We start from the raw sequence: 55,593 nt of genomic DNA, 5'->3' as shown, positions 1-55,593 counted from the left end.
GTCCGCGCTGGTGCACGACCCGGCGGTGCTGCTGCTCGACGAGCCGTTCAACGGCATGGACCCGCGCCAGCGGCTGCAGTTGATGGAGTTGCTGCGCGGCTTCGGCGCCGAGGGCCGCACGGTGCTCTTCTCCTCGCACATCCTGGAGGAGGTGGAGCAACTGGCCCGGCACATCGAGGTGGTGGTGGCCGGGCGGCACGCGGCCTCCGGGGACTTCCGGCGGATCCGCCGGCTGATGACCGACCGGCCGCACCGCTATCTGGTGCGGTCCAGCGACGACCGCCGGCTGGCCGCCGCGCTGATCGCCGACGGCTCCACGGCCGGCATCGAACTGGACGCCGGGGAGCGGGCGCTGCGCATCCAGGCGATCGACTTCCGGGGCTTCACCACCCTGCTGCCCAGGGTCGCGCGGGAGGCGGGGATCACCCTCTACACCGTCTCACCCGCGGACGAGTCGCTGGAGAGCGTCTTCTCCTACCTCGTCTCCGCCTGACCCACCTGATCTCCGCCTGACCCACCTGGTCCCCGCCTGACCCACCTGGTCCCCGCCTGACCCACCTGGTCCCCGCCTGACGGCGGACCAGCGCACCTCCGCCGAAGAAGGGCTGAACCCGTGAACCTGACCGTGGTCCGGCTGACCGTCCGTGGTCTGCTCGGCCGGCGCCGGGGCGTCGTGCTGCTGGTCGTCCCGGCGCTGCTGCTGGTGCTCGCGGCGCTCGCCTCCGCCCACACCGCCGACCGGCCCGATCTGACCCGCACCGTGCTCGGCACGCTGGCCCTGGGCACCCTGGTCCCGATCCTCAGCCTGGTGGTCGGCACCGGGGTGATCGCGACCGAGATCGACGACGGCTCGATCGTCTACCTGCTGGCCAAGCCGCTGCCCCGCTGGCAGATCGTCACCAGCAAGCTCGCGGTCGCCTGGGTGACCAGCTGGCTGTGCGGCGCGCTGCCGATCCTGCTGGCCGGGCTGGTCATGGTCGGGGGCCAGGACGGTGTGGCGCTCGGCTACTTCACCGGCGCCCTGGTGGCCTCGGCCGCCTACAGCGCGCTCTTCCTGCTGCTCGGCGTGGTCACCCGCAACGCCGTGGTGGTGGGCCTGGCCTATGCGCTGGTCTGGGAGAGCGTGATCGGCAACTTCGTGACGGGGGCCAGGACGCTGAGCATCCAGCAGTGGGGCCTGGCGCTGGGCAAGGCGGTCGCCCGGCCGGGGGCGATCAGCGCCGATGTCGCCCTGGCCGCCGCCGTCCCGTTGCTGCTGGTGGTCATCGTGGCGGGCACGGCGCTGGCGGCGGTCCGGCTGGCGGGACTGACCCTGGCGGGCGAGGACTGAGGTCCCGCTCCAGCGGCAGCCCCGCGAGGGGGATCAGAGGGTGCGGTCGTGTCCCGCACCCCAGCCGGCCACCCCGACCACGCCGGCCAGCACCAGTAGCACCACCAGCACGGCCGTCCAGCTGCCGGTCAGCTGGTGCAGCGCGCCGGCGCCGACCGGGCCGATCGCCGCGATCAGATAGCCGATCGCCTGCGACATCCCGCCCAGCTGGGCCGCCCCGGCGGCGGAGCCGGTGCGCAGCACGATGAAGGCCAGGCCGAGGCCGAAAGAGCCGCCCTGGGCGACGCCCAGCACCGCCGCGGCGACCCAGGCGCCGGAGACCGGCGCGACCAGCAGCAGCGCGATGCCCGCGGCGTTGAGTGCGGCCATCACCAGCGCCAGCGCCCGCTGCCGGGTCATCCGGCCGGCCAGCAGCGGCACCAGGAAGGCGCCGAGCACCTGCACCAGGTTGGAGAAGGCGAACACCAGGCCGGACTCGTTACGGCCCATCCCGTGGTCGGCCAGGATCGTCGGCATCCAGGCGACCAGGACGTAGACCATCAGCGAGGAGATGCCCATGAAGAGGCTGATCTGCCAGGCCAGCGGCAGCCGCCACAGGCCCGCGATCGGCTTGGCCGGCGCGGCCTGGGCCTGGGCCTGGGCCGGGGTGGCGGCCGGCGCGAGCTGACGCGCCCGCAGCACCTGGGGCAGCCAGGCGGCCGCCGCGATCAGCGCCAGCACCGACCAGACGCTGAGCGAGGCCCGCCAGCCGCCGCCGAGCGCGTGCTCCAGCGGCACCGAGCTGCCGGCCGCCAGGGTGGCGCCGACCAGCATGGCGGTCGAGTAGGCCCCGGTCATCGTCGCCGCCTTGTGCGAGAACTCCCGCTTGATCAGGCCGGGCATCGACACGTTCAGCACCGCGATGGCCACCCCGATCACCACGCAGCCCGCGTAGAGCGCGGCCACCGACGGCAGCACCCGCAGCAGCACCCCGGCGCCCAGCGTCAGCACGGCCCCGAGCACCACCCGCTCGGTGCCGAACCGCCGGGTCAGCCGCGGGGTGAGCGGCGCGCCGACGCCCTGGAAGAGCACCGGCACGGTGGTGATCAGACCGCTGACGGTGGTCGACAGGCCGAAGGTGCGCTGGATCTCGCCCACCATGGGGGAGACCGCCGCCAGGCAGGACCGCATGTTCAGCGAGACCAGCATGATGCCGATCAGCAGCAGAGCGGGGTGGGCAAGCTTGGTTCGGACCGGAACGACCGAGGTGCTCAGCGGTTGCTGAGTCCGGGTGACGGACATGGTGCGGCTCTCTTACGGAATGTGCTGTGGGAAAAAGGGGGCAGGCCAGGGCGGCAACGCGTGCTCTGCCGGCCTTACTTGCGCGCGGCGAACTCCGCGAGCAACTGCTCGACGGCCGCGGTGGGCTCGGCCAGCAGCGCGCGACAGGCGGCCTCGGCACGGTCGGGGTCGCCGCTGGCGATCGCGTCGACCAGCGCCTCATGGGTGGCGACGACCACCTCGGGCATCTCGTGGTCCCCGAAGGCGGTGCGCATGGACTCGCGCACCGAGGCGCCGAAGTAGCGGTAGACCTCGGCCAGCGCGGGGTTGTGGGCCGCGTCGACGATGGCGGTGTGGAACTCCAGGTCGTGCTCGACGGTGGCCTCGCGCCCGATCCGCTCGGGGTGGGCGGCGATCACCTCGGCCTCGCGGGCCAGCGCGGCCCGCATCCGCTCCAGGTCCTCGGCGGTGTGCCGCAGGGCCGCCAGCCGGGCGGCCTCGGTCTCCAGCGCGGCCCGCACCTCCAGCACGTCGCGCACACCGGAGCGCTGCACACCGCGCAGTACGGCGGCCGGGTCGCTGGTGCTGCGCACGAAGGTGCCCTCACCCTGCCGGGTGACCAGCATGCCCGCGTGCACCAGCACCCGGATCGCCTCGCGCACCGTGTTGCGGCCGACCTGCAGCTGCTCGGCGAGCTCGTGCTCGGTGGGGATGCGCTCACCGACGGCCCAGGCGCCGGCGGCCAGCCGCTCGCGCAGCTGGTCGATCGCGGCGTCCACCAGCGATCGGCGGCCGGCGGCCTGCAGGTTGCCCGCACCTGTGCCGGTCATCCTCGCCACCTCCGCTCCACGCTCGAACCGCCGCTTGCCCGGTCATCCTACAACTGCTTGCCCGGTCATCCTACAACCGGCCCGGCGAGTCGCCATCGGACGCCAGAAGAGGCGCCAGAAAGGGGGGCGGGTCCATCGGACCCGCCCCCCTTTGCCGCCTGCTCGGCGTCAGTCGACGCAGGGGATGCCCTGCGCCATGTCCACGGAGGGGCCGACCTGCTGCACGCTGTTCGGGTCGGCCGGCGCCGCCGGGCTGTTCCCGGACGAGGGGGCCTGCCCGCTGCCGCCGCCGGGCGCGGTGTACTCGCTGCCCAGCACCACCTGGATGTGCCCGGACCGCACCGAGCTGCTCGGCTCGGCGGTCACGTTGTAGCGGGCGGCGACCTGGTCGGCGGAGTCCTTCTCCCCGGCGCCGTAGAGCACCGTGGTCTTGCTCTGCTTCGGCATCGTCGGGATCCGGCCCTCGGTGAGGCCCATGCCGACCAGCGCCTTCATCTCGGCGGCGGCGGCGCCGTTCACCGTGGAGGTGTTGGACACGTCCACCGTGCCGGTGAGCTTGGCGCTGGGCGCGGCCGGAGCCTGCGACGGCGGGGCGGAGCTCGGCGCCGCCGAGGAGCCGCCGTCCACCGAGTTGCCGGCCGGGGCGTCATGGCCGGTCAGCTGCTGCACGATCCTCTTGATCTGTGCCGGGTCGACCTTGTTGACGGACTCCTTGGTGCCGTGGCTGTCCACGATGACGTCCTGGAAGCCGGCGATCGGCAGCGTGATGGCCGTGACGTGGCCGCCCGCCAGGTTGGGCGCCTGCTGGGCGAAGTCCAGGATGTTCCAGCTGTTGTCCAGCACCACGTCCTGCTTGACCACGTCGAACAGGCTCTGCATCTTGCCCAGGTCGCCGACCACGCCCTCGTCCTTCAGCTTCTTGATCACCGAGGAGATGAAGGCCTGCTGGCGGTGGGTGCGGGCGAAGTCACCGAAGTCGGCGGGGTCGTTGGGGTTGACCAGGTTGTGCCGCTGGCGGACGAAGGAGAGTGCCTGGGAGGCGTTCAGGGTGTTGATGCCCTGGTGGAAGTCGGCGCCGGAGCCCTGGCCCTCGATGGCCGGGTCCTTGGTGGCGCGCTTCAGGCAGACCTGGATCGGGCCGACCGCCTGGGCGATGTCGTAGAAGCCCTTGAGGTTGACCTCGGCGAAGTGGTCGATCGGAATGCCGAGGAACTGCTGCACGGTGGCCAGGGTGGCCTTGCGGCCGGCGTCCCGGCCCTGCCTCTCCAGGTCCGGCTTCGAAAGCCCCTTGGCGGCCGAGGAGTTGTTGAAGGCGTCCTTGGCCAGTCCGTAGGCTTCCTTGATCTTGTGCATGCCGCTGACGCCGACCGTCTGGACGTAGTCGTCGCGCGGGATCGAGATCGCGGTCGCCTGGCCGCCGTTGGCCGGGATGTGAAGCACCATCAGGGTGTTGGTGTTGTAGCCGCCGATGTCGCTGCTGGAACCCGCGTGCAGCTCGTCCTGCACGAACTGGCCCGGCAGGTCGTTGCCGTTCATGTCCTTGCGGCTGTCCAGGCCGACCAGCAGCACGTTGACCGAGTTGTCCAGGTGCTTGGGCGCGTTCTTCTTGACGTCGTCCAGCGCGTTGGAGGTGGTCAGGCCGTCGGTCAGCGAGGTGTAGGCGTACCAGCTGAAGCCGCAGGTGCCGAGCACGGCGAGCGAGGTCGCGCAGGCGATCGTGCGCCCGGCCAGCACCAGCGGGTTGGGGCGCTGCCTGGGCGCGGGCTTGCGCCGCGCGGTGCGCGGGCCGGGCTGCTCAACCACGTCGGCTCCTTCGGTCTCGGACGACGCGGACCATGATCACAAGCAGTGCCGCGCCCATTGCGTACAGCATGACGGGGAACCCGTGGACGGCCCATTTGGCGGCACCGGCGGCCGCCGCCTTCCCGTCCTGGTACTTGTCGGAGTGCGCGAGGTACTCGGCGCCGGCGGTGACCGCCAGGACTATCGGGGGCGGCGCGGGCAGCACCCACCACCAGCCGGCCCGGCTGCACACCCAGGCAGCCCCGGCGAAGCCGACCACGCTGCAGAACAGCAGGCCCCAGCCGCCGATGCCCAGGCCGAGCAGCTCGTCGACCAGCCCGCCGGCCACCGGCGTGCCGACCGCAAGCAGCACCGCGGTGCCGCTGAACGGCCGGGCCTGCGCCTTGACCGGTCGGCGCCCCTCGGCGCGCTGTCGCGGGCGTCCGCCCTCCGACCGGGCGCCCGCCCCCTCGGCGGTCGACCGCTGGGCAGGCGCGTAGCCGCGAGCGGTCGCGTCACCCGCGGGTGTCCGTTGTCCTGCCATGCTTCCTGCCTCTATGAATCGGCCGGCGTCGCCGGACGTCGCCACGGTCGACTGCCGACGGTGCGCGAGCCGCACCGTGTGCCCTGCGCCGTGAGCTCGGATTCGCCGAGCGGAGGCAGAGCACGTCGCCCTACCGCTATGACGTTCGGGCACGGCCGGGGGTTGCAACAGTTGCGCAGCTTAGCAAGTGTCACCTGATTGTCATACGGGCTGCCGAGGGCTTGGAAGGCGGGAGAGACACGGCCGCCTCCGCACCCGGTTCGGGCGCGGAGGCGGTAGCGGCGAGGGCTGCCGGCTCAGCGGGCGTACAGCCGCTCCAGGACCAGTGCCACGCCGTCGTCCGCGTTGCTCGCCGTGACCTCGTCGGCGACGGCCAGCAGCTCCGGGTGGGCGTTGGCCATGGCGACGCCGCGGCCGGCCCAGCGGAACATCGGCAGGTCGTTGGGCATGTCGCCGAAGGCGATGGTGTCGGCGGCGCGCAGGCCCAGCCGCCGGGCGGCGAGCGACAGGCCGGTGGCCTTGGACAGGCCCAGCGGCAGCAGCTCGACTATCCGCGGCCCGGCCACCGTGACGGTGACCAGTGAGCCGATCACCCGCTGGGCGGCCTCGGCGAGTTGATCGTCCGTCAGTTCGGCGTGCTGGATGTAGAGCTTGGAGATCGGGGCGGTCAGCAGCTCGTCGGTCCCGCCGACCCGCTGCACCGGCAGCTCGGGGTTGTGCAGGCTGTAGTCCTGCTGGGCGAGCACGGCGCCGTCCAGGCCGTCCTGGCTGGCGGCCACCGACAGCCGGCCCACCTCGGTGGCCAGCTTCTCCAGCGCCAGCGCGCCGAGCCGGCGGTCCAGCGTCATGGAGGTGAGCAGCCGGTGCGCGCCCGCGTCATAGACCTGCGCGCCCTGGCTGCAGACGGCCAGGCCGGTGTAGCCGATCTGGTCGAAGACGGGCCGGGCCCAGGCCGCGGACCGGCCGGTGACGATGATGTGCACCGCCCCGGCCGCCGTGGCGGTGGCCACGGCGGCCCGGGTGCGGGCGGAGACGGTCTCCTCGGGGGAGAGCAGGGTGCCGTCCAGATCGGTGGCGATCAGGCGGTACGGCAGCTCCGAGGTCACTTGACCGGGTCCAGCGTGGTCCGGCCGCCCAGGTAGGGACGCAGCGCCTCGGGCAGCACCACGCTGCCGTCGGCCTGCTGGTGGTTCTCCAGGATCGCCACGATGGTGCGCGGGATCGCGACCAGGGTGCCGTTGAGGGTGGCCAGCGGGCGGACCTTGCCCTCCTCGCGCATCCGGATGGCGAGCCGGCGGGCCTGGTACTCGGTGGTGTTGGAGGTCGAGGTGACCTCGCGGTACTTGCCCTGGGTCGGGATCCAGGCCTCGATGTCGAACTTGCGCACGGCCGAGGAGCCGAGGTCGCCGGAGGCGACGTCGATCACCCGGTAGGGCAGCTCCAGCGCGTTCAGGAAGTCCTTCTCCCACTGCAGCAGGCGGCGGTGCTCGGCCTCGGCCTCCTCGGGGGAGGTGAAGACGAACATCTCGACCTTCTCGAACTGGTGCACCCGGATGATGCCGCGGGTGTCCTTGCCGTAGGTGCCGGCCTCCCGGCGGAAGCAGGACGAGTAACCGGCGTACCGCAGCGGCAGCTTGTCGGCGTCGATGATCTCGTCCATGTGGTACGCGGCGAGCGGCACCTCGCTGGTGCCGACCAGGTACCGGTCGTCCTCGGCGAGGTGGTAGACGTTCTCGGCCGCCTGGCCGAGGAAGCCGGTGCCGTCCATGGCCGCCGGGCGGACCAGGGCCGGGGTGATCATCGGGATGAAGCCGGACGCGGTGGCCTGGGCGATCGCCATGTTGACCAGGGCGAGCTCCAGCAGCGCGCCGACACCGGTCAGGTAGTAGGACCGGGCGCCGGCCACCTTGGCACCGCGCTCGGTGTCGATCGCCCCGAGGACCTGGCCCAGCTCGACGTGGTCGCGGGGCTCGAAGCCCTCGGCCGCGAAGTTGCGCGGGGTGCCGATCTCCTCCAGCGTGACGAAGTCCTCCTCGCCGCCGACCGGGGCGGCCGGGTCGATGAGGTTGGCCAGCGAGCGGAGCAGCCGGTCGGCCTCCTCCTTGGCCTCGGACTGCTCGGCGTCGGCGGCCTTGACCTCGGCGGCCAGGTCCTTGGTGCGCTGCAGCAGGGCGGCCTTCTCCTCGCCCTTGGCCTGGGCGACCTGCTTGCCGAGGCCCTTCTGCTCATTGCGCAGTTCGTCGAACCGACTGCCCGAGGACCGGCGGCGCTCGTCGGCTGCGAGGAGTGCGTCGACCAGGTCGACGTCCTCGCCACGGGCGCGCTGCGAGGCGCGCACTCGGTCAGGGTCCTCACGAAGCAGGCGAAGGTCAATCACGGGCCCAGCCTACCGGTGCAACCGCCGCCTGTGGATAACCTGTGGATAACTGGCCCGCCAAGATCTCTGGAAGCAAGTTGTCCACAGGCAGTCCCGGAGCCCTGTGGATGACGGGGTTCTCGGGAAACGGTCAGCACCTTTTTGGCTTTTTCGGGTTTGAAACCTGAATCGCCCCGCACGGCCGAGGGAATTTCACTACCTGGACAGGTGAATTTATGGCAGAAGGGTGACTCTGGTGTTATTAGTCCGATCTGCAGCGCTTCCCGATGATCCGACCGCACCCAGGAGTGGCTATGCCGTTTTGTCGACTCATCCCCAGGCTGTGGATAACCAGTGGCCCGGACGGGCCTGTGGAAGCTGTGGACAGCTGTGGATGAACGGGCCGAGGACCGGGGTCGGGCCTCAGCCCTCGCCGCGCCCGTCGAGGCAGCGGGCCAGCCAGTCGGCGGCCCGGTCGAAGTCCTCGTCCGAGGTGCCGGGCTGCCGGGGCGTTGACCCCCGCTCGTCGGCCCGCGGATAGGAGCCCAGGAACCGGATCTGCGGGCAGATCCGCCGCAGCCCCATCAGGGTCTCGCCCACCCGGCGCTCGGTCAGGTGCCCCTCGCAGTCGATCGAGAAGCAGTAGTTGCCCAGCCCGTGCCCGGTCGGCCGGGATTCGATCCGCATCAGGTTGACCCCGCGCACCGCGAATTCCTGCAGCAGTTCCAGCAGCGCACCCGGGTGGTTGTCGCCGAGCCACACCACCATCGAGGTCTTGTCCGCCCCGGTCGGCGACGCGACCCGGCCGGGCCGCCCGACCAGCACGAACCGGGTGGTCGCGTTCTGCGCGTCGGCGATGTCCTTGACCAGCGGCTCCAGGCCGTAGAGCGGCGCGGCGAACTCCCCGGCGAAGGCGCCGTCCGACTGCCCCTCCTGGACCAGCCGGGCGCCGTCGGCATTGGAGGCGGCGGCCTCCCAGACCGCGTCCGGCAGGTTGGCGCCGAGCCAGCGGCGCACCTGCGGCTGGGCCACCGGATGGCTGGTGACCCGCTTGACGTCGGCCAGCCCGGTGCCCGGCCGGACCAGCAGGGCGAAGCTGATCGGCAGCAGCACCTCGCGGTAGATCATCAGCGGCGCGCCGGTGGCCAACTCGTCGGCGGTCGCGGTGACCGCCCCCTCCACCGAGTTCTCGATCGGCACGAAGGCGCCCGCCGCCTCGCCGGCGCGCACCGCGTCCAGTGCCGCCTGCACCGAGGCCAGCGGCACCAGCTCGCGGGTGGCGGCCTCGGGCAGGGTGTGCAGGGCGGCCTCGGTAAAGGTGCCGACGGGCCCGAGGTAGGTGTAGCGGGTGGCCGACATGTCCGCGCCTCCGTGCGTCTCCCGATGGGGGCACCCCCGGCCGAAGGCTGGGGGAGGTACCAGGCCTGCCACCTTAGCCACTTCCGTTCCACCGCATGGAACGTTCCGCACAGTGGTCACACTCCCGGGATCACGCCTCCAGCAGGGCCTGCCCCAGGTAGCCGCCGCCGTCCGCGACCCCGGGCAGCACCGCGTACAGCCCGCTCGCCTCGTGCCGCAGGAAGGTGGTCAGCACATCTCCCCGGGAGAGCGAGCGCTGCACGGGCAGGAAGCCGTGTGCCGGGTCGGCCTGGAACGCCAGGAACAGCAGCCCCGCGTCCGGGGAGCCGTCCGGCCGCGTCCCGTCGGCGTAGGAGAAGCCGCGGCGCAGCATCGCCGCCCCGCCGTTGGCCGAGGGCGCGGCGATCCGGATGTGGGCGTCGGCCGGGACCGCCAGGCCGCCGTCCGGGTTCTGCTTCGCCAGGTCCACCGGGGTGGTCTCGGTGCCGCCGGAGAGCGGCGCGCCGTCGGCCTTGCGGCGCCCGACGATCCGCTCCTGGCGGTCCGTCGGGAGGTTCTCCCAGTCGTCCAGCAGCATCCGGATCCGGCGGAACACCAGATAGCTGCCGCCGGCCAGCCAGTCCGGACCGGTCGCGAACACCTTGGCGGCGAAGTCGGCGTCGGTCGGCTTGGGGTTGTTGGTGCCGTCGACCTGGCCCATCAGGTTGCGGGCGGTGCGCGGCTGGGCGGTGGCGCCCGGGGTGCGGGAGAAGCCGGCCGCCTGCCAGCGCACCGCGGCGGTGCCGGCCGCCTGCTGCTGCAGCATCCGCAGCGCGTGGAAGGCGACCAGCGCGTCGTCCGCGCCGATCTGCAGGAACAGGTCGCCGTCGCTGCGGGAGCGGTCGATCGCGTCCTGCGGGAAGGCGGGCAGCGGGGCCAGCTGCGGTGGGCGGTGCGCGGTGAGCCCGACCTTGTCGAAGAGCGAGGCGCCCACCGCCACCGTGACGGTCAGCGAGCAGGGCCCGGCGTCCAGCGCGATCTGGTTCTCGTGCGGGCCGCCGGGTTCGCCGAGCACCAGGTCGCGCACCGTCCCGGTCCACTGCTTGAGCAGCGTCTGCAGGGCCTTCCGGTCGGCGCCGGGTGCCAGGTCGAAGGCGGCCAACTGCACCCTGGCCTGCTGCGGTTGCGTGATGCCCGCCTGGTGCGGGCCGTGGAAGTCCACCCGGGCGGCGCCCAGTGCGACGGGGTGCGGCTGCTGCGGCACCGCGACCGCGCGGCCCAGCGCGCCCGCGGTGGCGCCGACGGCCAGCCCGGCACCCGCGCCGCCGATCAGGGCCCGGCGGGAGAAACCGGCGTACTTCATCTGCGGTGCTCCTAACCGATCGTGAGCTGCTTGGTCTCGGTGTCCTGGTCGATGTCCGAGGAGCGCACCACCACGGCGGCCACCCAGTCGCCGGCCAGCGGGAGTTGGGCGGTGCCGCGCCAGGTGCCGGTGCCGCTCTTGGTGAGCTTGACCGGCAGCGGGCCGAGGTCGCGGTCCGGCAGGGTGAACGAGAGCTGGGTCTCGGGCACGTCCACCGGCTTGCCGTCGGCGCCCGCCACCACCAGGGTCAGCTGGTTGCCGCCGGTGGTCGCCGGGTTGACGGTGAGGGTCGCCGTGCCCTTGGCGCCGGGCTCCTTGCCGCCGGTGTCATAGGGCAGCTTGAGCTGCACGGTGCGGGCCTGGCCCGGTGCCGGGGCGGTGGCGGCGGCCGGTGCGGCGCCGGCGGCGACGCGGCCGGGCGGGGAGTTGGTCAGCATGGTGGTCACCACCAGCACGGCCACCGCGACCGCCGCCTCGATCAGCACCGAGCGCCGCAGCCCGGCCTGCACCGGGGAGCCGTCCTGCGCCCTGCGGACCTTGGCGGCGGTCAACACCGCCTGCTGGCGGGCCAGTTGGGCGCGGCGCTCGGGTTCGAGCGCCAGGTCGAGGTCGGCCTCGGGCTCGGCCCGGGAAGCGGCGTCCCCGGTCGCCGCCGCCGGGGCCTCGCGCAGCCGGCCGGTCCAGCGGCGGGAGAACCAGGCCGTGCCCAGCATCAGCAGCACCAGGCCGACCTTGATCAGCAGCAGCTGCCCGTACCTGGTCGAGGTCAGCGCGCTCCACGAGCCGACGCCCCGCCAGGCCTGGTAGACGCCGGTCGCCACCAGCACCCCGACCGAGCCCATCGCCAGCTTGGAGAACCGCTCGGCCGCCGCCGGCCCCGCGCCGTGCCGCAGCCCGACCAGCAGTGCCACCAACCCGCCCAGCCAGCAGGCCATCGCGATCAGGTGCAGCAGGTCGAACGGCAGCGCCAGCCACACCTGGATGCCGACCGCCGCATGGTCGGCCGCCGCCCAGGTGGCCGCCAGCGCCAGCGCCAGCAGCAGCCCGCCGATCCCGAGCGCCAACCGCGCCTCGCGCTGCGGGCGTTCGGCCGCCCGGCGCTCCAGTGCGCGCAGCTCGGCCTCCTCGTCGTCGACGGCCTCGTCCTGCGCCCCGTCGGTGGGCCCTTCCTCGCCCTCGATCGGCGTGCTCCCCAACTGCCCCACCAGCAGCGAGAGGAAGACCCCGCCGGCCGCGAGCAGCAGCAGCCGGGCCGCCAGCGCGGTGCCGAGCCGCTCGTTCAGCGTGCCGCGCACCAGCGACAGGTCCAGCACCTGGCTCAGGCCGGTGGCCCGCTCGTACGGGCCGCGCAGCAGCAGCACCGCCACGGTGGCGGCCAGCAGCGCGACCCAGCCGGACATCAGCAGCCGCTGCATCGGCCGGCTGGCCGCCCCGCGCGGCCAGCAGATCAGCACGAAGGCCGCGGCCCCGACCAGCAGCGCGAACGCCCCGTAGGCGACGCCCCGCCCGATCGCGTACAGCGCGGCCACCGTGCCGTCGGCGTTCTCGCCCCGTACCGCCGCCGGGTTGACGCTGGTGTCGGAGGGCGCGCCGATGGAGAAGGTGAACGCCCCGCCGACCGGGTGGGTGTCCTCCGAGATCGCTCGCCAGGCCACCGTGTAGGTGCCGTCGGCCAGCCCGGCGCGCAGCCCGACACTGGCGGTGTCGCCCTTGCCGTCCGCGTGCCCGGGGTTGCCGCTGTCGACCTGCTTGCCGGACGGGTCGAGCACCCGCAGCGAGTCGCCGGAGAGCGTCACCCCCTCGCTGAAGGTCAGGGTGACGGCGGCCGGCTCGGTGGCGACCACCGAGTTCTGCGCGGGGTCGGTCTTCAGCAGCGCGGCGTGCGCGGCCGCGGGCCCGGCGGTGCCGAGCAGCAGGACCAGCACGGTGCCCGCGGTGGTGAGCCAGGCGAGGACTTTGCGCATGGGTGGGTCAGCTCCCGGGACGGTAGGTGAGCGGTTTGACCGGTACCTGGACGGCGATGGTGCCGCCCTTCGCGAAGGTGAGGTCGACTTCCAGCTGGTCGCCGACGGCGGGCGGCTTCTGCCACCCCATGATCATCAGGTGGGTGCCGCCGCGGGCCAGCTCCAGGCTGCCGTGGGCCGGCACCGGCAGGCTGTCCACCTCCTGCATGGTGCTGTCCGTGGACCGGTGCATGGTTATCGAGCCGGCGCCGGGGCTGCTCACCCGGACCAGGGTGTCGGCGGCCGATCCGGTGTTGCGGACCGTCAGGTAGCCGGCTGCCATGCCGTCGCCGCCGGCCGGCAGCGGGATGTACGAGTCGGCGACGCTGATCTTCACACCGGCCGGGGTGGCGGCCGAGCTGCCGCCGTTGGCCACGGCGATCGCGCCGGCGGTGAGGACGGCGGCCAGCCCGGCGCCGGTCAGTGCCAGCCGGTTGAACCTGGCGGCCATCAGGCGGCCACCCCCTTGGCCAGCAGCGGCAGGTCGTGGGCGAAGGTCGCGGTGTCGGTGTTGCTCAGGTAGAGCACGTGCGCCTTGTCGTCGGACGGCAGGAAGGCCAGCACCTGGGCGCCGTGCGAGGAGGTGACGCTGCCGTCCTTGTTGACCACCGGGTCCTCGACCAGGATGCCCAGCGACTTGGCGGCCGCCTTCACCTTGTCCAGGTCGCCGGTCATGCCGATGAAGTCCTTGTCGAACGAGTCCAGCCAGGTGCGCAGCACCTTGGGGTTGTCGCGCTGCGGGTCGGTGGAGACGAAGACCACGTCGATCTTCTTCTGCTGGTCGGCGGGCAGCTTCTGCATCGCCACGCCGATGTCGCCCATGGTGGTCGGGCAGACGTCGGGGCAGCTGGTGTAGCCGAAGAAGAGCAGCGTGGTGCGGCCGGCGGTGCGCTGGCGCAGGTCGAACGGCTGGCCGCTGGTGTCGGTCAGGGCCAGGTCCGGCTTGTCGAAGTGCTTGCTCAGCACGGTGCCCTGGTACGGCGAGTTGTTCGCCTGCTGGGAGACGATGGCCGGCCCGGCGGCGGCGTGGGAGCCGGAGCCGCAGGCGGTCAGCGAGAGGGCGGCGGTGAGGGCCAGGGCGGCGGCGCAGGCGAGGCGGCCGCGGGTGGTCGGCAGATGCATGGCGGTGGGTCCGATTCTCGGCTCAGGGAGCTACGGGAGCTACGGGAGGGGGAGCCCGCCGGGGCCGCACGGTCGGCGGCCCCGGCGGGGCGGGGGTCAGGAGGCGGCGCTGCCGCTCTTGCGGCGCAGGCCGAAGACGCCGAGGGCGGCGCCGATGACGCCCACCACGATGCCGACCACGCCCAGGGTGCGGGCGGTGCCGTCCGATGCGGCGCCCTTCGCGTCCTGGGAGGCGGTCACCTTGGTGCTGTCGGCGGCCGGGGAGGCGGCCGCGCCCGCGGCGGCCTTGGCGGTGAGCTGGAGCACCGGCGCCGGGTGGGCCGGCTCCGGCTGGCCCTGCTTGGCCTCGTCGATCCAGCGGACCACGGTGCCGTCGTCCTTGGTCTGCAGCGCCTTGAAGACCAGCTGGTCGGTGTCGGCGGGCAGCGGGCCGAGCGAGACCTTGAACTCCTGGAACTGGCCGGGGCCGATCTTGCCGGTGCTGTCGGCCGTCCAGGTGATCTTGGAGACCGCACTGGTGATGCTGCCGTCGTCGGTCTTGATCGGGTTGGCCAGCTGGGCCTTGTCCACCTGCACGGTCCAGCCGGGCAGCGGCTGGGTGGAGACCGAGGCGATCGGGTGGTCGCTCGGCAGGGTGACCTCCAGCTTGACCGTGCTGGCGGTGTCGCTCTCGTCCGGCACCCGGAAGGCGACGGCGGTGTAGCCGCCCTGGGTGGCGGTGCCCGGCTGCACGGTGACGTGCGCGAAGGCGGGAACGGCGGTGGCCAGCACGGTGCCCGTCGCGAGCAGCAGCGCGGCGGCGGAACGGCGGGCGGGAAGCGAACGCATCTGGGGCGTCTCCATCTGGGGCGGGGCACAAGGGTGCCCCGGAACGTGGGAATGACCGTCGCTCGGCGCGCCGGCACTCCCACGGGAGGGGATGGCTCAGCGCGTCCAGGCCGCCGCCGGCGGACCGCGCCGGATCACGCTGTGCCGCAGCAGGGCCGCCGCGGGCAGCCGGCTGTGCTCTCGCCGGGCGCGCGCCGGGCGCGGCCGGCAGACCTCGTTCAGCAGCCCGCGCAGCAGCACGGCGAGCAGCGCCAGCGCCCGGTACAGCGGTGCCGTCCACTGCCGCAGTTCGCGAACCGCCCGGCCGGTCGACCCGACGACCCGCCACAGCCCGGCCTCGCCGCACCGCAGCCACCAGCCGACCAGCACGGCGGCCAGCAGGTGGCCGGCCAGCATCGCCGGGGTCAGGCCGAACAGCCACCACGGGCCGTCGGCCACCGGCGCCTGGTAGGCGTGCGGGTCCAGGCCGGCCGCGCCCACCAGGGCGGCGGCGCTGGTGCCGGGCGGCAGCATGTGGGCCATGCCCGGCATGTCGTTGCAGACCAGCCGGCCCGCCACCTGGGCCAGGGTCGACTGGTCCATGGCGGCCTGCGCGGCGGTGTGGAAGAGCAGGTGCAGGCCGAGCTGGCCGAGGCCCAGCGCGGCGGCGATCCCGGGCAGCGAACGCTCCCGGCCGCCGAGCGCGGCCGCCGGCAGCAGCACGGCCACGAAGCCGACCGCCAGGGCGCCGGTGGCCACCGGGCAGCCCTGGGCCAGCTGGTGCCCCAGCGCCGCGAGCAGCGTGCAGACCAGGGCGAACGGCACCGCGCGGAGCAGCCGCAGCCCCCAGCCGGCGCCACCGGCGGACGCGGGCAGGCCGAACGGCCGGCGGACCGGCTCTTCGGCGCCCGGACGCGGGGCGGGTCGGTGGCTGCTCATGGCCGGGCCATCATCTCATCGGCTCACACGGCGGCCCCGGCCCGGGTACGCCGGTGGCACCGGACGCCCGCGACCCGGGATACGCCCCAATGGCCCCGCGTGCGCCGTCCGCCCGCGCGCCGCCGTCCGCGTGGTGCCGCCGCGGCCCGTCGGCCGAACGGGCGGACACCGTGGCGACCCACGGTTCGCCACCCCGGCACCAGGCAATACCTACTTCCATGTGGAGCCCCAGCCAGAAGGGACCGGTCGTGGACATCTGGTGGACTCTGCACCTGCGGCGCGAGCCGGCCAGCATCCCGCTGGCCCGGCGGATCCTGCTCAGCACCCTGGACAACGCCGGGGTCGACCGGGGGATCGCCCAGGACCTCGGGCTCGCCCTCACCGAGGCCTGCGCCAACGCGGTCGAGCACGCGGGCGGCGAGGACGGCTTCCAGGTCACCGCGGCGCTGGACGGCGAGCTGCTGCGGATCGAGGTGGTCGACTCCGGCCCCGGCCTGCCGCGGCCCCCGCACCGTCCGCCGGTGCGGCGGGCACCCGCCCGGCACGGCACCGCGCGCCGCCGCCGGGGCCGCGCCTCGCTGCCGGCCCTCGCCGCGCCCCCGGCCCACCGCGCCCGCCCCACCGCCTACGACACCCACGTCCTCCCCGCGCACCGCCCGCTCCCCACCCCGCTGCGCCTGCCGGATCTCGACCAGCTCCCGGACCTCACCGCCGAGGGCGGCCGCGGCCTCTTCCTGATCCGCGCCCTCACCGACCACGTCCGCCTGCACACCCACCCCCAGCGCGGCGCCATCGTCAGCTTCGACAAGGTCCTCACCCGCACCGCCGACCCGCTGCTGCGGGTGGCGTCCTGACCTGGGGCGGCGGCTCTGCCTGGCGTTCCGGGCAAAGTGGGAGCAATGTGTACGTATGTTGTATCGGATGCGCGCCGAATACGGCGATCAGGGCCGATCCGGCCCGGTGAAGCAGTGGCACCTGGTCCAGAACGACAAGCTCGTGGGCCTGTGCGGGCGGGACCTGGCCGAGGACTCCGCCACGATGGAGTCCACCGAGTGGGGCAGGACCGGGGAGCGCTGCTGCCGGTCGTGCGGCGTGATCTGGTTCCAGTCCGTGCCCTTCCTGGCGGATGAGCACGACCGGTCGACCTATCTGAAGAGCAGGTAGCCGTCTGGACAGCAGGTAGTCGCGGCGCCGATCGAGGGTCCCCCGGCCGAAGGCCGGGGGAGGTCAGCGGTAGGCGGCGGTGCCGGTGATGGCCTCGCCGAGCACCAGGGTGTGGATCTCGCTGGTGCCCTCGTAGGTCAGCACCGACTCCAGGTTGTTGGCGTGCCGCAGCACCGGGTAGGCGGTGGTGATCCCGTTGGCGCCCAGCACGGTGCGGGCGCTACGGGCGATCTCCAGGGCGGTCCGCACGTTGTTCAGCTTGCCGAAGCTGACGTGCGCGGCCCTTGACCGCCCGGCCTCCTTGAGCCGGCCGACCCGCCAGGCCACCAGGTGGGCCTTCTCCAACTCCAGCGCCATCTCGACCAGCTTCTCCTGGGTGAGCTGGAAGCCCGCGATCGGGCGGCCGAACTGCACCCGGCTCTTCGCGTACTCCAGCGCCGCCTGGTAGCAGTCCCGGGCCGCGCCGACCGTGCCCCAGAGGATCCCGTAGCGCGCCTCGTTGAGGCAGGAGAGCGGACCGCGCAGCCCGCTGACCCCGGGCAGCACCGCATCGCCCGGCAGCTGCACCTCGTCGAAGTGCAGCTCGCTGGTGACCGAGGCGCGCAGCGAGAGCTTGCCGTGCACATCGGTGGCGGTGAAGCCCTTGGTGCCGCGCGGCACCAGGAAGCCGCGCACGCCCTGCTCGGTCTGCGCCCAGACCACCGCGACGTCCGAGACGCTGCCGTTGGTGATCCACATCTTGCTGCCGGACAGCACCCAGTCCTCGCCCTTGCGGCGGGCGGTGGTGCGCATCCCGGCCGGGTCGGAGCCGAAGTCCGGCTCGGTCAGGCCGAAGCAGCCGATCGCCCGGCCGGCCGCCATCTCGGGCAGCCATTGCAGCTTCTGCTCCTCGGAGCCGAACGCGTGGATCGCCCGCATCGCCAGCGAGCCCTGCACCGAGACGAAGCTGCGCAGCCCCGAGTCGGCGGCCTCCAGTTCCAGGCAGGCCGCGCCGTAGGCGACCGCGCCGGCGCCCGCGCAGCCGTACCCCTCAAGGTGCATGCCGAGCAGTCCGAGCCGGCCCAGTTCGGGCGCCAACTCGCGGGCGGGGAAGACTCCCTGCTCGAACCAGTCGGCGATGTGCGGGCGGATCCGGTCGTCGGCGAACCGGCGGACCGTGGCTTGGATCAGCCGCTCCTCCTCGGTGAGCAGTTCGCCCACGGCCAGCAGGTCGATCGGGTCGGGTCCGGGCATGCGGGGGCTCCCTGAGGGTGTGGGGTTACCGGTGGGTCGTCGTGGTGCCGGACCATCCGTATCAGCCTTTACGCTGGCGGGAAAGCAGTGCGCCCAGTAGCCGTGGGCGAAATTGCGTTGGCAGTGCAGTCGGTTGTGCAGGGCGGTCACAGGGAGACGGTGGTGGGCAGTGACGGGTGCCACGACGGACGGGCGGGTGCAGAAGGGCAACGAGACCAGGCGGTTGGTGCTGGGCCGCGCGGTCGCGATCGCCTCGGTGGAGGGGCTCGGCGGGCTGTCGCTGGGGCGGCTGGCCACTGAGCTGGAGCTCAGCAAGAGCGGGGTGTTCGCGCTGTTCGGCTCCAAGGAGGAGCTGCAGTTGGCGACCGTGCGGGCGGCCCAGCGGATCTACTGGGACGCGGTGTTGGAGCCGGTGCAGGCGCTGCCGGCCGGGGTCGGCAAGCTCTGGGTGCTGGCCGAGCGCTGGCTGGAGTACTCGCGGACCCGGGTCTTCCCGGGCGGCTGCTTCTTCTACGCGGTGGGTGCGGAGTTCGACGCCCAGCCCGGCCGGGTGCGGGACGCGCTGGCCGAGGCCAGCCGCAGCTGGTACGGGCTGGTGCTGGAGTACCTGGCGGCGGCCCAGGAGGTCGGCCAGCTGCAGCCGGACGCCGATCTGGAGCAGCTGGCCTTCGAGTTGATCAGCTATCTGGAGCTGGCCAACGGCCTCTCGCTGCTGCACGGCGACGACCGGCCGTACCAGCGGGCCCGGCGCTCGGTGCTGCTGCTGCTCCGCTCGGAGGCGGTGGACGAAAGCCTGCTGCCCGCGGCGTGACGAAAGCCTGCTGCCCGCGGCGTCACGACGGCTTGCTGCCCGCGGCGTCACGACGGCTTGCTGCCCGCGGCGTGACGACGGCCGCGGGCAGCAGGGTGGTCTGACGGTGCGGTCAGCCGCCGCTCTTGCGGCGGAAGGTGCGCTTGCCGCCGGCGGCGCCGTGGGCGGAATGGATCTTGGAGTTGCCGCCCGGGCCGCCGCCGGCGCCGTCACCCCGGCCGCCCTTCTTCTGCTGCAGCGCGGCCAGGAACTTGGCCTTCACGTCGGTGGTGTCGTCCGTGTCGTCCGCGTCGGCCACGCTGCCCGGGGCGGCCTCGGGCGCCGGGGAGCCCTCCTCGTGCTCCGCAGCGCTCGGCTCGGTGCTGGTCATGTGAACCTCCTGGACGGGTCTGGCCATGGTCGTGCTTGGGTCACTGTGCCATGAGGGACAGCCGACGTGCCGTCAGTTTCCCCGGGCCCCGGCCTTGGCCTTGTCCCTGCCGCGCTTGTCACGGTAGTTGGGCCCGCCGATGAAGAACAGCAGCACCAGCGTCGGGAATCCGGCTGCGGCCAACGCGACCAGGAGAGCCTGCCACCACATGATCCGCGCCCGTCTCTTGGCGAAATGTCTGGTATAGGACGCTAGGTGAAATCCCGATCGGACGCCAACCAACCCGCCGTCGGCGGGCTTCGACATCCGTCCGGGGGAATCCCGTCCACTCCCTGCCCAAGTGCGGCCCCACCGCCGCACACTGGGCGTCATGCAGGTACAGCTGGCCGCGCGGGCGGCCTTCCCCGACCTGGCCTTCGCCGCGGCCACGCCCGAGGCGCTGGTGCTGTTGGACGGCGTCACCCCCAAGGCCGGCGGCGAGGCGGGCAAGCCCGGTTGCCGGCACGGCACACCCTGGTTCGTCCGCCGGCTGGGCGTGCACCTGCTGGCCCGGCTGACCGACCGCTCCGACCGTTCGATCGCCGAGTGCCTGGCCGACGCGATCGCGGAGACCGCGGCACTGCACGGCGGCCGGTGCGACCTGGCCGACCCGGCGGCCCCGGCCGCCGCGGTGCTGGCCGCCCGGCTGCACGGCGCCTCGCTGGAGTACCTGCTGCTGGGCGGCCCGCTGCTGGTGCTCGACACCGCGGGCGGGCCGCTGTCGCTGCGGCACGGCGGCGTCGGGAGGGCCGGGGCGAGCCCCCGGGTGTCCGAGACCGCGCGCACCGGGTTCGTCCGCCTGGACGGGCTGCGGGCCCTGGCGGCACTGGCCGACGGGACGGATGTGGCGGACAGGAAGGACGGCGGTGGGCTGCTGCGGCGGCTCGCCGAGGGCGGGGCCGCCGCCGAACCCGGGGTGCTGCTCCACGCGGTGTGCTGACTACCAGGGGATCGCGCGCTTGTCGCGGAAGAACCCGCCGGTCGGCCCGCCGTCCGGCAGCGTGGCGGCCCACACCACGCCCGCCGCGCCGTCCGCCACCGGGCGGCCGCCGCCGCCGCCCATGTCGGTGGCCACCCAGCCGGGGCAGACCGCGTTGACCAGGATCCGGTCGTGGGCGAGGTCGCGGGCCAGCATCTTGGTGAGCCCGTTGAGCGCCAGCTTGGTGATCGAGTACGCCGGGGTGCCCGCGCCGAGGTCGGCGATCGCGCCCGCGCCGCTGGAGACGTTGACGATCCGGCCGTGCCGTGACTCGCGCAGCAGCGGCAGCAGCGCCTGCACCAGCTGCCAGGGCCCGAACACGTTGGTGTCGGCGGCCTCGCGCACCACCGCCAGGTCGGCGGTGCTGACCCGCTGCCAGGTGTCGTAGTGGATGGCCGCGTTGTTCACCAGGACGTCGACCCGGCCGTAGCGGTCGCGCAGTTCGGCGGCCAGCGCGGCGGCGTCGGCGGCGTCGGTGACATCCAGCCGGACGGGGTGGACCGCGGGGCCGATCCGGCGGGCCGCCGCCTGGGCCTTGGCCGGATCTCGGGCGGTCAGCACCACCCGGTGGCCGAGGGCGGCGAGCTGACGGCACGTCTCCAACCCGATGCCGCGGTTGGCCCCGGTGACGACTGATACGGGTGCGTCGGTCATGAGGGCCAGCGTACCTACCTATGGTTTTTATTGCTTTGCCTAGTACTCCTAGGCAATCTAGAGTCGCCAACCATGAAGCCAGTCACCGAACCGGACCTCCGCGCCTCCTTCGTCAACTGCTCCAAGGGCGAGGCCAAGCGGGTCAACCTGCCGCGCAATCTCGCCGAACTCCCCTGGGCCGAGCTGGACTTCCTCGGCTGGCGGGATCCAGGCGCGCCCGAGCGCAGCTACCTGGTGCTGGAGCGCGAGGACGGGCAGCTGATCGGCCTGGCGCTGCGCTACTCGGCCCAGCAGCGCGGTTTCCTCCGCAGCAACATCTGCAGCCTGTGCCTCACCGTGCACAGCGGTAGCGGCGTTTCGCTGCTCACCGCCCGAAAGGCCGGCGCGGCCGGGCGCGAGGGCAACTCGGTCGGCGCCTACATGTGCACCGACCTGGCCTGCTCGCTCTACATCCGAGGCCGCAAGGCCCCGGAAGGCACCGGAAGTCGGATCCAGGAGTCGCTGACCGTCGAGGAGCAGCTCGATCGGATGCGCGCCAACCTCGCGGACTTCGTCGCAAAGGTCTTCGCGTGACGTCAAGTTGAGGTAGCGGTTGGACCACGGCCTCGGGTGGAACGGCCGGGGCCGGCCGGCGGGGCTGAGGGGGTGCCGACGGGGGCCGGCTCGTCAGTCAGGTCGCCTCGGTGTGACGCCCACTCAATTTGGTCACCGCGCGGCAGAGTTCGGCGGCCGTGGTGGCGTCCACCCGGTCGTGCAGGTCGATCATGCGGTACCACATGGCACCGAAGACCATGTCGACCACCAGCTCCAGGGGCACGTTCCACTCCCCGTCGAGCCGCTCCAGCAAGCCGCGCAGCAGCGCACGCCGACGGGCGGTCAACTCGGCGATGGCGGCACCGAGCCCGGGGTCGTGCTGGGCGTCGGCGGTGAGGCCGAGCAGCACCGTGCGGCTGGGGCCGCGCTCGGCCATGGCGAAGGTCGCGGTGAGGAAGGTCAGCAGGTCGGCCTCGGGGTCGTCGGTCGGCGCGGGGGCGGCCAGTCGGGCACTGAGCTCGGTGAGCGCCTCCCCCAGCACCGCCGCCCGGGTGGGCCACCAGCGGTAGACGGTGGCCCGGCCCACGCCGGCCGCCTCGGCGATGCCCTTCATGGTGACCGCCGTGTATCCGTCCCGCTCCGCCAGCGCCAGGGCCGCTGCCAGGATCGCCTGCCGGGCTTCGTCGCTGCGCGGGCGACCGCGCGATCCGTCCGTCATGCCCCCACTTTACAAGACAGGGTGCCTCGAAATATAAACGAGGCACAGTGGCTCGAAAGAGCAGTGGAACGTCTGGGGGAGTGACACCCGTGTCGGAACGCATCGTGATCATCGGCGGCACTGCGGGCATCGGCCTGGCCACCGCCGAGCACTTCGTGAAGGACGGTCACCGCGTGGTGATCGCAGGCCGCGACGAACAGCGCCTGGCCACGGCGCTGGAGCGGCTGGGCGGCGCCGCCGAGGGCCGCCCGGTCGACGCCTCGTCGGCCGGTGACCTCGCCGAATTCTTCGCCGCCCTCGGCGAGTTCGACCACCTGGTGGTCACCGTCGCCCCGCACGGCGGCATCGGGCCGATCGCCGACCTGCGGCGCGACCAGCTGGCCGCCCTGACCGACGGCAAGCTGGCCGCCCACCTGCTCGCCGTGCAGGCCGCCCTGCCCACCCTGCGCAGCGACGGCTCCATCACCCTGGTCGGCGCCGTCACCGCCCACGTCGGCATGCCCGGTACGGCCGCCATCGCCGCCGTCAACGCGGGAGTCGAGGCAGCGGCCCGGGCGCTGGCCGCCGAACTCGCCCCGCGCCGGGTCAACGCCGTCTCCCCGGGCGGCATCGACACCGACTGGTGGGACTGGCTGCCGGGTGACGCCCGCGCCGCCGTCCTCGAGGCCTCCGCCGCCGCGCTGCCGCTGAAGCGGTTCGGCGCGCCGGCGGAGGTGGCGCACGCGATCGCTTTCCTGGTGGAGAACACCTACACGACGGGGATCAGCCTGATCGTGGACGGCGGCGCGCGGCTGCAGGGGGCGTAGGACCTGCGCTCCGGTGGCCGTGGTGGGAGTTGGCGTTTGGGCGGTGGTGGGTCAGTGGGTGCCGCCGCCGGGGGCCGCTCGTTTGACGAAGTCGAGCAGGGTGTCCAGGTCGAGGCCGGCCTCCAGCGCGCAGAGTGCTGCGGCCACCGCCAATGCCCCCAGCGCCAGCGCGGACCACGTATGGCGGCGCGGCGCCGGGGCGAGCAGGGCCGTGACGCGGCGGGGGACGGGGCCCGGGAGCGGGGTGGGGCGCAGGCGGCCCATGATGCCCAGGGCGGCGGCGGGGAGGCGGCGGCCAGCGGCATCGGCGGTGCGGCGGGTGGCGAGGGCGGCCTTGCCGATGGCGCGGGCGACTCGGGCGCGGTCGCCGACCGCCGCACCCGCGGTCTCGTCGGCCCAGCGCTCGACGGTGTAGCCGACGGCGTGGGCCAGCGGGCGCAGCAACGGGTTGGCGGCGGCCGCCAGTTGGGCGCAGGCGACGAAGAGGTGGTGGCGGTGGGTCAGGTGGGCGCGTTCGTGGGCCAGCAGGATCTGGTGTTCGGCCGGGTCGAGGGCCTCCAGCATGCCGGTGGAGATCACGATCCGGCCGGGGCGGCCGGGGATCGCATAGGCCTCGGCGGCGGGGTCCTCGAGGATGACCAGCTGGTCGCGGCCGGGCAGGCAGGCGGCCTCGGTCGCCGCCTGGGCCAGGGTGCGGGCGCGCCGCCAGAGCATCCGGCCGGCGAGCACGGCCACCGCGGCGGCCAGGGCGCCGGCGAGCAGGGCGGTGGAGAACGGGGCGGGGTCGTGGTGCTGGGCGGCGAACGCCGACCAGTGGTGGTGGGAGAGCCGGGCGAGCAGCGGGAACCGGATCAGCCCGGTGACGGCGAGCATGCCCAGGGCCGCGGTGCTGGCGCCGGCGAGCACCAGGGCACCGACGGTCAGCAGCCAGGTGGCCCGGTGGGGTGGCAGGCGCTCGCCGACGGGGCGGGCGACCAGGGCGGCCAGGAACGGGAAGAGCAGCGGTAGGTAGACGGCGACGCGCACGTGCTGGAGCTCCCTTAGCCGCCGAGGTCCAGCAGCCGGCGCAGCAGCTCCTCGTCGTCGTCGGACAGCTCGTCGACGAAGTGGGTGAGCACCGCCTCGCGGTCGCTGCGGCCGTCCAGCACCTTGCGCATCTGGCGGGCGGCGAGGCCGGATTCGTCGGCCACCGGTGTGTAGGCGTAGGCCCGGCCGCGCTTCTCGCGTCTCAGCAGGCCCTTGCCGTGCAGGCGGGACAGGGTGGTGACGACGGTGGTGTAGGCGAGCGGTCCGGTGAGGCGTTCCTGCACCTCACCGGGGGTCAGCGCGGCGGGGGCGGCCTGGTGCAGGACTGCGAGGATCGCGGCCTCCAGTTCGCCCTTGGCCCGGCCCTCGGGCGTGGCGGGTTCGGGTACGCCCATGGACTTTCTCGCCTTCTGCGCTATCTTCTACATCTACGTAGTATTTCTACGTAGATGTAGAAGATGATTCTCTGCCCAAAGTCTGCCATGCCAGTCAGACCCGTCGGACGGTTTCACCCGCCATTAGTGGACCGAACCGACGTCGCCTGTCGGCGGGTGCCCCGTCTCCCCGGTCACCTGCCGACAGGCGCTTTCGCGTGGTGCGGTGGGTGCGGGTCAGTGGTGCTGGTGGTTCCCGTGGTCCCCGTGCGCACCGTGGTCATGACCCGTGTGCGCGCTGTGGTCCTCGTGCCCCTCGTGTCCTTCGTGCCCGTGCCCCGCGTGGTCGTCCGGCCCGCCGCCCATCATGTGCATCATCGCCATCCCCCCGGTGCGGAAGAAGCGGATCACCAGCACGGCGGCCAGCAGCAGGAAGGCAATGTTGAGCCAGCTGGTGTAGTTCCAGGAGATGCCCTCCATCGGGATGGTGGCGTCGCGCTGGTCGGGGATCAGGCCGAGGCCGCCGAAGAGGAACTCCACCAGGTAGCCGGCGAGGACCATGGCGGCGTAGAAGGTGGCGAGCAGGAAGTAGGCCATTCGCCGGCCGTAGTACTTCCGGTAGATGTTCAGGATCGGCAGGATCAGCAGGTCGGCGAAGATGAACGCGACGACGCCGCCGAAGCTGATGCCGCCCTTCCAGAGGACCACGGCCAGCGGCACGTTCCCGATCGAGCAGACGAACGAGATCATCGCCACCACCGGGCCGATCAGCGGTCCCCAGAGCTTGGCCGCCAGCGGGTGGTGGGCGAAGAAGAACGCCTGCCAGAAGGAGTCCGGCACCCAGGCGGCGATCGCGCCGGCCACCAGCAGGCCGATCACCAGGTCCTTGAGGATGGCGGCCCACTCCATGACGAACACATGGGCGGTGGCGGTGAACCCTCCGCGGGAGAACAGCCGCCGGGTGAAGGAGCCCTCGCCCTGGACGGACATGTCCATCGCCGCGTGGCCCTCCATCGAACCGGCCAGCCCGCGGTCCGCCTGCTCGCGGGCCTCCCGTAGCAACTTGTCCCGCAGGAAGAGCCGGAACAGCACGGCCAGCGCGATGATCATGATCGGGCCGCCGACGAACTCCGCCGCGGTGAACTGCCACCCCATCAACAGGGCCAGGATGACGCCGAGTTCGACCACCAGGTTGGTGGAGGCGATCTCGAAGGCCATGGCGGCGGTGAAGTTGGCGCCCTTGCGGAACAGCGAGCGGGCGAGCGCGACGGCCGCGTAGGAGCAGGACGAGGAGGCCGCGCCGAGGGCGGAGGCGATCGCCAGGGTGCGGGGGCGGTCGTCACCGAGCAGCCGGATCACCGTGGACTTGCGCACCACCGCCTGGACCACGGCGGACAGCAGGAAGCCCAGGATCAGCGCCCAGGTGATCTCCCAGGTCATCGACCCGGTGATGGACAGTGCGTGCAGTAGCGCGTGCATGGTGCTCCGCCTTCCCCTCGAACTGCTTGCACCCGGTGAACCGCATACCCCCATGGGGTATTCCCCCGATGTCGCCGCGACCGGGGTCATGGCGATGGTGACCCATCGTCAGATCCTGCCAGGGAGGAACTGCTGACTACTAATGTATTTAGCGGATTAGTCCTACGGACTGGCGGACGTCCGCGCCGACGGAGCGGAACCAGCGGTTCGGAGAACGCCGAACGGGTCGGCCTCCAGTGGAGGCCGACCCGTTCGGATCGGCGGTGAGCACGGCAACCCAACCGCCCAGGCCGCCGGCACTCCCCGTCCCCACGGCGCCCGGAGGCGCCCTGCCTGTCTTTCAGAGGCTGACTGCGACGCTCACTTGAGCGACGCCTGTGGCAGCGTCGTCGGGCAGAGCCCGCGCGGCTGCGGATCGTCCTTGAGCTTGGCGTCCACGCAGCCGCCCGGCAGCAGATCGGCCCCCCGAACCGTAGGCGCTGGTGCCGAAGTTGGCGGTCACCTGGAGCACGCCATTGCCGAAGGCGGTCTGCTGGGCCTGGTGGTCGGCGCCCAGGTACCGGAAGCCGGTCATCGGCCCGGACGCCCGCGGTGGAGCGGGCGCAGCAGCCGGGCACCGAGTTCCGGCAGAACTCGCTGAACTTCTCGGTCCTCCAGCAGGCGATGACCGAGCTGACCGGCGAGTCCTACCCGGAGCTGACCCGCCGGCTGGTGTTCGAGCCGCTGGGCATGACCGGTTCGAGCTTCGACCCGTGCTGGCCCGACACCGAGGGGCGGCCGTTCGCGCACGGCCACGACGCCGACGGTCGGCAGGTCTCGGCCGGCTACTACGCCAACCCGGAGCCGGCCGCCGGCGGCCTCTGGACCACGGCCGCCGACCTGGCCGCCCTGGCCGCCGAGCTGCGGCGGTGCTACCTGGGCCGGGAGCGCGGGCTGGTGGCGACCGAGCTGGTGCGGGAGATGCTCACCCCGCAGTCGGGCCGCGCCTACGGCTGGAGCACCATCCTCGACACCACCGGTGGCGACCTGGAGTTCGGCCACGGCGGCCAGGCGTACGGCTACCGGGCGATGACCTGGATGCGGGTGCACTCCGGGCGCGGCCTGGTGATGCTGAGCAACGCGGTGACCGGCCGGGAGCTGATCAGGCACCTGATCGCCACCGAGCTGTCCGGGCGGACCCGGCTGACCGGTGAGTGGCAGCGGGCCATTGAGGAGGCCGTGGGCCGGGAGCGGGGTGGGACCGCGTAGCCGCCTCCGGTGCCGTCCGTCCGGGGCGGTCGTGGCCGAGCACTCGGTCGCGGCCGCCCCGCCGTGCGTCAGGGGTGCGCACGGAGGGGCGGCCGCAGCCCGGACGCCCGCGGCCCGTTACGAGCGGCGCGGGATCCGGGCGGTCTGTGACAGCGACACGCAGATGACGGAGGTGGCGACCCACACCAGGGGGACTGTCCACGGGCTCCACCACATGAGCGCCAGCGAGACGGCCGCGGCCGCCAGTTGCGTGACGGTGACCGGCAGCACAACGTCGCGCCGGTACCGCCTCAGCTGCTCGCCGAGGACCTCTTCGACGATCTCGGCGACCCGGTCGTCGATGGTGTCCTCGTAGTGCACGAGGAACTGCTCGATGTCGTCGGTCCTGCCGGCCGGGCAGGGGCGGCCGGCGGCGCTCGAGTGTCGATCGGTCATGTCCCCACGATGCCGCACCGGGCGGCGCCGGGTCGGCAGCGTGAACCCACCGGCCGGATGGGGGGTAAACCCTACCCTCCGCTGATGGGCTTTCCTCGCTGCCGACGGGTGGTCGGGTTGGGTACCGTCCCCTTGTCGAATCGAGGCGCGGACGGTGACCTGGTCGCCGCCCGCACTGCCCACGAGAGCGGGTCCGAAGCAGTTGACCGAGAACATCGCCGGCCGTGCCACCGGCAGAGCCCGGACGGACGCCCGGCCACCCCGCGAGGTGGTGCCGGGCAATCCGCTGCGCGCGCTGGCCTCCCCCGTGCTGTTGCGGGCGTCGATCCACCTGGCACTTGACGGTCTGGTGGCGCTGGCGGGACTGGCCGTGCTGGTCGTGCTGCTCGTCGCCGCATGCCTGGCGCCGGCCGGCCTGGTGGGCCTGCCGCTCACGGTGGCGGCGGGGTGGGCGCTGTTCCGGCTGGCCGCCGTCGAGCGCGCCCGGTTCGCCGTGACCTGCGGGCTGGAGCTCGACGAGCTGCCGGCGCCGGTCTCTTCGTGGCGGTTGGCCAAGTCGCTGCAGTCGCTCATCCACAACCCCAGCACCTGGCGGCTGATCGGCTACTTCGTACTGCTGACGCCGGTGGCGGTGGTGACCGTGGTCGGGGTGGCGCTGATCTGGGCCGTGCCGCTGACCCTGGTGCTGCTTCCGGCCTACTACCGGGGCCTGCCCGGCGGGCAGGCCCAGCTCGGGCCGTTCGTGGTGGATTCCCTGCCCCGGGCGCTGCTGGTCGCGGCGGTGGCGCTGCTGGTCGGCGCGGTCCTCTCCCCACTGATCGTCAAACTCCTGCTGGCGCTGGACACCGCGCTGGCCGTCGCACTGCTCTCCCGGCCCCGCGGCGTGGAACTGGAGCAGCGGGTCATCGATCTGACGGAGAGTCGAGCCCGGGTCATGGAAGCCGCCGAGGCGGAGCGCAAACGGATCGAGCGGGACCTGCACGACGGTGCCCAGCAACGGCTGGTGGCGATGTCGATCACCCTGGGCCGGGCCAGCTCGCGGTTGAAGAAGTCCGGTGACCACGAGACCAACAAGCTGGTCGAGGACGTCCGGCGGGAAACCCTCAGCACCATCGCCGAGTTGCGCAACCTGGCCCGTGGCCTGCACCCACCGGTGCTGACCGACCGCGGCCTGGAGGGGTCGCTCTCCGCCGTCGCCGCGCTGGCTCCGGTGCCGGTGCGCCTTGACGTCCTGGTGGAGCCGCGCCCCTCCTCCACCATTGAGGCGGTCGCCTACTTCACGGTGACCGAGGCGCTCACCAATGTGGCCAAGCATGCTCAGGCGACCCGCGCTTGGGTGGAGATCCGGCGGGAGGGCGCCCGACTGGACGTTAAGGTTGGCGATGACGGGCGTGGCGGAGCCGACCTCGCGGCCGGCACGGGTCTGACTGGTCTGGCGGACCGGGTGTCCGGGGTGGACGGGCGGTTCCGGCTCAGCAGTCCGGTGGGTGGACCGACCGTGATCGAGGTGGAATTGCCATGCGGGTAGTGCTGGCCGAGGACTCCGCGCTGCTGCGCCAGGGCATCGAACTGCTGCTCAGCGAACAGGGGATCGAGGTGGTCGCCGCGGTCGGCGACGGGGAGCAACTCCTGCGCGCGGTAGCCGAACACCGGCCGGACGCCTGTGTGACGGACGTCCGGATGCCGCCCACCTTCCTGGACGAGGGCCTGCGCGCCGCACTGGCGGTACGCGCCCGCTGGCCGGAGACCGGCGTCCTGGTGCTCTCCCACTACGTCGAGGAGCGCTACGCCATCGACCTGGTCAACACCAATGACAACGGGGTCGGTTACCTGCTCAAGGACCGGATATCGGACGCCGAGGAGTTCGTGGACGCGCTGCGCCGGGTCGCCGCGGGCGAGACGGTCCTCGACCCGGAGGTGGTCAAGCAGTTGCTGGCCGGCAGCCGGCAGCGGGATCCGCTGTCCACCCTGACGCCGCGCGAACGGGAGGTCCTCACGGCCATGGCGGAGGGCCGTTCCAACGCCGGGATCGCAGCCGATCTGGTGATTGGCACGGCGGCGGTGGAGAAGTACATCCGCAGCATCTTCGTGAAATTCGATCTGCAGCAGGAGGCGGGAGACCACCGCCGCGTGCTCGCCGTTTTGCGCTACCTCGGAGCTTGAGATCAGTACCACACCGATGAAGCGCCGCGGATGCCTCCTCATAGGGCTGGCCGTCCTCGTCGCGGTCGTCGCCGTGGCCAGTTGGGTCGTCGTCGCCTTGCTTCCGGCGCACCACCCGTACAGCGGCAACTGGCAGCAGGACGCGGCCGGCGCCAGCCAGGTGACGGTCCAGGCCGACGGACTCGGCGTGACGCTGAGTCAGGACGGCTCCTCGCAGGTCACGGTGGCCATGAGCGGCAGCTACACGGGCCATGTCCCGCAGGTCTCCGTCACCCGGTCCGGGTCGGACGTCACGGTCACCGCCGACTGCTCCAACGACTGCTCGGGGCACCTGCAGATCACGGTGCCGGCCGGCCTGGCCGCGCAGGTGAGCACCGGGGACGCAGGGATCCAGGCGAAGGGCCTGACCGGCCGGCTGGATCTGACCACCGGGCTGGGCAGGGTCGAGGTGGACCAGTCGTCCGGCCCGCTGACCGTGCGGAGCACGAACGGCGCGGTGACCCTCGCCGACAGCAGCGCCCCGAACGCCGAGGTGATCACCACCGACGGCGCGGTCAGAGCCTCCTTCACGGCGGCACCCGCCTCCCTGAAGGTCACCACGGGCTACGGCGGGGTCGACCTCAAGGTGCCTCACGACGCCACCTACCACGTCGACGCGCAGAGCTCCCACTCGTCGCCGAGCGTCTCGCTGCCGAACACCGCCACGGACGCGCCGCACAGCGTGGTGGTGAAGACCACGGGCGGCGACATCATGGTCCACTGAGCACGCCCGTGCCGCGAACGACGGTGGCGCCCCCGGGATCTCCCGGGGGCGCCACCGTCGTTCGGACGATCAGCCGGCGACCAGCGAGGGGTCGACGACGATCTTCGCGTGCCGCTCCGGCTCGCCGAGTTCGGCGATCGCCCAGGCCAGTCCGCCCAGGCCGGTGACGCCGGTGATGACGGCACCGGCGTCGATCCGGCCCTCGGCGATGTCCCGCAGCGTCTGGCGGTACTCACCCGGGCTGCCGCCGAACGACCCGCGGATGTCCAGCTCCTTGCCGGCCACCACCCCGGGGTCGACCGCGACGACCGGGCCCTGGCCGCGCGCCTTGAGCACCGCGACGACGCCCAGGCCGATCGGGCCGAGGCCGAGCACCACGGCGACCGAATCCGGACCGGGCTCGCCCCGCCGGACCACCCGGGCGGCGACCGAGAACCCTCGCCGGCCTCCGCGATGTGCGTCGGCCGGCCACCCGCAGGGTGCGGTGGGTGATCTCAGCCACGGCGGCGGCTCCGTCCGCTCGACAGCGGGGCGCCCTGGCCGAAGGCCGGCAACTGGGAGAACTCCTCGCCGCCGAACAGGCTGAGCCGGGAGATCGCCGAGTCGGGGTCGGCCAGCGCCGCGTCGATGGCGCGGGTGAAGTAGCCGGCGAACCGCTCGATGGTGCTCGGGTCGAACAGGTCCACGTCGTAGCGGAAGTCGACGGCCAGCGTCTCGGCGCTCTGCCGGACGTTGATCGCGAGGTCGAACTGCCCCTCGGCCTGTGGGAGTTCGTAGGGGGCGAGCTGCAGCCCGGCGAACTCGGCGGTGGCGCCGTCGGCCGGGAGCAACGCCGGCACCACCACCCCGCCCGACAACAACGGCTGGGACTGACAGGGGGGTTATCCCTACCCCGGTTCGGTGGGCTGGCCACGTGTCCGGCCCGGCCGAACTGCTGTTGGCTGGAGGGCAGATGGTCGGTGCGGGGCGGCGCAGGTGCGCCGCCCCGCAGCGCCACCGCGAACCACCGGTGAAGGCCACCGGCCTTCCCCAGAACGAGGAGTGGAACGATCAATACCTCAAGCAAGGCCGGCATCTGGGCCCTTGCGGGCGCCTCGGTCGCGGCCGCGGCCACCGCCTGGTGGGTGACCGACTCCGCGCCGTACCCCTACGCGCAGCACCGACTGCTCGACCTGCCACTGCCGTTCCTGTCCTGGGAGCGGCTGGCCGAGCAGCTCCAGCCGCTGCCGGGCGAGCGGATGCTGGAGATCGGTCCCGGCACCGGGCTGCAGTCGCTCCAGGTGGCGCCCCGGCTCGGCGCCGACGGCCGGCTGGACATCGTCGACATCCAGCAGGAGATGCTTGACCACGTGATGCGCCGGGCCGCCGGATCCGGCCTCGACAACATCGTCCCCACCCTGGCCGACGCGCGCGAACTCCCCTTCGACGACGCCACGTTCGACGCCGCCTACCTGGTCACCGCGCTGGGCGAGATCCCGGACTTCCCCGCCGCCCTGAGCGAGCTGCGCCGGGTCCTCAAGCCGACCGGTCGCCTGGTCGTCGGCGAGTTCTTCGACCGCCACCAGATCCGCCCGGCGGCCCTGGCCCGGCACGCCAACGCCGTCGGCCTGCACGTCATTCGGCAGTCCGGACCGGCCTTGGCCTACTTCGCGCTGCTGCGGCCGTGCACCTCGGGCTCCGACGGCCGGCCGCACGCCGGTGCCGCGGACCGGTGTGCGGCCACCATCGACTCCTGATCGGGGCTGGAGGACCGTCGTGAACAATCCCGGCATCCGGCGCGCGGCCGAGAGCGAGTGGGGCCTGTTCTACCGCCGGGCGCGCGCCCGGCTGCGGGCCAGGGGCGCCGCCGCACTGACCCTCACCGCGGTCTCCAGCTGCCTGGTGCTCCTGTTCGCGGCGGTCGACGAGTTCCCGAGCGGGGCGGCCTTCGTCTCCCGAATAGGCGTGGTCCGGGCCACCGAGCCGTGGGACGTCGCGCTGCTGCGCTTCCCGGTCTCGATATTCGTGCCGGCCATCAATCTGCCCTGCTGGACCGCCGTGTTCCTGGTGGTCCTCGCCTTCGGGACCGCCGAGCTGACCCTCGGCCCGTGGCGCACGCTCGCCGTCGGGTACACCTGCTCGCTGGTGGGCACCTTGTACGCGCGCTTCGGGGTGACCCAGCCGCCCGGCCACCTGCTCCACCTGCCCGCCGCATTCGCCCAGGTCCGGGACACCGGGCCGTCGGCGGCCGTGGTCGGGCTGGGCCTGCTGGTCGCCTGGCGGTTCGGGGCGCGCTGGACCGCGCTGGGCGTGGTGCTGCTGACGGCCGCGATCACGGCGGTGGACCCGGAGTTGGCGGGTTACGAACACATGGCCGCGCTGGTGACCGCCGCCTTGCTGCTGCTCGCGGACGGGGTCGCCCGCAGGCTGGCCGCCCGCGGTGCGCACGGCGCCGCCGCCGTGGCACCCCGGCCGCGGTGACCTGACCGGCGACCGGGGCGGCGACGCTCACGCCCGGCCGGCCGGCTCGCCCCGACCGCGCATGCACCACTCGAGCACCGCCATGGCGCTGTGCAGCTTGTGACCGGCCTGCCAGAACGCAAGTTCCGAGAACACCCGAGCGAGTCGGTCGTGATGGCGCCCCGGTCCAACGCCAAGGGCTCGACGCCAAGGGCTCGACAAGGAAGTCAGTGGTGAGGGACTGGATGATGTCGGCCTCTGGCAGAGTCAGCAGGCGTTCTTCATCCCACCCGGCAACGGCGTTCCGTATCTTCGAAGTTTGTTCTCAAGGCGCTCTCCGAGGTTCCCGCTGCTGAACAGGTGACCCATTGCGCTCATGGTTAAGAGTGTGACGGAGAGCACTGACCGCGTGTCAGAGCCATACAGTGAGTTCTTTGGCGCGATTAGGGCCCGGACCGGTCGTACCGGTCCGGGCCCCTGCGTCGTGGGGTCAGCGTCCCAGGTTGGTGTCGGCCGGGATGGTGCCGAGGCGGCCGGCCTGGAAGTCGTCCATGGCCTGCTGGAGCTCGGTGTGGCTGTTCATCACGAACGGGCCGTACCAGGCGACCGGCTCGCGGATCGGCAGGCCGCCGAGCAGCACGACCTCGAAGTTCTCGCTGCGCGAGTCGGGCTGCTTCTCGTCGGCGCGGATGGTGAGGCTGTCGCCCTCGCCGAAGACCACCGCCTGGCCCGTGTGGAAGGGGCGGCGCTCCTCGCCGGCGGTGCCGCTGCCGGCCAGGCCGTAGGCGAGGGCGTTGAAGTCGGCCCGCCAAGGGAGGGTGACCTGGGCGCCGGGGTTCACCGACACGTGGATCATGGTGATCGGGGTGTGGGTGACGCCGGGGCCCTGCTGGCCGTCGATGCTGCCGGCGATCAGCCGGACCAGCCCGCCGCCGTCGGCGGAGGCGAGCAGCTTGACGCTGCCGCCGCGGATGTCCTGGTACTTGGGCGCGATCATCTTGTCGGAGGCGGGCAGGTTCACCCACAGCTGCAGCCCGTGGAAGAGGCCGCCGGACAGCACCAGCGACTCCGGCGGGGTCTCGATGTGCAGCAGCCCGGAGCCAGCCGTCATCCACTGGGTGTCGCCGTCGGTGATGGTGCCACCGCCGCCGTGCGAGTCCTGGTGGATGAAGGTGCCGTCGATGATGTAGGTGACGGTCTCGAAGCCCCGGTGCGGGTGCCAGGGAGTCCCCTTCGGCTCACCAGCCTGATAGTCCACCTCGCCCATCTGGTCCATCATGATGAACGGGTCGAGGTACTTCTGGTTGATCTTGGCGAACGCGCGACGGACGGGGAAGCCCTCGCCCTCGAAGCCCTCGATGGCGGTGGAGACGGCCAGCGCGGGGCGGGGCGTGGCACCTTCGGCGGGAGCCGCGATGCGCGGCAGGACGAGCGGGTTCTCTACGGTCACGGCTGGCATGTCGGCCTCCTGCTGGATCGGGGCGCTGTGGCCTACGTCCGCCAGGTTAGTTCAATAATCAACAAGCAGCAAGTTGAATCTTGAACTAAATGCGGAAGGGCCACCCTCTCAGGGTGGACCCGGTGGTTTCGAGGCGGCCCGGCGGCGGCCTCAGCCGTACATCCGCCGCATGGTGAAGTCCACCATCTGCTCCACGGCCTTGGCGTCGAACACCATCCGGTGCTCGCCCTCCATGTCGAGCGCGAACCCGTAGCCGGTCGGCAGCAGGTCCAGCACCTCGGCGCCGGAGACGGTGAAGTACTTGGACTCCTTGCCCGCGTACCGGCGCAGCTCCTTGAGCGAGCTGAACATCGGGATCACCGGGGTGGGCGTGTTGTGCAGCGCCAGGAAGCCGGGGCGGTCGCCGCGCGGGCAGTGCACCTTGGAGGTGATGAAGATCGCCTGGAAGTCCTCGACCGGCATCGAGCCGGTGGTGAAGGCGCGCACCGCGTCGGCGAGCGAGGGCGGTGAGGGTTCGGGGTAGAGCGACTGGCCGGCGGACTGCGCCTGGTCGCCGTATCCTCCGGCGGCCATGCCGGGGCCGGCCTGCGCACCGTACCCCTGCTGTCCGTACCCGCCGCCCATGCCCTGCTGGCCCGCCTGCTGGTAGGGGTCGCCCGGGTAGCCGCCGCTGGCGCTCTGCTCGTAGCCGTACACACGGACAGGCTAGCGGGCCGGAGAGTCCTTGTGCGGCGGCCGAATCGGACAACGTGGCCTGGGATGGTCCTGTGGGGAGACGACTATCGGATAGGCATTCGATCGGCTCGGTGCGGGTATCGCGGGATGGAACGACGTGATGCCCTTCACGCGGTATTGGCGGCTGGGGGCTTGTACAAGTTACTAACCGGTAGCATCATGGGGTTTACTGGCGGGTAGGGGGCGCGTGATGGCGCACCCTGAGCGACGAACCGGAGAAACGGCGATGGGTCACTACAAGTCCAACCTGCGGGACGTGGAGTTCAACCTCTTCGAGGTGCTCGGCCGCGACCAGGTGTACGGCACCGGTCCGTTCGCCGACATGGACGTCGACACCGCGAAGAACATCCTCAGCGAGATCTCCCGGCTGGCCGAGAACGACCTCGCCGCCTCCTTCGAGGACGCCGACCGCAACCCGCCGGTCTTCGACCCGGAGACCAACACCGCGCCGATCCCGGCCAGCTTCAAGAAGAGCTACCAGACCTTCATGGACGCCGAGTGGTGGCGCCTGGGCATCCCGGAGTCGATCGGCGGCCAGGTCACCCCGAACTCGCTGATCTGGGCCTTCGCCGAGCAGATCCTGGGCTCCAACCCGGCCATCTGGATGTACTCCTCCGGCCCGGCCTTCGCCGGTGTCATCGCCGACGAGGGCACCGAGGAGCAGCTGAAGGTCGCCCAGCGGATGACCGACCGCCTGTGGGGCTCGACCATGGTCCTCACCGAGCCCGACGCGGGCTCCGACGTGGGCGCCGGCCGCACCAAGGCGATCAAGCAGGAGGACGGCTCCTGGCACATCGAGGGTGTGAAGCGCTTCATCACCTCCGGTGAGCACGACATGGCCGAGAACATCATCCACCTGGTGCTGGCCCGTCCCGAGGGCGGCAAGCCGGGTACCAAGGGCCTGGGCCTCTACATCGTCCCCAAGTTCGACTTCGACTGGGAGACCGGCGAGCTGGGCGAGCGCAACGGCGTCTACGCCACCAACGTCGAGCACAAGATGGGCCTGAAGGCCTCGAACACCTGTGAGATGACCTTCGGCGCCAAGCACCCGGCCAAGGGCTGGCTGGTCGGCGAGAAGATCGACGGCATCCGCCAGATGTTCAAGATCATCGAGTTCGCCCGCATGATGGTCGGCACGAAGGCCATCGCCACCCTCTCCACCGGCTACCTGAACGCGCTGGACTACGCCAAGCAGCGCGTGCAGGGCGCCGACATCGCCAACTTCCTGGACAAGAGCGCGCCGCGCGTCACCATCACGCACCACCCGGACGTGCGCCGCTCGCTGCTCACCCAGAAGGCCTACGCCGAGGGCATGCGCGCCCTGGTCCTCTACACCGCCTCGGTGCAGGACGACATGGCCGCCGCCCGCCTGCGCGGTGAGAAGGACGAGGCCGCCGAGCGCCTGAACGACCTGCTGCTGCCGATCGTCAAGGGCTACGGCTCCGAGAAGTCCTACGAGCAGCTGGCCCAGTCGCTGCAGACCTTCGGCGGCTCCGGCTACCTGCAGGAGTACCCGATCGAGCAGTACATCCGGGACGCCAAGATCGACACCCTCTACGAGGGCACCACGGCGATCCAGGGCCAGGACTACTTCTTCCGCAAGATCGTGAAGGACGGCGGCCAGGCGCTGACCGCGGTCTCCGAGCAGATCCAGAAGTTCCTGGCGGCCGGCGAGGGCGGCGAGGCGCTCGCCGTCGAGCGCGAGTTCCTGGCCAAGGCGGCCGGCGACCTGGAGGCGATCGTCGGCAAGCTGCTGGCCGACCTCTCCTCGGTCGAGCAGGACACCAAGAACATGTACAAGGTGGGCCTCAACACCACCCGCCTGCTGATGGTCTCCGGCGACGTGGTGGTCGGCTGGCTGCTGCTGCGCCAGGCCGTCGTGGCGCTCGCCAAGATCGAGGCCGGTGCCGCCGGCAAGGACCTCGCCTTCTACCAGGGCAAGGTGGCCGGCGCCCGGTTCTTCGCCCGCAACATCCTGCCGACCGTCGCCTCGCAGCGGCTGATCGCCGAGGGCGTCGACCTGGACGTCATGGAGCTGGCCGAGGACGCCTTCTGAGCCGTCTCGCACTGACCGCCTGACCCACCCTCAGCACTGTGGGGCCCGCACCGGCGGGCCCCACAGTGCTGTCCGGAGCGTTTCCGGTGGTCGCGAGGCCGGTCCGGGGGCCGGCCGCCGGCGTCGGAACCGGACGGAGACCATACGGATCCTTGACCTGTCTGTCGGTGTACGGGCATATGCTCGGGGTGGGCAGCCCCGTTCCGCCGGCTCTCCGGCATCCCTCGAACCAGGAGCAGCATGTCGACCGCCGACCGCTCGGTCTTCTTCAACCGGACTCATACCGACGACTTGATCGCGTATCTGGCCGCCGCCCCGTCGCCGTACCACGCCGTGGCGGGTGCCGCCGAGCGGCTGGAGAAGGCGGGCTTCCGGCAGATCGCCGAGGCCGACGCGTGGGACGGCGCGGTCGGCGGCCGGTACGTCGTCCGGGGCGGCGCGCTGATCGCCTGGTACGTCCCGCGCAGCGCCGGGCCGGCCACGCCGTTCCGGATCGTCGGCAGCCACACCGACTCCCCGAACCTGCGGGTCAAGCCGGTGCCGGACACCGGGTCGGTCGGCTGGCGGCAGGTGGCCGTGGAGATCTACGGCGGCGTGCCGCTGAACACCTGGCTGGACCGGGACCTGGGGATCTCCGGGCGCCTGGTGCTGCGTGACGGGTCGACGCGGCTGGTGCAGCTGGACGAGCCGCTGCTGCGGGTGCCGCAGCTGGCGATCCACCTGGACCGGCAGGTGAACGACGGGCTGAAGCTGGACCGGCAGCGCCACCTCACGCCGATCTGGGGCCTGGGCTCGGTCGACGAGGGATCCCTGCTGCGCTACGTCGCGGAGCGCGCCGGGCTGGACGCGGACCAGGTGCTCGGCTGGGACCTGATGACCCATGACGTCCAGCCGCCGTCGTACCTCGGCCGGGACCGCGAGCTGCTGGCCGGCCCGCGCCTGGACAACCTGCTCTCGGTGCACGCCTCGGCCGCCGCGCTGGCCGCCGTGGCCGCCGCCGACGGCGCCGATGAGCTGCCGTACATCCCGGTGATGGCCGCCTTCGACCACGAGGAGACCGGCAGCGAGTCGGACACCGGCGCCCAGGGCCCGCTGCTGGGCCGGGTGCTGGAGCGCAGCGTGTCCAGCCGCGGCGGCAACGAGGAGGACCGGGCCCGGGCGCTGGCCGGCACCGTCTGCCTCTCCTCCGACATGGGGCACGCGGTGCACCCCAACTACCCCGAGAAGCACGAGCCCGGCCACCAGCCGGCGCCCAACGGCGGCCCCATCCTCAAGGTCAACGTCAACAACCGCTACGCCACCGACGGGGTCGGCCGGGCCGTCTTCGCGGCCGCCTGTGAGCGGGCCGGGGTGCCCTGGCAGACCTTCGTCTCCAACAACACGGTGCCCTGCGGCACCACCATCGGCCCGATCACCGCGGCCCGGCTCGGCATCACCACGGTGGACTGCGGCATCGCCGCGCTCTCCATGCACTCGGCCCGCGAGCTGTGCGGCGCCGATGACGCGTTCCTGCTGGCCTCGGCGATCAAGGCCTTCCTGGAGGGCTGAGGCTCGTTCAGGGCCGGCCCGCGTGCGGGTCGGCCCTGACTCGTCCCGCTACTCCATGCCGGCCAGCACCAGCGGCAGCCGGGTGGCACCGCCCGCGATCAGCTTCACCGGCACACCCCAGTCCTGCTGGTGCACATGGCAGGCCGGGTACTCGATCTCCGGGTCGTCGTCGCAGGAGGCGGCCATCGCGGAGACGTGCAGCACGCCCTCCGTCACCTCGGCCGAGAGCACCAGCTCCCGGGAGAGCGCGCTGTCCGCACCCGCGCCCGAAACCAGCAGCTCCGGCGGGGTGGCGCTGACCAGCAGCCGCGTCGACGGGCCGTAGCGCTCGTCCAGCTTCTGGCCGGTCGGCGCGGTGAACACCACGTCGAGCCGGAGCGTGCCGGGGGCCACCTCGGTGGCAGCACGCTGGGTCCGGTGCGCCACCGACTCCACCTGCACCGCCTCCTCGGGCAGCCGCAGCCGGGTCAGCCGGTGCCGGGCCGACTCCACCACCACGATGTCCTCGCCGACCAGCACCGCGCCGGACGGCTCGCGCAGGTCGGTGGCGAGGGTGCTGACCTCGCCGGTCGCCGGGTTGTAGCGGCGCAGCGCGTGGTTGTAGGTGTCGGCGATCGCCACCGAGCCGTCGGGCAGCACGGTGACGCCCAGCGGGTGCTGCAGCAGCGCCTGGTCGGCCGCGCCGTCCCGGTGGCCGAAGTCGAACAGGCCGGTGCCGACCACGCTGTGCACCTGCTTGGTTTCACGTGAAACGAGGCGGACCGCCGAGGTCTCGCTGTCCGCCACCCAGAGCGTGGAGCCGTCCGGGGAGACCGCCAGGCCGGAGGGCTGGGCGAACCAGGCCTCGGCCACCGGGCCGTCCACCAGGCCCTCGTTGGTGGTGCCGGCCGCGACGGCGACCGTGCCGGCGGCCGGGTCGAACGCCCACAGCTGGTGCACCCCGGCCATCGCGATCCACACCCGGCCGTCGAAGAAGGCGACGTCCCACGGCGAGGAGAGGTCCACCTCGGTCGCCGGGCCGCTGGTCGGCGAGCCCTGCCACCACTGCCGCCCGGTGCCCGCCAGCGTGGTCACCGAGCCGTCGGCCAGCCGGACCCCGCGCAGCGCGTGGTTCACCGTGTCGGCGACCACCACGTCGTAGCCCAGCCCCAGGCCCTCCGGCACCAGCGCCAGGCCCTGCGGCTCACTGAACCGGGGCGAGGCGCCGTCGACCAGGCCGCGCTCGCCGTCGCCGATCCGGCGCACCACGGTCTCGCCGTCCTCGGCCAGCTCGACCAGCGAGTGGTGCCCCGCATCCGCCACCAGGAAGCCCCCACCGGGCAGCCGCACGGCCTTGCCCGGGAACTTCAGCGCCCCCGCCACCGGCTCCGGCGGCACATAGGGCCCGTCGCCGCGCTGCAGCGTCCCCTTCGCCGCGTGCTCCTCCTCCAGCTCCTCGACCAGCCGCTCGATCGCGTGCGCATGCCCCTCCCCGGCGTGCTGCGCGACCACGTACCCCTCGGGATCGATCACCACCAGCGTCGGCCACGCCCGCACCGCGTACTGCTTCCAGGTCGCCAACTCCGGATCGTCCAACACCGGATGCGCCACCTCATACCGCGCCACCGCGTCCACCACGGCCTGGTGGTCCGCCTCATGCACGAACTTCGGCGAGTGCACCCCGACGATCACCACCGTGTCGCGGTGCTTCTCCTCCAACTCGCGCAGCTCGTCCAGGACGTGCAGACAGTTGATGCAGCAGAAGGTCCAGAAGTCGGCGATGACGATCTTGCCCCGGAGATCCGCCAGGGTCAGATCCTTGCCGCCGGTGTTGAGCCATCCGCCGCTGCCGACCAGTTCGGGGGCGCGGACACGTGCACGAGAAGCCATGCTCGTATCCAACCTCATCGGACGGCGGCGGCATTCCGGACACCCGCTCGGCGGGGAGCGTCGACCGCGATCCGGCTCCAGAGCGCGGCGTGCGGCAGCGGCCGCCTTGCCGGGAGGCCCGCAGTCCCGATCGGCGGCGCGCGGTGCTTCGGCCGCCCGCCGAGTGGGCTCGAACTCGTGGACGAGGTCGGCTACTTGACGATGCGTGTACTGGTTGCCACGGTCGGGGTGGAATATGATCGAAGCGGTCCGGGCGGCCGGCGACGCAGGGTCTGCCGCGCCAAACCGGTGGGGGATGGTCGTGACGGCTGAACACATCTCACATCAGCGGCACACAATCGCTGTGACCGTGTCCGACCCGGTCGAGCTGCGCTCGCTTCGGGAGCACCTGCGCCGGGTCTCCGGTGCGGAGGTCGTCCAGGTCCCGGGGAAGCCCGCTCCCGGTGAGCAGGGGGCCCTGGACGTCCTGGAGGTGCTGGCCGGGGGCAGCAGTGTGCTGGCGGTAGTGATCAAGACCCTGCCGGACTTCATCCGGTCCCGGCGCTCGGACATCTCCGTGACGGTGTCGTCGGGGGAGCGCAGCATCACGATCAGCAAGTCCAATGCCGGCAAGGACGCGTGGGCGGCCGAGGTGAAGCCCGTCCTCGACGAGTGGTTCGGCGATGCCTGATGCGCTGGATGGGGACTTCTCCCGCTCCAGAGCGGTCCTGATCGGGACCTGGGACTACCGGTACCTGAGCGCCGTGCCCGCGGCGGAGCACAGCCTGAACCGGATGCGGGCCCTGCTGGCCGGCCCGCTGTGCGGTGGCTGGCCCGACGACAGCATCCTGGTCGTCCGCAACCAGAGCAGGCCGGGCGACCTGCCGGAACAGCTGACCCGGCGGTTCCACCAGGCGGTGGACGTCGCGCTGTTCTACTACGTCGGGCACGGCCAGTACGACAACGACGACGAACTCTGCCTCGGCCTGGCCGACTCGAGCGACGACGCCTACCTGCGAACCGCCACCAGCCTCCCCTTCGACGCCGTTCGCAAGGCGTTCCAGTCCAGTCGGGCGGTCACGAAGATCGCGATCGTGGACTGCTGCTACGCCGAGCTGGCAGCCGGCCGGAACACCCTGGGCCCGCAGCAGCCGGACCTGCCCCGCTCGGCGGGCTTCTACCTGATGATGGCGAGCGGCGCCTCCTACACCGCCTGGTTCCAGTCGGCGACCGACAGCGCTGTACCACAGACCTACTTCACCAAGTACCTGGCCGACGTCATCGAACGCGGCATCCCCGGTCAACCCGCGGCCCTCACCCTCGGCCCGATCTTCGACAGGGTCTCCGACGCGCTGGTGAGCGACGGCATGCCCGAACCCCGGCACCGGTCGAGCGACCACGCGGCCCGCTATGTCTTCGCCCGCAACACCGCCGCCCGGCCGGCGGACCCGTCCGCGCCGCCCGAGGCGCCCAGGGTTCGGGACCGTCCGACGAGACCTTCCGAGCGTCTCGGAAGCAGTGAGCCGATCGCGCCGGCGGAACCGGCACGGCCTCCCCGGAGCATGGATCGGTGGGACAGCGGACCGCCCGCCTGGCCGGTCGATCGGATCGAGCCGCCCCAGCCGTCATCGGCAGCCGGGGCGGCTCGGATGGACGCCGCGGCGGACGCACTGACGCGGGAGGTGTACCAGCAGTGGAACCAGGCCGCGCACGACCGGAAGCTGTACGCCCCCGCGCCGATCCCGGTGCGCTGGCAGTGGTCCCGCCGCGGGGTAACCGGTCCCATGGTGGCGGCCCTGGGGGATTCCGAGGGCCCGGTCCCCTTCGCGCCGTTACCCGGCGTTCCCGCAGCGGACGACCACACCCTGAACGAGGGTGGGCTGCCGGATCTGTTCCGGGTCTACGGCGGACTGCCCTCGGGCCGGATCGCCCTGCTCGGCCGCCCGGGCAGCGGCAAGTCCGAGACCGCTCTCCTGACGGCGCTGGACGCGCTGAGACACCGCAGCGGCCTCAGGAATCCGGTGGAGCGCGCCAATGTGCCGGTCCCCGTCCTGCTGAGCGTCACCGGTTGGGACGCGAGCCGTGACACCCTCGCCGCCTGGGCGGCCGCCCGCCTCGCCGAGGACTATCCCTTCCTGAGGCAGCGCAGATACGGACGCAGGATCCCCGCCAAGCTGGTGCAGGAGGGTCGGATCGCGCTGTTCCTCGACGGTTTCGACGAGTTGGAACCGGGACTGCGCCCGGCCGCGTTGAAGGGAATCGGTCAGCACTCCGCATCCCGGGTGATGGTGTTCGCGCGCACCGACGAGTTCGCCGACACGATCCGGGCCGGCCATCTGCCCGGTACCGCGGTGCTGGAACTGGCCCCGATCCCCGGCCCGGCCGCTGCCGAATACCTGCGGCGGTGCCAGGTGGAACCCGCGCCCGAACCGTGGCAGCGGCTGGTGGACCACCTGCGGGACCAGCCGGACAGCGTCGTCTCCCGCGCCCTCGACATTCCGCTGGGCCTCACACTGGTCCGCGATGCGTTCCCCCGGCCCGACGGCCTCGTCCACCTGCTGGACGAGGACCGGTTCACGACCCGCGAAGAGGTCATGGCCTATCTGCTGGACCGGTTCATCAGCATCGCCTACCAGCCGCATCAACTCTCCGAGCCGGTCCCCTACGAGGCGGCACAGGCTCGGCGGTGGCTCGGCTACCTCGCGGCCAAGATGACGGAGCACGGGACCTACAGTCTCGACTGGCGTCAACTGCCGCGGTGGGTACGGCCGTTCCCCAGGATCGGCATGCTCAGCATCGTGTGCGTGATCACCGCGGCGTTGGGCGGTGCGCTGCTCTACGGCTGGGGCCGGTTCTACACGCACGGGGTCAGCGGCGCGGGCGGCGGGAGCGCGATCGGGGCAGTGCTGGGCCTGGTGCTCGGCCTGGCGGCGGGGACGGCCTCGGAACTGCGCGACACCAGGTCGGACGGCCTCGGATGGCGGCCCTCCGCCAACAGCAGGCGACGCCTGAACGTCAACCCGGGCGTGGGGGCGATCGTCGGGATCGTGATCGGCATCGTGTCCGGCGACTACGCCTTCAACGTCACGCATAACATCGCGACGGCGCTCGCGGTCCTCTTCGCCGCCGGGGCAGGAGCCGGCGCCGTGGCCGGCACGGCGGCGATGCGTGTCCACCCCGCTCCCGGGCGGACCTGGTGGTCGCGCACGAGGGCCCTGTACTCGCGGCTGCCGCTGCTCCCCGGCGCGGTGGCCGGGGGTCTGCCGGTGGGCCTCAGGTACATGTTTCCCCATGGCTTCTCCAAGGAGATCCATGTGCTCGAAGGGCCGCTGAACGGCATCTGGGGCATGCTCATGGTCTCGCTCATCATCGGAGCGGCCCGGCTCCCCTCCCAGGTGGGCGTCCGCAGTGACCGGCACGCCATCTGGCGGCAGGAGCGCCGCCGGGATGTGCTCTTCGGGGTGCTCTTCGGGCTCTGCGTCGGCCTCGGGTTCGGTCTGCGCGAGAGCGTCATGTGGGACAGGGACGTCGTGGCCGGGCTGTTCCAGACCATCGGCATCGCGATCCCCTGCGCGCTGTGCGTCATGATCGCCGGTTCCGACGCCGGGCGCAGCTCCCTGCTGTTCCTCCAACTGCACATCAAAGGTGCGTTCCCCGCGCGTGGGATGAACTTCCTGGAAGACGCCTACAACCGCCAGGTCCTCCGGGCGGAGGGACCCAGGTACCAGTTCCGCCATGCACTGCTGCAGGACAAGCTCTCCCAGGAGAACGCCCTCAGCCTGACCTAGCCAGGGAGCCAGGGAGCCAGGGAGCCAGGAAGCCTGGGAGCCCGGGGAGGAGTGGGGGAGAATGCCGGGATGATTGCTGAAGCGCCGCAGGGACCGGTTGAAGTGCCGCAGAGCGTCGTGGAGTTGGCGGGTGGGCAGCCGTTGCGGGTGGTGTGGCGGAATGTGCTCGGGGGGTTGACGTTCCAGGTCGGGGCGCGGTTTGTGAAGTGGGCGCCGGTGGGGAGCGGGCTGGACTTGGGGGCCGAGGCGGTGCGGCTGGGGTGGGCCGGGCGGTTCGCGGTGGTGCCGCGGGTGTTGGGTGAGGGGGCGGACGGGGGCGGGTCGTGGCTGGTCACCGCCGGGCTGCCCGGGACGATGGCGGTGGCGGACCGCTGGAAGCAGGAGCCGGCCACGGCGGTGCGGGCGATCGGGGAGGGGCTGCGCCGACTGCATGAGGAGCTGCCGGTGGGGGACTGCCCGTTCGAGTGGTCGGCCGAGCAGCGGGTGGCGCGGGCGCGGGGCGGGTCCGGCACGGTCGAGGAGGCATTGGCAGCCCTGGCCGACATCCCGCCGGTCGACCGGTTGGTGGTCTGCCACGGTGACGCCTGCGCTCCCAACACCCTGATCGGTGACGACGGCCACTGCACCGGCCATGTCGACCTCGGCGCGCTGGGTGTCGCCGACCGCTGGGCCGACCTCGCCGTCGCCACCTGGAGCACCGTCTGGAACTACGGTCCGGGCTGGGAGGAACCGCTGCTGGAGGCGTACGGAGTCGAGCCGGATCAGGAGCGGATCCGCTACTACCGGCTGCTGTGGGAATTCTCGTAGGCCGTGTCGCAGCCCGGTGCCGGCCGGCGGCGGTGGTAGGCCGGGAGGAGACAACGCGGCGAGCAGCGGAGGCACGGGATGAAGTACCAGGTCAGGGAGCGGCTCTTCTCGATCGGCGAGGACTTCTGGATCGAGGACGAGCACGGCACCAAGGCGTTCCTGGTGGACGGCAAGGTGCTGCGGATCCGCGAGACCTTCGAGCTGAAGGACGCCGGCGGCCGGGTGGTGGCGGTGATCAAGCACAAGGCGGTGTCGATCCGGGACGCCATGAAGATCGAGGACCACCGCGGCGAGGTGATCGCCACGGTGCGCAAGAAGCTCTTCACCCCGTTCCGCGACAAGTACCACGTGGAGCTGCGGGACGGGGGCGAGTTGGAGATCCACGGCAACCTGATCGACAAGGACTACCGGATCGAGTCGCACGGCGACCGGATCGCCGAGATCTCCCGCAAGTGGTTCCGGCTGCGCGACAGTTACGGCGTCCGGATCGCCGACGGAGCGGACACCGGTCTGCTGCTGGCGGTCGCGGTGTGCGTCGAGCACCTGGTGGCGGAGGACGCCTGACGGTGGCTCAGCTCGGCGACGCCGGGGTGCCGACCCGGCTGGCACCCCGCGCGCGCACCGGCGGCGGAACGCTGGTCACACCCGTCCGAGCAGGGCCCCGGTCAGCCGCTCCTTCGCGGCGGGCCACTCGTCGGCGAGCATCGAGAAGTAGACGCTGTCCCGCCAGCTGCCGTCCGGGCGGCGGCGGGCCCGGCGGAAGGTGCCCTCGTACTGGGCGCCGAGGCGGCGGATGGCGTTCTGGGAGCGCTCGTTGAGGTGGTCGGTCTTCCACATCACCCGGCCCATGCCGAGGTCCTCGAACGCATGGGTGAGGAGCAGCAGTTTCGCCTCGGTGTTGACGGCCGTGCGCCAGACCGAGCGGGCGTACCAGGTGCCGCCGATCTCCACCCACTCGTCGACCGGGTTGACGTCGTAGAAGCAGCTGACGCCGACCGCCCGGTCCGAGTCGGCGGCGATGACGGCGAACGGCTCGCAGCCGGCGTACTTCAGGTAGCCCTCGACGACCTCGGCCATCTCGGCCTCGGTTCGCGGCGTGCCCCAGGGCAGCCAGCGGAACACCTCCTCGTCACCGCCGGCGGTGGCGAAGAGGTCCGCGGTGTGGTCGCGGCGCAGCGGCTCCAGGCGGACGTGCCGGCCGGTGAGGGTGACGGGGGCGGGAGGCTTCGCGGTCATGATCGAAACGGTACTGGGCAGTTGAACTAGATGCAATAGATGTATGTACTAGTTCAATGTTGAGTGGGTAAGCGAAAGCCCCTGGCGGAACGGGTCCACCAGGGGCTTCAGCAGGGGGATCAGATGAAGGAGTTGATCTCGATCGTCTCGGTCCGGCCGGGGCCGACGCCGATCGCGGAGATCGGGGCGCCCGACATCTCCTCCAGCGCCTTCACATAGGCCTGGGCGTTCTTCGGCAGGTCGCCGAAGGTCTTCGCCTTGCTGATGTCCTCGCTCCAGCCGGGCAGGTACTCGTAGATCGGCTTGGCGTGGTGGAAGTCGGTCTGGCTGTACGGCAGTTCGTCGACCCGCCGGCCGTCGATCTCGTACGCCACGCAGACCGGGATCTGCTCCCAGCCGGTGAGCACGTCGAGCTTGGTGAGGAAGAAGTCGGTCAGGCCGTTGACCCGGGTCGCGTAGCGGGCGATCACCGCGTCGAACCAGCCGCAGCGGCGGTCGCGGCCGGTGGTGACACCGCGCTCGCCGCCGATCTGGCGCAGCTTCTCGCCGTCCTCGTCCAGCAGCTCGGTCGGGAACGGGCCGGAGCCGACCCGGGTGGTGTAGGCCTTCAGGATGCCGATCACCCGGTCGATCTTGGTGGGACCGATGCCGGAACCGGTGCAGGCGCCGCCGGAGGTCGGGTTGGAGGAGGTGACGAACGGGTAGGTGCCGTGGTCGACGTCCAGCAGGGTGCCCTGGCCGCCCTCCAGCAGGACCACCTTGTCGGCCTTCAGCGCCTCGTCCAGCACCAGGGTGGTGTCGGACAGGAACGGGCGGATCTTCTCGGCGTAGCCCAGGTACTCCTGGACCACCAGGTCGGCCGGCATGGCGCGGCGGTTGTACAGCTTGACCAGGATCTGGTTCTTGTGGTCCAGCGCGGCTTCGACCTTCTGGCGCAGGATCGACTCGTCGAAGAGGTCCTGCACCCGGATGCCGATCCGGTTGATCTTGTCCGCGTAGGCCGGGCCGATGCCGCGTCCGGTGGTGCCGATCTTGCGCTTGCCGAGGAACCGCTCGGTCACCTTGTCCAGGGTCCGGTGGTACGGCGTGATCAGGTGGGCGTTGCCCGAGATCAGCAGCTTGGAGGTGTCGATGCCGCGGGCGTTCAGGCCCTCCAGCTCGGAGAGCAGCACGGCCGGGTCGATCACCACGCCGTTGCCGATGACCGGCACGACGTTCGGGCTCAGGATGCCGGAAGGCAGCAGGTGCAGCGCGTACTTCTGGTCGCCGATGACCACCGTGTGACCGGCGTTGTTGCCGCCCTGGTAGCGGACGACGTAGTCGACGGAGCCGCCGAGGAGGTCCGTGGCCTTCCCCTTGCCCTCGTCTCCCCACTGGGCACCAACGAGCACGAGTGCCGGCACAGGCGTACACCCCTTCCGGTTGGGGCATCCTGCGTAGGCCGCAGTCTGCCCCGAGATAGACGAAGCCCCTGGCGCAATAGCGCAAGGGGCTCTTGCACCGAGAGATTACCTGAGGAAGGACCGGTCGTGTCGTCCCAGTCCACGCCCGCCCCCCAGCCCCCCGACGCCGCCGGACCGCCGGGCACCGCACCGCTGCTGGTGCTGCTCGACCCGGCCGCCAAGGCGGCCGACGGCGAGGCGGTGCGGATCGCCCGGGATGTGCTGAGCGGCGGGGCGGACGTGAAGGTGGCGCTGCCGGAGAACGCGGCCGAGCTGGACCGGGTGCTCTCGCACCGCGGGCGGCGCCGGCCGGTGGTGGTCGGCTCCGACCTGGCGCTCCAGCGGGTGGTCCAGGCGCTGCACCGGCACGGGGAGTTGGCGGCCGGGCCGGTCGCCGTGGTGCCGGTGGGCGGCGGTCGCGAAGTGGCGCTGGCCCGCTCGCTCGGGGTGCCGGTGGAACCGGTGGCGGCGGCCCGCGCGGTGCTCGCCGGGGTGCCGCGGCAGCTCGGCCTGCTGCTGGACGACGGGGACGGGGTGGTGCTCGGCGAGGTGCGGATCCCTGGGGGGCGACAGGTCCGTCCGGGTGGCTGGCGTTCGCTCTGGGCGAAATTGATTGCGGCCGAGCAGGTGGCCCAGCCGGGGGAGCGGCTGCGGATCGAGGCGGACGGCCGCGAGCTCGCCGGCGCCGGCCGGCAGCCGCGGCTGGTGGCGCTGCGGCTGCCGGCCGGGGCCGAGTCGGCGGAGGTGGTGGTGCGGGCCGCCGGCGCCGGGCGCGTCCTGCTGCGGGTGCGGGCCTCGCGGATCACGGTGGCCGGCCCCGACTTCGGGTACGAGGCGGACGGCTGCCCGGCGGGCCCCGTGCCCGCCCGCACCTGGACCGCGCACCCGGCCGCCTGGCACCTGGTGCTGCCCACGGGCTGACCCGCGGGGCGCCGCGGCCCGGACGTGAGCGAGGTCACCGCGAAGGCCCCGGTCCGTGCCCGGCCTGCCCGAGCGCTGTGGTAAGGGGTTCGTTCTACGCGCGTTGCCACTCAAAGGGCCAGTTCCAGGCCGCTCCCGGCGGCCGAGACCGGGGTCCGCTGCCCTAGACTCGAAGACGTGCCACGTGGTGACGGAAGACTCAACCACGATCTCCTTCCCGGCGAGAAGGGCCCCCAGGACGCATGCGGCGTCTTCGGGGTCTGGGCCCCCGGCGAGGAGGTCGCCAAGCTCACGTACTTCGGCCTCTATGCCCTGCAGCACCGCGGACAGGAATCCGCGGGCATCGCAGTGAGCAATGGCTCCCAGATTCTCGTCTTCAAGGACATGGGCCTGGTGTCCCAAGTCTTCGACGAGGCCTCCCTGGGGTCGTTGCACGGTCATATCGCCGTCGGACATGCCCGCTACTCGACCACCGGGTCCTCGGTCTGGGAGAACGCCCAGCCGACGTTCCGGGCGACCGCGCACGGTTCGCTGGCGCTCGGTCACAACGGAAACCTGGTCAACACCGCCGAACTCGCGGCGATGGTCGCCGAGCTGCCCGGCGAGGAGCACGTCTCCCGGTCCGGCCGCACCGCGGCGACCAATGACACCGACCTGCTCACGGCCCTGCTGGCCGGCCACCCCGACCTGTCCATCGAGGAGACCGCCCGCACGATCCTCCCCGAGGTCCGCGGCGCCTTCTCGCTGGTCTTCATGGACGAGAACACCCTCTACGCGGCCCGCGACCCGCAGGGCATCCGCCCGCTGGTGCTCGGTCGGCTGGAGCGCGGCTGGGTGGTCGCGTCCGAGACCTCGGCCCTGGACATCTGCGGTGCCTCCTTCATCCGCGAGGTGGAGCCGGGCGAGCTGATCGCGGTCGACGAGAACGGCATGCGCAGCTCGCGCTTCGCCGAGGCCAAGCCCAAGGGCTGCGTCTTCGAGTACGTCTACCTGGCCCGCCCCGACACCTCGATCGCCGGGCGCAACGTCTACCTCTCCCGGGTGGAGATGGGGCGCAAGCTGGCCGCCGAGGCGCCCGTCGAGGCCGACCTGGTGATAGCCACCCCCGAGTCCGGCACCCCCGCCGCGATCGGTTACGCGGAAGCCAGCGGGATCCCGTTCGGCGCCGGCCTGGTGAAGAACGCCTACGTCGGGCGCACCTTCATCCAGCCCAGCCAGACCATCCGCCAGCTCGGCATCCGGCTCAAGCTCAACCCGCTGCGCGAGGTGATCGCCGGCAAGAAGCTGGTCGTGGTCGACGACTCGATCGTCCGCGGCAACACCCAGCGCGCGCTGGTCCGGATGCTGCGCGAGGCCGGTGCGGCCGAGGTGCACATCCGGATCTCCTCGCCGCCGGTGAAGTGGCCGTGCTTCTTCGGCATCGACTTCGCCACCCGCGCCGAGCTGATCGCCAACGGGATGTCGGTCGAGGAGATCGGCCGCACCCTGGGCGCCGACTCGCTCGCCTACATCTCGATCGACGGCATGATCGAGGCCACCAAGCAGCCCAAGGACCGGCTCTGCCGGGCCTGCTTCGACGGCGAGTACCCGATGGAGCTGCCGGACCCGGCACTGCTCGGCAAGCTGCTGCTGGAGGCGGAGATCGCCGGCAGCCAGCAGCCGCCCGCCACCCGGGGCAAGCCGACCAGCTCCGACCTGGACGGCGTGCAGTCCCTGCTCGGCGGCCATGGCGCGGCCGACGCGCTGCGCCGCCCGTAACACCACCAGGCGGGGCCCCAAGCGGGGCCCCGCCGCTGTTAGCAACCCCCACTTGACCCGAAAGGGCCACACCGCAGTGACCAGCAGCAGCAACGAGAGCGGCGCCACCTACGCCGCCGCCGGCGTCGACATCGAAGCGGGCGACCGCGCCGTCGAGCTCATGAAGCAGTGGGTGAAGAAGACCAACCGTCCCGAGGTGGTCGGCGGTCTCGGCGGGTTCGCCGGCCTCTTCGACATCTCCGCCCTGAAGCGCTACGAGCGCCCGCTGCTGGCCTCCGCCACCGACGGGGTCGGCACCAAGGTCGCGCTGGCCGCCGCGATGGACAAGCACGACACCATCGGCCACGACCTGGTCGGCATGGTCGTCGACGACCTGGTGGTCTGCGGCGCCGAGCCGCTCTTCATGACCGACTACATCTGCGTCGGCAAGGTGCACCCCGAGCGGGTCGCCCAGATCGTCAAGGGCATCGCCGAGGGCTGCGTGCTGGCCGGCTGCGCGCTGGTCGGCGGCGAGACCGCCGAGCACCCGGGCCTGCTCGGCCCGGACGAGTACGACGTGGCCGGCGCCGGCACCGGTGTGGTCGAGGCCGACCAGCTGCTGGGCGCCGACCGGGTCCGGGCCGGCGACGTGGTGATCGCGATGGCCGCCTCCGGCCTGCACTCCAACGGCTACTCGCTGGTCCGCCACGTGCTGCTGAACCAGGCCGGCTGGGCGCTCGACCGCGAGGTGCCGGAGTTCGGCCGCACCCTGGGCGAGGAGCTGCTGGAGCCCACCCGGATCTACTCGCTGGACTGCCTGGCGCTCACCCGGGCCACCGAGATCCACGCCTTCTCGCACGTCACCGGTGGTGGCCTGGCCGCCAACCTGGCCCGGGTGATCCCGGACGGGCTGCACGCCCGGCTGGACCGCGGCACCTGGACCCCGATGCCGGTCTTCCAGACCGTCGCCGAGGTCGGCCGGATGCGGACCCTGGAGATCGAGAAGACCCTCAACATGGGCATCGGCATGGTGGCCGTGGTGCCGCCGGAGTCGGTCGACGTGGTGCTGTCGATCCTGGAGGACCGCGGCGTCGAGGCCTGGCTGCTGGGCGACATCGTGGACCGCACCGCCGAGCACCACGAGGGTGCCGCGCTCTACGGCGACTACGCGAAGTAAGCGGCGCGCGGACTGCGCCGGCCGGCCGGACGGGCTCCCTCGGGGGCCCGTCCGTCGTCGTTTCCCCGAATGGGTGCCCGGGCACGCCGAAAACCGGCCCGGCGCTCAGGCGCTCGGACCGGTCAGGGCGTTGACTCAGGCGCGGCGGCGGGACTGGTGGTGGCCGGCGTCGGCCTCTTCCTCGTCCTCGTCGTCGTTGTAGTAGTCCGCGTAGGCGGCGTAGGGGTCGTCGTCCTCGTCGTCGTCAACCGGCTCAGGGTTGACCGGAACAACGGGTGTAACGCCCAGCTCGCTGGACAGACGGTTAGCGTCGAAGCCGCCGCTGTTGTACTTCAGCTCGCGGGCGACCTTCGTCTGCTTGGCCTTGGCCCGGCCGCGCCCCATGGGTCGACCCCCTCAACGATGGGGCTCACGGCCCCGAGTCTGACACGTGTTCATGATCGGGAGCGGCTTGCCCGAATCGGGAAACCGTCCCTTGGAGCATCAACGGTACCTGTTTCCGCCCTCGGACGGTACGTCGCCAGTGTGACGTGGCGCGCACTGTCGCTCCCCGGGACCAGGACGCTCCTGGTCGGACGGGGATTTCCGGGCCGTCTCAGGGTGCCCGGCGGGTGGATCGAGGTTGTTGTTCCGGCACTGATTATCCCCCGACCGTGGCCCTGGCGGCGCCCGATCGGGGGACAAGCGGCAATCCGGGTCCACATTGTGATCAGGACCCGGTCACGGAGCGTCAGCCCTTGCGTGCGCCCGGCAGCAGGATCGTGCGCAGGGCGCTGATCTCACGCATCCGGCGCTCGGCCAGCCGGTCGGCGGCGACCGCCGGGGGCACGCCGTCGGCGGCGGCCCGGGTGAAGATCTCCAGCGTGGTGTCGAAGATCTTGGTCGCCTTGTTCTTGGCCCGATCGAAGTTGAAGCCGTCGATCTCGTCGGCCACCTGGATCACACCGCCGGAGTTCACCAGGTAGTCGGGCGCGTAGAGGATGCCGCGGTCGGCGAGGTCCTTCTCCACACCCGGGTGGGCCAGCTGGTTGTTGGCCGCGCCGCAGACCACCGAGGTGCCGGCCGCGGTCAGCTGGGCCACGGTGTCGTCGTCCAGCGCGCCGCCCAGGGCGCAGGGGGCGTAGACGTCCAGCTTGGCGCCCAGCAGCGCCTTGGTGTCGGCGACCACCTCGACATCGGGGTGGGCGGCCCGGACCCGGTTGACGGCGGCCTCGGAGACATCGGTGATCACCACGGTGGCACCGTCGGCGACCAGGTGGCCGACGAGGTAGTGGCCGACCTTGCCGACGCCGGCCACGCCGACCCGCTTGCCGCGCAGCGTCGGCTGGCCCCAGCGGGCCTGGGCGGAGGCCCGCATGCCCTGGAAGACGCCGTACGAGGTCAGCACCGAGGAGTCGCCGGCGCCGCCCTGCTCGGGGGAGCGGCCGGTGACGTAGTCGCACTCACGGGCGATCACGTCCATGTCCTGGACGTAGGTGCCCACGTCGCAGGCGGTGATGTAGCGGCCGTCCAGCGACTGCACGAAGCGGCCGTAGGCGCGCAGCAGCGCCTCGGACTTGTCGCCGCCCTCCGCCTTGGCCTTCGGGTCGCCGATGATCACGGCCTTGCCGCCGCCCAGGTCGAGCCCGGCCAGCGCGTTCTTGTAGCTCATCCCGCGGGACAGCCGCAGCGCGTCCTCCAGCGCCTCCTCTTCGGAGTCGTACTGGTGGAACCGGGTGCCGCCGAGGGCCGGGCCCAGGGCGGTGGAGTGGATGGCGATGATCGCCTTGAGGCCGGACGTCCGGTCGTGGCAGAGCACGACCTGCTCGTGCCCGTCGCCCGGGGCGCCGTCCTGTTCAGTACGGAAGATCCGGCTGAGCACGCCTGGTGCGGGGTGCGTCGCGGACTCGGTGCGTACGTCGGTCACTGTGGTGACTCCAGTATCTGCGGGCCCGCTGCTGTGGTGCGGGCATCTACGGCGAAGCCTAGTCGGCGGGTGCCCCGCGGAGGTCCCCCCGGACGGCCACGAATGGGGCTCGGAACGGCCGGATTGCATCGGTCGCTGCCTCCCGTTCCGTCGGTGGCCCGTGCGACCATGCAGGACGTGACCGCTGTGCGCACTTCCGTGTTGCCGCCCTACGCCGCCCACCTGCGGGTGTACGAGCCCCTCGCGGCACTGCCCGAGCCGGATCGGGCCCGCTGGCAGGCCGAGTTGGCCGGTCGCGGGCCGGATGCGGCCTCGGCCGACCAGCCGGTGGCCCGGGCGGCGCTCGAAGCACAGCGGGAGGCGCTCGCCGAGCTGCTGCCCCGCCCGTCGCGCGCCGCGCCCTCCTGGGACGGGGCGGCGCGGGAGCACGAGGGCGCCTTCGTGCGGGTGGTCGACTCGGTCGCCTACGTCTGCCCGTGGGCCACCCGGCTGCGCAGCTGGCAGGCCCTGGAGGAGCTGCGGGACTCGCTGCCGGTGACGCTGCTGGAGACCGTGCTGCCGCGGACGGTGCGGGAGGAGGCGCTGGCCGCCCAGGCGAGCTGGCACTCGGCCCACCCGGACGCCCGGCCGTGGATCCTGACCAGCCGTTGGGAGGTGCCGGTCCGCTGGTTCCTGCCGTTCGGGCCTGAGGACCGGCGGTACCTGCCCGCCGGCGGGCCCGGGGAGGGCGGGGGCGGGGAGCCGGCGGCGCTGTTCTACCTGACCACGATGGCGCAGGCCCGCCGCCGGGTGGCGCGCGGCTACCGGGTGCTGCGCATGGGGGTCCCCCCGGCCGAAGGCTGGGGGAGGCTGAGCGGCACCTCGCTGGCGGAGGGCGCCGAGGAGGTGGGCCGCTGGCTGGAGGAGTTCCATCCGCGCTCGCTGGTGGAACTGGACTACGGGGGGCTGGTGCACGTGATGGGGGAGCGGACGCTGGCGGCGGACCAGTCGGCCGGCGAGCTGGCCGACGGATTGGCGGCGCTGCGTGCGGGGGATGCGGATACCGCGGCGCAGGTCTACGAGACGGTGACGGAGCGCTGGCGCCGGGTACAGGCACTGCGTCAGGCCAACTGACGGGGGATCGGGTCGGCGGGAGGGGCTGACGGGGGGTCAACAGGGGGAGTTCGCACGGGGGACGGGCGCGGGGAGCGCACGGGCCGCCCGGCCTGCAGCCGGGCGTGGAAGTCGGGGGAGCCAGTAGGTGGTGCCAGTGTGTGTACCTTGTAGGAAAAATGTTCGGGACTCTTGTGACCAAGGTCCCGGTTCGGGTCAATACCCCATGAACGTGACACTACTCACCGTTGACGCGAACTCATGAGTAACGGTAAAAATGGGACAAGCCGCCCAAGTCTCATCATCCCTGCCCACTTTTGGGTGGATCCGGGGTCGATGTGCGCTTTGGGGGGAAACGATAGGTCTGGGCGTCCCATAACCGAATGTCGCGATTCAGTGACTGTCCGTTATGGGATGGTCCATCGCCTTCCGCCGCTCTTGAACCCGTGAGGGGCCAATTTTGGCGGTTTGGTCGATAGGGCTGGACGGATGGTGTAGTTGTAGACACCAGGACAAGCCGTTCGTCCTATAACCGACTCGGTCCGTCCGTGCCATTTCGGGCATCGCGGGCCAAGGTGCAGAATTTGAAGGATAGAACCGCCCTGGTTCGGTTCTCCGAGGAGGCCGCTCATGACCGCTCGTACCCCTGACGCTGAGCCCCTGCTGACGCCGGCAGAGGTCGCCACCATGTTCCGCGTGGACCCCAAGACGGTGACCCGGTGGGCCAAGGCGGGCAAGCTCACGTCCATCCGCACGCTCGGCGGCCACCGCCGTTACCGGGAGGCGGAGGTGCGGGCACTGCTGGCCGGGATTCCGGCTCAGCGCACCGAGGCCTGGCGGTCGCTCGCGGCGGGCTGCTCATCCCGCCGCCGGCGCGTTGGCGCACAGCTTGATCGAAGGGGCCGCCCCCCTGGACTCCGCCGGGTCCGGGA

The 55,593-nt window shown here is 72.1% G+C and carries 55 protein-coding genes and 1 pseudogene (1 of these 56 only partly in view); 25 read left to right on the top strand and 31 right to left on the bottom strand.

All coding sequences use genetic code 11. The features are described 5' to 3' along the window. Both P3T35_RS17300 and P3T35_RS17295 read left to right on the top strand, forming a co-directional pair. A protein-coding gene (locus tag P3T35_RS17300; RefSeq protein ID WP_101380511.1) for an ABC transporter ATP-binding protein crosses the window boundary here: on the top strand, nt 1–493 show its 3' portion. The gene continues 425 nt to the left of window position 1, outside the view; 493 of the gene's 918 nt are visible here — the last part of the coding sequence; its start codon lies off the left edge, out of view; it ends in the stop codon at nt 491–493. A 120-nt stretch (nt 494–613) separates the two neighbouring features. Next, complete coding sequence (locus P3T35_RS17295) at nt 614–1,330, top strand: ABC transporter permease subunit (RefSeq protein WP_101380510.1); 717 nt, start codon at nt 614–616, stop codon at nt 1,328–1,330. 33 nt (nt 1,331–1,363) lie between these two features. Here P3T35_RS17295 and P3T35_RS17290 read toward each other — a convergent pair whose 3' ends face one another. The 13 genes from P3T35_RS17290 to P3T35_RS17230 form a co-directional block, all read right to left on the bottom strand. Next, complete coding sequence (locus tag P3T35_RS17290; protein ID WP_101380509.1) at nt 1,364–2,611, bottom strand: MFS transporter; 1,248 nt, start codon at nt 2,609–2,611, stop codon at nt 1,364–1,366. A 74-nt stretch (nt 2,612–2,685) separates the two neighbouring features. After that, nucleotides 2,686–3,420 (bottom strand): FadR/GntR family transcriptional regulator, encoded by a 735-nt coding sequence (locus P3T35_RS17285; RefSeq protein WP_101380508.1) that lies wholly within the window; start codon nt 3,418–3,420, stop codon nt 2,686–2,688. 168 nt (nt 3,421–3,588) lie between these two features. Beyond that, nucleotides 3,589–5,223: an LCP family protein gene (locus P3T35_RS17280; protein WP_101380507.1), complete on the bottom strand. Its 1,635-nt coding sequence runs from the start codon at nt 5,221–5,223 to the stop codon at nt 3,589–3,591. Beyond that, a complete protein-coding gene (locus P3T35_RS17275; protein ID WP_101380506.1) occupies nt 5,216–5,746 on the bottom strand; it encodes a DUF6542 domain-containing protein in 531 nt (176 codons plus the stop codon). Before P3T35_RS17275 ends, P3T35_RS17280 begins: the two co-directional genes overlap by 8 nt. Nucleotides 5,747–6,042: 296 nt before the next feature. Further along, nucleotides 6,043–6,852 (bottom strand): HAD family hydrolase, encoded by an 810-nt coding sequence (locus P3T35_RS17270; RefSeq protein WP_101380505.1) that lies wholly within the window; start codon nt 6,850–6,852, stop codon nt 6,043–6,045. Further along, nucleotides 6,849–8,123 carry a serine--tRNA ligase gene (serS, locus tag P3T35_RS17265; RefSeq protein ID WP_101380504.1) on the bottom strand — a complete coding sequence of 425 codons (1,275 nt, stop codon included), beginning with the start codon at nt 8,121–8,123 and terminating at the stop codon, nt 6,849–6,851. The genes P3T35_RS17270 and serS overlap by 4 nt, the downstream gene beginning before the upstream one ends. Before the next feature lie 402 nt (nt 8,124–8,525). Beyond that, nucleotides 8,526–9,461: a prephenate dehydratase gene (gene pheA, locus P3T35_RS17260; protein WP_101380503.1), complete on the bottom strand. Its 936-nt coding sequence runs from the start codon at nt 9,459–9,461 to the stop codon at nt 8,526–8,528. 130 nt (nt 9,462–9,591) lie between these two features. Beyond that, nucleotides 9,592–10,803 (bottom strand): iron uptake transporter deferrochelatase/peroxidase subunit, encoded by a 1,212-nt coding sequence (efeB, locus tag P3T35_RS17255; RefSeq protein ID WP_101380502.1) that lies wholly within the window; start codon nt 10,801–10,803, stop codon nt 9,592–9,594. A gap of 11 nt (nt 10,804–10,814) precedes the next feature. Continuing rightward, nucleotides 10,815–12,767 (bottom strand): copper resistance protein CopC, encoded by a 1,953-nt coding sequence (locus P3T35_RS17250; RefSeq protein ID WP_101380501.1) that lies wholly within the window; start codon nt 12,765–12,767, stop codon nt 10,815–10,817. 7 nt (nt 12,768–12,774) lie between these two features. Further along, nucleotides 12,775–13,257 (bottom strand): copper chaperone PCu(A)C, encoded by a 483-nt coding sequence (locus tag P3T35_RS17245; protein WP_101380500.1) that lies wholly within the window; start codon nt 13,255–13,257, stop codon nt 12,775–12,777. Then, a complete protein-coding gene (locus P3T35_RS17240; protein ID WP_101380499.1) occupies nt 13,257–13,928 on the bottom strand; it encodes an SCO family protein in 672 nt (223 codons plus the stop codon). Before P3T35_RS17240 ends, P3T35_RS17245 begins: the two co-directional genes overlap by 1 nt. Before the next feature lie 96 nt (nt 13,929–14,024). After that, nucleotides 14,025–14,756, bottom strand: coding sequence for a YcnI family protein (locus P3T35_RS17235; RefSeq protein WP_180356459.1), 732 nt, complete (start codon nt 14,754–14,756; stop codon nt 14,025–14,027). 96 nt (nt 14,757–14,852) lie between these two features. Further along, on the bottom strand, nt 14,853–15,674 hold the full coding sequence (locus P3T35_RS17230; protein WP_280706600.1) for a hypothetical protein: 822 nt from the start codon (nt 15,672–15,674) through the stop codon (nt 14,853–14,855). Nucleotides 15,675–15,922: 248 nt separating this feature from the next. On the opposite strand from P3T35_RS17230, the gene P3T35_RS17225 reads away from it, so the two are divergent. Together P3T35_RS17225 and P3T35_RS17220 are read left to right on the top strand one after the other, a co-directional pair. After that, on the top strand, nt 15,923–16,528 hold the full coding sequence (locus P3T35_RS17225; protein WP_101380498.1) for an ATP-binding protein: 606 nt from the start codon (nt 15,923–15,925) through the stop codon (nt 16,526–16,528). Between the two features lie 67 nt (nt 16,529–16,595). Continuing rightward, nucleotides 16,596–16,838, top strand: a complete 243-nt coding sequence (locus P3T35_RS17220) for a hypothetical protein (protein ID WP_143676811.1) — start codon at nt 16,596–16,598, stop codon at nt 16,836–16,838. A 63-nt stretch (nt 16,839–16,901) separates the two neighbouring features. On the opposite strand, the gene P3T35_RS17215 is transcribed toward P3T35_RS17220, so the two are convergent. Beyond that, nucleotides 16,902–18,071 (bottom strand): acyl-CoA dehydrogenase family protein, encoded by a 1,170-nt coding sequence (locus tag P3T35_RS17215; protein ID WP_101380496.1) that lies wholly within the window; start codon nt 18,069–18,071, stop codon nt 16,902–16,904. Nucleotides 18,072–18,240: 169 nt separating this feature from the next. Here P3T35_RS17215 and P3T35_RS17210 point away from each other — a divergent pair, with 169 nt between their 5' ends. After that, complete coding sequence (locus P3T35_RS17210) at nt 18,241–18,882, top strand: TetR family transcriptional regulator (RefSeq protein WP_101380495.1); 642 nt, start codon at nt 18,241–18,243, stop codon at nt 18,880–18,882. A 112-nt stretch (nt 18,883–18,994) separates the two neighbouring features. On the opposite strand, the gene P3T35_RS17205 is transcribed toward P3T35_RS17210, so the two are convergent. After that, on the bottom strand, nt 18,995–19,252 hold the full coding sequence (locus P3T35_RS17205) for a DUF5302 domain-containing protein (protein ID WP_101380494.1): 258 nt from the start codon (nt 19,250–19,252) through the stop codon (nt 18,995–18,997). 370 nt (nt 19,253–19,622) lie between these two features. On the opposite strand from P3T35_RS17205, the gene P3T35_RS17200 reads away from it, so the two are divergent. Beyond that, a complete protein-coding gene (locus P3T35_RS17200; RefSeq protein WP_143676810.1) occupies nt 19,623–20,231 on the top strand; it encodes a hypothetical protein in 609 nt (202 codons plus the stop codon). On the opposite strand, the gene P3T35_RS17195 is transcribed toward P3T35_RS17200, so the two are convergent. Next, nucleotides 20,232–20,924 (bottom strand): SDR family oxidoreductase, encoded by a 693-nt coding sequence (locus P3T35_RS17195; RefSeq protein WP_101380492.1) that lies wholly within the window; start codon nt 20,922–20,924, stop codon nt 20,232–20,234. A gap of 72 nt (nt 20,925–20,996) precedes the next feature. On the opposite strand from P3T35_RS17195, the gene P3T35_RS17190 reads away from it, so the two are divergent. Further along, a complete protein-coding gene (locus P3T35_RS17190; protein ID WP_101380491.1) occupies nt 20,997–21,497 on the top strand; it encodes an FBP domain-containing protein in 501 nt (166 codons plus the stop codon). Between the two features lie 97 nt (nt 21,498–21,594). On the opposite strand, the gene P3T35_RS17185 is transcribed toward P3T35_RS17190, so the two are convergent. Further along, the gene (locus tag P3T35_RS17185) at nt 21,595–22,176 is read right to left on the bottom strand and encodes a TetR/AcrR family transcriptional regulator (protein ID WP_101380490.1); all 582 of its coding nucleotides are present in this window, start codon (nt 22,174–22,176) and stop codon (nt 21,595–21,597) included. 89 nt (nt 22,177–22,265) lie between these two features. Between P3T35_RS17185 and P3T35_RS17180 the strand changes: the two genes are divergently transcribed. Next, entirely contained in the window at nt 22,266–22,982 is a 717-nt protein-coding gene (locus P3T35_RS17180; protein ID WP_101380489.1) for an SDR family oxidoreductase, read from the top strand. Between the two features lie 51 nt (nt 22,983–23,033). Here the strand turns inward: P3T35_RS17180 and P3T35_RS17175 are convergent, their stop codons facing one another. From P3T35_RS17175 to P3T35_RS17160, 4 genes are all read right to left on the bottom strand, one after another. Next, entirely contained in the window at nt 23,034–24,008 is a 975-nt protein-coding gene (locus tag P3T35_RS17175; protein WP_101380488.1) for a M56 family metallopeptidase, read from the bottom strand. A 14-nt stretch (nt 24,009–24,022) separates the two neighbouring features. After that, nucleotides 24,023–24,403: a BlaI/MecI/CopY family transcriptional regulator gene (locus tag P3T35_RS17170; RefSeq protein WP_101380487.1), complete on the bottom strand. Its 381-nt coding sequence runs from the start codon at nt 24,401–24,403 to the stop codon at nt 24,023–24,025. Nucleotides 24,404–24,619: 216 nt separating this feature from the next. Next, nucleotides 24,620–25,861, bottom strand: a complete 1,242-nt coding sequence (locus P3T35_RS17165) for a permease (RefSeq protein WP_101380486.1) — start codon at nt 25,859–25,861, stop codon at nt 24,620–24,622. Between the two features lie 340 nt (nt 25,862–26,201). Then, a complete protein-coding gene (locus tag P3T35_RS17160) occupies nt 26,202–26,435 on the bottom strand; it encodes a hypothetical protein (protein WP_180356457.1) in 234 nt (77 codons plus the stop codon). Between the two features lie 17 nt (nt 26,436–26,452). On the opposite strand from P3T35_RS17160, the gene P3T35_RS17155 reads away from it, so the two are divergent. Then, entirely contained in the window at nt 26,453–27,109 is a 657-nt protein-coding gene (locus P3T35_RS17155; RefSeq protein ID WP_180356456.1) for a serine hydrolase domain-containing protein, read from the top strand. Nucleotides 27,110–27,226: 117 nt separating this feature from the next. Here the strand turns inward: P3T35_RS17155 and P3T35_RS17150 are convergent, their stop codons facing one another. After that, on the bottom strand, nt 27,227–27,544 hold the full coding sequence (locus tag P3T35_RS17150) for a hypothetical protein (protein WP_101380484.1): 318 nt from the start codon (nt 27,542–27,544) through the stop codon (nt 27,227–27,229). Between the two features lie 202 nt (nt 27,545–27,746). Between P3T35_RS17150 and P3T35_RS17145 the strand changes: the two genes are divergently transcribed. Genes P3T35_RS17145 through P3T35_RS17135 form a run of 3 tightly spaced genes read left to right on the top strand, consistent with a single transcriptional unit; the run spans nt 27,747 to nt 30,470 of the window. After that, nucleotides 27,747–29,072: a sensor domain-containing protein gene (locus P3T35_RS17145; RefSeq protein ID WP_143676809.1), complete on the top strand. Its 1,326-nt coding sequence runs from the start codon at nt 27,747–27,749 to the stop codon at nt 29,070–29,072. Further along, nucleotides 29,063–29,707 (top strand): response regulator transcription factor, encoded by a 645-nt coding sequence (locus tag P3T35_RS17140; protein ID WP_101380482.1) that lies wholly within the window; start codon nt 29,063–29,065, stop codon nt 29,705–29,707. Before P3T35_RS17145 ends, P3T35_RS17140 begins: the two co-directional genes overlap by 10 nt. 16 nt (nt 29,708–29,723) lie before the next feature. Further along, nucleotides 29,724–30,470 (top strand): DUF4097 family beta strand repeat-containing protein, encoded by a 747-nt coding sequence (locus P3T35_RS17135; protein ID WP_101380481.1) that lies wholly within the window; start codon nt 29,724–29,726, stop codon nt 30,468–30,470. Nucleotides 30,471–30,539: 69 nt separating this feature from the next. Here P3T35_RS17135 and P3T35_RS17130 read toward each other — a convergent pair whose 3' ends face one another. Both P3T35_RS17130 and P3T35_RS17125 read right to left on the bottom strand, forming a co-directional pair. Continuing rightward, complete coding sequence (locus P3T35_RS17130; protein ID WP_143676808.1) at nt 30,540–30,848, bottom strand: hypothetical protein; 309 nt, start codon at nt 30,846–30,848, stop codon at nt 30,540–30,542. A 116-nt stretch (nt 30,849–30,964) separates the two neighbouring features. Continuing rightward, entirely contained in the window at nt 30,965–31,309 is a 345-nt protein-coding gene (locus P3T35_RS17125; RefSeq protein WP_180356455.1) for a condensation domain-containing protein, read from the bottom strand. A 285-nt stretch (nt 31,310–31,594) separates the two neighbouring features. Between P3T35_RS17125 and P3T35_RS17120 the strand changes: the two genes are divergently transcribed. Both P3T35_RS17120 and P3T35_RS17115 read left to right on the top strand, forming a co-directional pair. Next, a complete protein-coding gene (locus P3T35_RS17120; protein WP_280706586.1) occupies nt 31,595–32,206 on the top strand; it encodes a methyltransferase domain-containing protein in 612 nt (203 codons plus the stop codon). A gap of 19 nt (nt 32,207–32,225) precedes the next feature. After that, nucleotides 32,226–32,930 (top strand): hypothetical protein, encoded by a 705-nt coding sequence (locus P3T35_RS17115; protein ID WP_180356454.1) that lies wholly within the window; start codon nt 32,226–32,228, stop codon nt 32,928–32,930. 469 nt (nt 32,931–33,399) lie between these two features. Here the strand turns inward: P3T35_RS17115 and P3T35_RS17110 are convergent, their stop codons facing one another. Together P3T35_RS17110 and P3T35_RS17105 are read right to left on the bottom strand one after the other, a co-directional pair. Further along, complete coding sequence (locus tag P3T35_RS17110) at nt 33,400–34,368, bottom strand: pirin family protein (RefSeq protein WP_101380477.1); 969 nt, start codon at nt 34,366–34,368, stop codon at nt 33,400–33,402. 150 nt (nt 34,369–34,518) lie between these two features. Continuing rightward, on the bottom strand, nt 34,519–34,941 hold the full coding sequence (locus P3T35_RS17105; protein ID WP_228718699.1) for an SseB family protein: 423 nt from the start codon (nt 34,939–34,941) through the stop codon (nt 34,519–34,521). Between the two features lie 388 nt (nt 34,942–35,329). Between P3T35_RS17105 and P3T35_RS17100 the strand changes: the two genes are divergently transcribed. Both P3T35_RS17100 and P3T35_RS17095 read left to right on the top strand, forming a co-directional pair. Then, nucleotides 35,330–37,159 carry an acyl-CoA dehydrogenase gene (locus P3T35_RS17100; RefSeq protein ID WP_101380476.1) on the top strand — a complete coding sequence of 610 codons (1,830 nt, stop codon included), beginning with the start codon at nt 35,330–35,332 and terminating at the stop codon, nt 37,157–37,159. Nucleotides 37,160–37,399: 240 nt separating this feature from the next. Further along, on the top strand, nt 37,400–38,707 hold the full coding sequence (locus P3T35_RS17095) for a M18 family aminopeptidase (protein WP_101380475.1): 1,308 nt from the start codon (nt 37,400–37,402) through the stop codon (nt 38,705–38,707). A 48-nt stretch (nt 38,708–38,755) separates the two neighbouring features. Here P3T35_RS17095 and P3T35_RS17090 read toward each other — a convergent pair whose 3' ends face one another. Then, nucleotides 38,756–40,576 (bottom strand): NHL domain-containing thioredoxin family protein, encoded by a 1,821-nt coding sequence (locus P3T35_RS17090; protein ID WP_101380474.1) that lies wholly within the window; start codon nt 40,574–40,576, stop codon nt 38,756–38,758. Between the two features lie 349 nt (nt 40,577–40,925). Here P3T35_RS17090 and P3T35_RS17085 point away from each other — a divergent pair, with 349 nt between their 5' ends. The 4 genes from P3T35_RS17085 (at nt 40,926) to P3T35_RS17070 (ending at nt 45,714) form a co-directional block, all read left to right on the top strand. Beyond that, nucleotides 40,926–41,246, top strand: coding sequence for a hypothetical protein (locus P3T35_RS17085; RefSeq protein ID WP_180356453.1), 321 nt, complete (start codon nt 40,926–40,928; stop codon nt 41,244–41,246). Next, the gene (locus tag P3T35_RS17080) at nt 41,239–44,343 is read left to right on the top strand and encodes a caspase family protein (protein ID WP_101380472.1); all 3,105 of its coding nucleotides are present in this window, start codon (nt 41,239–41,241) and stop codon (nt 44,341–44,343) included. The genes P3T35_RS17085 and P3T35_RS17080 overlap by 8 nt, the downstream gene beginning before the upstream one ends. Before the next feature lie 69 nt (nt 44,344–44,412). Further along, a complete protein-coding gene (locus tag P3T35_RS17075) occupies nt 44,413–45,150 on the top strand; it encodes an aminoglycoside 3'-phosphotransferase (RefSeq protein ID WP_101380471.1) in 738 nt (245 codons plus the stop codon). Nucleotides 45,151–45,228: 78 nt separating this feature from the next. Continuing rightward, nucleotides 45,229–45,714: an LURP-one-related family protein gene (locus P3T35_RS17070; protein ID WP_101380470.1), complete on the top strand. Its 486-nt coding sequence runs from the start codon at nt 45,229–45,231 to the stop codon at nt 45,712–45,714. 75 nt (nt 45,715–45,789) lie between these two features. On the opposite strand, the gene P3T35_RS17065 is transcribed toward P3T35_RS17070, so the two are convergent. Both P3T35_RS17065 and P3T35_RS17060 read right to left on the bottom strand, forming a co-directional pair. Next, the gene (locus P3T35_RS17065; RefSeq protein ID WP_101380469.1) at nt 45,790–46,386 is read right to left on the bottom strand and encodes a GNAT family protein; all 597 of its coding nucleotides are present in this window, start codon (nt 46,384–46,386) and stop codon (nt 45,790–45,792) included. 119 nt (nt 46,387–46,505) lie between these two features. Next, complete coding sequence (locus tag P3T35_RS17060) at nt 46,506–47,789, bottom strand: adenylosuccinate synthase (protein WP_101380468.1); 1,284 nt, start codon at nt 47,787–47,789, stop codon at nt 46,506–46,508. 192 nt (nt 47,790–47,981) lie between these two features. On the opposite strand from P3T35_RS17060, the gene P3T35_RS17055 reads away from it, so the two are divergent. From P3T35_RS17055 to purM, 3 genes are all read left to right on the top strand, one after another. Next, entirely contained in the window at nt 47,982–48,749 is a 768-nt protein-coding gene (locus P3T35_RS17055; RefSeq protein ID WP_101385029.1) for a diacylglycerol kinase, read from the top strand. A 177-nt stretch (nt 48,750–48,926) separates the two neighbouring features. Further along, nucleotides 48,927–50,507, top strand: a complete 1,581-nt coding sequence (gene purF / locus P3T35_RS17050; protein ID WP_101380467.1) for an amidophosphoribosyltransferase — start codon at nt 48,927–48,929, stop codon at nt 50,505–50,507. A 76-nt stretch (nt 50,508–50,583) separates the two neighbouring features. Then, a complete protein-coding gene (gene purM / locus P3T35_RS17045; protein WP_101380466.1) occupies nt 50,584–51,663 on the top strand; it encodes a phosphoribosylformylglycinamidine cyclo-ligase in 1,080 nt (359 codons plus the stop codon). A gap of 135 nt (nt 51,664–51,798) precedes the next feature. Here purM and P3T35_RS17040 read toward each other — a convergent pair whose 3' ends face one another. Further along, nucleotides 51,799–52,047, bottom strand: a complete 249-nt coding sequence (locus P3T35_RS17040; RefSeq protein WP_101380465.1) for a DUF3073 family protein — start codon at nt 52,045–52,047, stop codon at nt 51,799–51,801. 346 nt (nt 52,048–52,393) lie between these two features. Further along, nucleotides 52,394–53,524, bottom strand: coding sequence for a Glu/Leu/Phe/Val dehydrogenase dimerization domain-containing protein (locus P3T35_RS17035; RefSeq protein ID WP_280706777.1), 1,131 nt, complete (start codon nt 53,522–53,524; stop codon nt 52,394–52,396). 222 nt (nt 53,525–53,746) lie between these two features. On the opposite strand from P3T35_RS17035, the gene P3T35_RS17030 reads away from it, so the two are divergent. Further along, entirely contained in the window at nt 53,747–54,682 is a 936-nt protein-coding gene (locus P3T35_RS17030) for a hypothetical protein (RefSeq protein WP_280706578.1), read from the top strand. Between the two features lie 609 nt (nt 54,683–55,291). Then, nucleotides 55,292–55,495: pseudogene (locus P3T35_RS17025) on the top strand (BldC family transcriptional regulator); the annotation flags it as partial. Between the last annotated feature and the right edge of the window lie 98 nt (nt 55,496–55,593).

Source organism: Kitasatospora sp. GP30 (assembly GCF_029892145.1).
Lineage (GTDB): Bacteria > Actinomycetota > Actinomycetes > Streptomycetales > Streptomycetaceae > Kitasatospora > Kitasatospora acidiphila.
This window is presented reverse-complemented; position numbering and strand designations above follow the sequence as displayed.

Excerpts from the sequence above, each read along its gene's own strand:
- P3T35_RS17150 (WP_101380484.1), bottom strand. The coding sequence starts at position 27,544 with ATGACCGATCGACACTCGAGCGCCGCCGGCCGCCCCTGCCCGGCCGGC.
- P3T35_RS17235 (WP_180356459.1), bottom strand. The coding sequence starts at position 14,756 with ATGCGTTCGCTTCCCGCCCGCCGTTCCGCCGCCGCGCTGCTGCTCGCG.
- P3T35_RS17200 (WP_143676810.1), top strand. The coding sequence starts at position 19,623 with ATGCAGGTACAGCTGGCCGCGCGGGCGGCCTTCCCCGACCTGGCCTTC.
- P3T35_RS17220 (WP_143676811.1), top strand. The coding sequence starts at position 16,596 with ATGCGCGCCGAATACGGCGATCAGGGCCGATCCGGCCCGGTGAAGCAG.
- P3T35_RS17140 (WP_101380482.1), top strand. The coding sequence starts at position 29,063 with ATGCGGGTAGTGCTGGCCGAGGACTCCGCGCTGCTGCGCCAGGGCATC.
- P3T35_RS17065 (WP_101380469.1), bottom strand. The coding sequence starts at position 46,386 with ATGACCGCGAAGCCTCCCGCCCCCGTCACCCTCACCGGCCGGCACGTC.
- efeB (WP_101380502.1), bottom strand. The coding sequence starts at position 10,803 with ATGAAGTACGCCGGTTTCTCCCGCCGGGCCCTGATCGGCGGCGCGGGT.
- P3T35_RS17250 (WP_101380501.1), bottom strand. The coding sequence starts at position 12,767 with ATGCGCAAAGTCCTCGCCTGGCTCACCACCGCGGGCACCGTGCTGGTC.
- P3T35_RS17215 (WP_101380496.1), bottom strand. The coding sequence starts at position 18,071 with ATGCCCGGACCCGACCCGATCGACCTGCTGGCCGTGGGCGAACTGCTC.
- P3T35_RS17185 (WP_101380490.1), bottom strand. The coding sequence starts at position 22,176 with ATGACGGACGGATCGCGCGGTCGCCCGCGCAGCGACGAAGCCCGGCAG.
- pheA (WP_101380503.1), bottom strand. The coding sequence starts at position 9,461 with ATGTCGGCCACCCGCTACACCTACCTCGGGCCCGTCGGCACCTTTACC.
- P3T35_RS17070 (WP_101380470.1), top strand. The coding sequence starts at position 45,229 with ATGAAGTACCAGGTCAGGGAGCGGCTCTTCTCGATCGGCGAGGACTTC.
- P3T35_RS17105 (WP_228718699.1), bottom strand. The coding sequence starts at position 34,941 with ATGGCCGCCGGAGGATACGGCGACCAGGCGCAGTCCGCCGGCCAGTCG.
- P3T35_RS17100 (WP_101380476.1), top strand. The coding sequence starts at position 35,330 with ATGGGTCACTACAAGTCCAACCTGCGGGACGTGGAGTTCAACCTCTTC.
- P3T35_RS17230 (WP_280706600.1), bottom strand. The coding sequence starts at position 15,674 with ATGAGCAGCCACCGACCCGCCCCGCGTCCGGGCGCCGAAGAGCCGGTC.
- P3T35_RS17165 (WP_101380486.1), bottom strand. The coding sequence starts at position 25,861 with ATGCACGCGCTACTGCACGCACTGTCCATCACCGGGTCGATGACCTGG.
- P3T35_RS17245 (WP_101380500.1), bottom strand. The coding sequence starts at position 13,257 with ATGGCCGCCAGGTTCAACCGGCTGGCACTGACCGGCGCCGGGCTGGCC.
- P3T35_RS17080 (WP_101380472.1), top strand. The coding sequence starts at position 41,239 with ATGCCTGATGCGCTGGATGGGGACTTCTCCCGCTCCAGAGCGGTCCTG.
- P3T35_RS17285 (WP_101380508.1), bottom strand. The coding sequence starts at position 3,420 with ATGACCGGCACAGGTGCGGGCAACCTGCAGGCCGCCGGCCGCCGATCG.
- P3T35_RS17190 (WP_101380491.1), top strand. The coding sequence starts at position 20,997 with ATGAAGCCAGTCACCGAACCGGACCTCCGCGCCTCCTTCGTCAACTGC.
- P3T35_RS17075 (WP_101380471.1), top strand. The coding sequence starts at position 44,413 with ATGATTGCTGAAGCGCCGCAGGGACCGGTTGAAGTGCCGCAGAGCGTC.
- P3T35_RS17090 (WP_101380474.1), bottom strand. The coding sequence starts at position 40,576 with ATGGCTTCTCGTGCACGTGTCCGCGCCCCCGAACTGGTCGGCAGCGGC.
- P3T35_RS17110 (WP_101380477.1), bottom strand. The coding sequence starts at position 34,368 with ATGCCAGCCGTGACCGTAGAGAACCCGCTCGTCCTGCCGCGCATCGCG.
- P3T35_RS17170 (WP_101380487.1), bottom strand. The coding sequence starts at position 24,403 with ATGGGCGTACCCGAACCCGCCACGCCCGAGGGCCGGGCCAAGGGCGAA.
- P3T35_RS17160 (WP_180356457.1), bottom strand. The coding sequence starts at position 26,435 with ATGACCGGCTTCCGGTACCTGGGCGCCGACCACCAGGCCCAGCAGACC.
- P3T35_RS17205 (WP_101380494.1), bottom strand. The coding sequence starts at position 19,252 with ATGACCAGCACCGAGCCGAGCGCTGCGGAGCACGAGGAGGGCTCCCCG.
- P3T35_RS17275 (WP_101380506.1), bottom strand. The coding sequence starts at position 5,746 with ATGGCAGGACAACGGACACCCGCGGGTGACGCGACCGCTCGCGGCTAC.
- P3T35_RS17095 (WP_101380475.1), top strand. The coding sequence starts at position 37,400 with ATGTCGACCGCCGACCGCTCGGTCTTCTTCAACCGGACTCATACCGAC.
- P3T35_RS17240 (WP_101380499.1), bottom strand. The coding sequence starts at position 13,928 with ATGCATCTGCCGACCACCCGCGGCCGCCTCGCCTGCGCCGCCGCCCTG.
- P3T35_RS17135 (WP_101380481.1), top strand. The coding sequence starts at position 29,724 with ATGAAGCGCCGCGGATGCCTCCTCATAGGGCTGGCCGTCCTCGTCGCG.
- P3T35_RS17040 (WP_101380465.1), bottom strand. The coding sequence starts at position 52,047 with ATGGGGCGCGGCCGGGCCAAGGCCAAGCAGACGAAGGTCGCCCGCGAG.
- P3T35_RS17290 (WP_101380509.1), bottom strand. The coding sequence starts at position 2,611 with ATGTCCGTCACCCGGACTCAGCAACCGCTGAGCACCTCGGTCGTTCCG.
- P3T35_RS17195 (WP_101380492.1), bottom strand. The coding sequence starts at position 20,924 with ATGACCGACGCACCCGTATCAGTCGTCACCGGGGCCAACCGCGGCATC.